General features: G+C 37.6%; 61 protein-coding genes, 1 tRNA gene, 1 pseudogene and 1 riboswitch (1 of these 64 running past the window's edge). Of the genes and pseudogenes, 50 read left to right on the top strand and 13 right to left on the bottom strand.

Annotation, left to right across the window (positions count from 1 at the left end; all coding sequences use genetic code 11):
• On the top strand, nt 1–541 hold the end of the coding sequence (locus CEF19_RS00310) for a 5-methylcytosine restriction system specificity protein McrC (RefSeq protein ID WP_100404239.1). Its footprint begins 701 nt before the window's first position; only the last 541 of its 1,242 coding nucleotides appear in the window; its start codon lies beyond the left edge, outside the window; its stop codon occupies nt 539–541.
• Between the two features lie 237 nt (nt 542–778).
• Here CEF19_RS00310 and CEF19_RS00305 read toward each other — a convergent pair whose 3' ends face one another.
• Both CEF19_RS00305 and CEF19_RS23005 read right to left on the bottom strand, forming a co-directional pair.
• Nucleotides 779–1,744: a tyrosine-type recombinase/integrase gene (locus CEF19_RS00305; RefSeq protein ID WP_100404238.1), complete on the bottom strand. Its 966-nt coding sequence runs from the start codon at nt 1,742–1,744 to the stop codon at nt 779–781.
• Between the two features lie 170 nt (nt 1,745–1,914).
• Nucleotides 1,915–2,011, bottom strand: a tRNA-Sec gene (locus CEF19_RS23005).
• 374 nt (nt 2,012–2,385) lie between these two features.
• On the opposite strand from CEF19_RS23005, the gene CEF19_RS00300 reads away from it, so the two are divergent.
• From CEF19_RS00300 to CEF19_RS00265, 8 genes are all read left to right on the top strand, one after another.
• On the top strand, nt 2,386–3,714 hold the full coding sequence (locus CEF19_RS00300) for a methyl-accepting chemotaxis protein (RefSeq protein WP_100404237.1): 1,329 nt from the start codon (nt 2,386–2,388) through the stop codon (nt 3,712–3,714).
• A 372-nt stretch (nt 3,715–4,086) separates the two neighbouring features.
• Complete coding sequence (gene selB, locus CEF19_RS00295; protein ID WP_100404236.1) at nt 4,087–5,991, top strand: selenocysteine-specific translation elongation factor; 1,905 nt, start codon at nt 4,087–4,089, stop codon at nt 5,989–5,991.
• Entirely contained in the window at nt 5,972–7,042 is a 1,071-nt protein-coding gene (locus CEF19_RS00290) for a glycosyltransferase (protein WP_157800850.1), read from the top strand. The genes selB and CEF19_RS00290 overlap by 20 nt, the downstream gene beginning before the upstream one ends.
• A 97-nt stretch (nt 7,043–7,139) precedes the next feature.
• Nucleotides 7,140–8,078, top strand: coding sequence for a phosphate/phosphite/phosphonate ABC transporter substrate-binding protein (gene phnD, locus CEF19_RS00285; protein WP_100404234.1), 939 nt, complete (start codon nt 7,140–7,142; stop codon nt 8,076–8,078).
• Nucleotides 8,079–8,091: 13 nt separating this feature from the next.
• Nucleotides 8,092–8,850: a phosphonate ABC transporter, permease protein PhnE gene (gene phnE, locus CEF19_RS00280; RefSeq protein ID WP_100404233.1), complete on the top strand. Its 759-nt coding sequence runs from the start codon at nt 8,092–8,094 to the stop codon at nt 8,848–8,850.
• Nucleotides 8,851–8,864: 14 nt separating this feature from the next.
• Complete coding sequence (gene phnC, locus CEF19_RS00275; RefSeq protein ID WP_100404232.1) at nt 8,865–9,599, top strand: phosphonate ABC transporter ATP-binding protein; 735 nt, start codon at nt 8,865–8,867, stop codon at nt 9,597–9,599.
• A 216-nt stretch (nt 9,600–9,815) separates the two neighbouring features.
• On the top strand, nt 9,816–11,804 hold the full coding sequence (locus CEF19_RS00270; RefSeq protein WP_100404231.1) for a beta-galactosidase: 1,989 nt from the start codon (nt 9,816–9,818) through the stop codon (nt 11,802–11,804).
• A 306-nt stretch (nt 11,805–12,110) separates the two neighbouring features.
• Nucleotides 12,111–12,599: a ferritin gene (locus CEF19_RS00265; RefSeq protein WP_100404230.1), complete on the top strand. Its 489-nt coding sequence runs from the start codon at nt 12,111–12,113 to the stop codon at nt 12,597–12,599.
• Between the two features lie 72 nt (nt 12,600–12,671).
• Here CEF19_RS00265 and selD read toward each other — a convergent pair whose 3' ends face one another.
• Nucleotides 12,672–13,724: a selenide, water dikinase SelD gene (selD, locus tag CEF19_RS00260; protein ID WP_227521883.1), complete on the bottom strand. Its 1,053-nt coding sequence runs from the start codon at nt 13,722–13,724 to the stop codon at nt 12,672–12,674.
• Between the two features lie 171 nt (nt 13,725–13,895).
• Between selD and CEF19_RS00255 the strand changes: the two are divergent.
• The 3 genes and pseudogenes from CEF19_RS00255 to CEF19_RS00245 form a co-directional block, all read left to right on the top strand.
• A pseudogene (locus CEF19_RS00255) lies at nt 13,896–14,087 on the top strand (Rdx family protein); the annotation flags it as partial.
• 60 nt (nt 14,088–14,147) lie between these two features.
• On the top strand, nt 14,148–15,527 hold the full coding sequence (gene selA, locus CEF19_RS00250) for an L-seryl-tRNA(Sec) selenium transferase (RefSeq protein ID WP_100404228.1): 1,380 nt from the start codon (nt 14,148–14,150) through the stop codon (nt 15,525–15,527).
• Between the two features lie 12 nt (nt 15,528–15,539).
• Complete coding sequence (locus CEF19_RS00245; RefSeq protein ID WP_100404227.1) at nt 15,540–16,043, top strand: acyl-CoA thioesterase; 504 nt, start codon at nt 15,540–15,542, stop codon at nt 16,041–16,043.
• Nucleotides 16,044–16,063: 20 nt separating this feature from the next.
• Here CEF19_RS00245 and CEF19_RS00240 read toward each other — a convergent pair whose 3' ends face one another.
• On the bottom strand, nt 16,064–16,198 hold the full coding sequence (locus CEF19_RS00240; RefSeq protein WP_100404226.1) for a small acid-soluble spore protein P: 135 nt from the start codon (nt 16,196–16,198) through the stop codon (nt 16,064–16,066).
• Between the two features lie 18 nt (nt 16,199–16,216).
• Nucleotides 16,217–16,378, bottom strand: coding sequence for a small acid-soluble spore protein O (sspO, locus tag CEF19_RS00235; RefSeq protein ID WP_100404225.1), 162 nt, complete (start codon nt 16,376–16,378; stop codon nt 16,217–16,219).
• A 413-nt stretch (nt 16,379–16,791) separates the two neighbouring features.
• On the opposite strand from sspO, the gene acnA reads away from it, so the two are divergent.
• The 6 genes from acnA (at nt 16,792) to CEF19_RS00210 (ending at nt 21,628) form a co-directional block, all read left to right on the top strand.
• Nucleotides 16,792–19,506 carry an aconitate hydratase AcnA gene (gene acnA, locus CEF19_RS00230; protein WP_100404224.1) on the top strand — a complete coding sequence of 905 codons (2,715 nt, stop codon included), beginning with the start codon at nt 16,792–16,794 and terminating at the stop codon, nt 19,504–19,506.
• 148 nt (nt 19,507–19,654) lie between these two features.
• Nucleotides 19,655–19,795: a hypothetical protein gene (locus CEF19_RS23410; RefSeq protein ID WP_198510216.1), complete on the top strand. Its 141-nt coding sequence runs from the start codon at nt 19,655–19,657 to the stop codon at nt 19,793–19,795.
• An 81-nt stretch (nt 19,796–19,876) separates the two neighbouring features.
• The gene (locus CEF19_RS00225) at nt 19,877–20,596 is read left to right on the top strand and encodes a DUF421 domain-containing protein (protein WP_100404223.1); all 720 of its coding nucleotides are present in this window, start codon (nt 19,877–19,879) and stop codon (nt 20,594–20,596) included.
• Between the two features lie 55 nt (nt 20,597–20,651).
• Nucleotides 20,652–20,780, top strand: a complete 129-nt coding sequence (locus CEF19_RS00220; RefSeq protein ID WP_100404222.1) for an FbpB family small basic protein — start codon at nt 20,652–20,654, stop codon at nt 20,778–20,780.
• A gap of 65 nt (nt 20,781–20,845) precedes the next feature.
• Nucleotides 20,846–20,986 (top strand): small acid-soluble spore protein N, encoded by a 141-nt coding sequence (gene sspN, locus CEF19_RS00215; RefSeq protein WP_100404221.1) that lies wholly within the window; start codon nt 20,846–20,848, stop codon nt 20,984–20,986.
• Between the two features lie 177 nt (nt 20,987–21,163).
• On the top strand, nt 21,164–21,628 hold the full coding sequence (locus CEF19_RS00210; protein WP_100404220.1) for a VanZ family protein: 465 nt from the start codon (nt 21,164–21,166) through the stop codon (nt 21,626–21,628).
• Between the two features lie 174 nt (nt 21,629–21,802).
• On the opposite strand, the gene CEF19_RS00205 is transcribed toward CEF19_RS00210, so the two are convergent.
• Nucleotides 21,803–22,444, bottom strand: coding sequence for a TVP38/TMEM64 family protein (locus tag CEF19_RS00205; protein WP_100404219.1), 642 nt, complete (start codon nt 22,442–22,444; stop codon nt 21,803–21,805).
• A 156-nt stretch (nt 22,445–22,600) separates the two neighbouring features.
• Between CEF19_RS00205 and CEF19_RS00200 the strand changes: the two genes are divergently transcribed.
• From CEF19_RS00200 to CEF19_RS00170, 7 genes are all read left to right on the top strand, one after another.
• On the top strand, nt 22,601–23,026 hold the full coding sequence (locus tag CEF19_RS00200) for an acyl-CoA thioesterase (RefSeq protein WP_100404218.1): 426 nt from the start codon (nt 22,601–22,603) through the stop codon (nt 23,024–23,026).
• 56 nt (nt 23,027–23,082) lie between these two features.
• Nucleotides 23,083–23,310, top strand: coding sequence for a small acid-soluble spore protein Tlp (tlp, locus tag CEF19_RS00195; RefSeq protein ID WP_100404217.1), 228 nt, complete (start codon nt 23,083–23,085; stop codon nt 23,308–23,310).
• A gap of 132 nt (nt 23,311–23,442) precedes the next feature.
• Nucleotides 23,443–23,694, top strand: a complete 252-nt coding sequence (locus CEF19_RS00190; protein WP_100404216.1) for a hypothetical protein — start codon at nt 23,443–23,445, stop codon at nt 23,692–23,694.
• A 34-nt stretch (nt 23,695–23,728) separates the two neighbouring features.
• Nucleotides 23,729–24,031 (top strand): hypothetical protein, encoded by a 303-nt coding sequence (locus tag CEF19_RS00185; RefSeq protein WP_100404215.1) that lies wholly within the window; start codon nt 23,729–23,731, stop codon nt 24,029–24,031.
• Nucleotides 24,032–24,046: 15 nt separating this feature from the next.
• The gene (gene nadE, locus CEF19_RS00180; protein ID WP_100404214.1) at nt 24,047–24,871 is read left to right on the top strand and encodes an ammonia-dependent NAD(+) synthetase; all 825 of its coding nucleotides are present in this window, start codon (nt 24,047–24,049) and stop codon (nt 24,869–24,871) included.
• Between the two features lie 89 nt (nt 24,872–24,960).
• Nucleotides 24,961–25,455: a DUF4352 domain-containing protein gene (locus CEF19_RS00175; protein ID WP_100404213.1), complete on the top strand. Its 495-nt coding sequence runs from the start codon at nt 24,961–24,963 to the stop codon at nt 25,453–25,455.
• Between the two features lie 11 nt (nt 25,456–25,466).
• The gene (locus tag CEF19_RS00170; protein ID WP_100404212.1) at nt 25,467–26,327 is read left to right on the top strand and encodes a PHP domain-containing protein; all 861 of its coding nucleotides are present in this window, start codon (nt 25,467–25,469) and stop codon (nt 26,325–26,327) included.
• 33 nt (nt 26,328–26,360) lie between these two features.
• Here CEF19_RS00170 and CEF19_RS00165 read toward each other — a convergent pair whose 3' ends face one another.
• The gene (locus CEF19_RS00165) at nt 26,361–27,029 is read right to left on the bottom strand and encodes a reverse transcriptase-like protein (RefSeq protein ID WP_100404211.1); all 669 of its coding nucleotides are present in this window, start codon (nt 27,027–27,029) and stop codon (nt 26,361–26,363) included.
• 340 nt (nt 27,030–27,369) lie between these two features.
• Between CEF19_RS00165 and metA the strand changes: the two genes are divergently transcribed.
• The 5 genes from metA to CEF19_RS00140 all read left to right on the top strand — a co-directional run bounded on the left by metA (nt 27,370) and on the right by CEF19_RS00140 (nt 32,275).
• On the top strand, nt 27,370–28,281 hold the full coding sequence (gene metA, locus CEF19_RS00160) for a homoserine O-acetyltransferase MetA (RefSeq protein ID WP_100404210.1): 912 nt from the start codon (nt 27,370–27,372) through the stop codon (nt 28,279–28,281).
• A gap of 172 nt (nt 28,282–28,453) precedes the next feature.
• Nucleotides 28,454–29,293: an alpha/beta fold hydrolase gene (locus CEF19_RS00155; protein WP_227521882.1), complete on the top strand. Its 840-nt coding sequence runs from the start codon at nt 28,454–28,456 to the stop codon at nt 29,291–29,293.
• Nucleotides 29,294–29,373: 80 nt separating this feature from the next.
• Nucleotides 29,374–30,591, top strand: a complete 1,218-nt coding sequence (locus tag CEF19_RS00150) for an EAL domain-containing protein (RefSeq protein ID WP_100404209.1) — start codon at nt 29,374–29,376, stop codon at nt 30,589–30,591.
• 75 nt (nt 30,592–30,666) lie between these two features.
• Nucleotides 30,667–31,845 (top strand): MFS transporter, encoded by a 1,179-nt coding sequence (locus CEF19_RS00145; protein WP_100404208.1) that lies wholly within the window; start codon nt 30,667–30,669, stop codon nt 31,843–31,845.
• A 229-nt stretch (nt 31,846–32,074) separates the two neighbouring features.
• The gene (locus CEF19_RS00140) at nt 32,075–32,275 is read left to right on the top strand and encodes a hypothetical protein (protein ID WP_100404207.1); all 201 of its coding nucleotides are present in this window, start codon (nt 32,075–32,077) and stop codon (nt 32,273–32,275) included.
• Nucleotide 32,276: 1 nt separating this feature from the next.
• Here CEF19_RS00140 and CEF19_RS00135 read toward each other — a convergent pair whose 3' ends face one another.
• Both CEF19_RS00135 and CEF19_RS00130 read right to left on the bottom strand, forming a co-directional pair.
• Nucleotides 32,277–32,603 (bottom strand): YppG family protein, encoded by a 327-nt coding sequence (locus CEF19_RS00135; RefSeq protein ID WP_100404206.1) that lies wholly within the window; start codon nt 32,601–32,603, stop codon nt 32,277–32,279.
• Nucleotides 32,604–32,622: 19 nt separating this feature from the next.
• Nucleotides 32,623–33,057, bottom strand: coding sequence for an Hsp20/alpha crystallin family protein (locus CEF19_RS00130; protein WP_100404205.1), 435 nt, complete (start codon nt 33,055–33,057; stop codon nt 32,623–32,625).
• A 69-nt stretch (nt 33,058–33,126) separates the two neighbouring features.
• Between CEF19_RS00130 and CEF19_RS00125 the strand changes: the two genes are divergently transcribed.
• From CEF19_RS00125 to CEF19_RS00105, 5 genes are all read left to right on the top strand, one after another.
• Nucleotides 33,127–34,086 carry a dipeptidase gene (locus CEF19_RS00125; RefSeq protein ID WP_319830089.1) on the top strand — a complete coding sequence of 320 codons (960 nt, stop codon included), beginning with the start codon at nt 33,127–33,129 and terminating at the stop codon, nt 34,084–34,086.
• Between the two features lie 65 nt (nt 34,087–34,151).
• A complete protein-coding gene (locus tag CEF19_RS24405; RefSeq protein WP_100404203.1) occupies nt 34,152–34,436 on the top strand; it encodes an iron-sulfur cluster assembly accessory protein in 285 nt (94 codons plus the stop codon).
• A 256-nt stretch (nt 34,437–34,692) separates the two neighbouring features.
• Nucleotides 34,693–35,457, top strand: a complete 765-nt coding sequence (locus CEF19_RS00115) for a SurA N-terminal domain-containing protein (RefSeq protein WP_100404202.1) — start codon at nt 34,693–34,695, stop codon at nt 35,455–35,457.
• Nucleotides 35,458–35,679: 222 nt separating this feature from the next.
• Nucleotides 35,680–36,600 (top strand): chemotaxis protein, encoded by a 921-nt coding sequence (locus tag CEF19_RS00110; protein ID WP_100404201.1) that lies wholly within the window; start codon nt 35,680–35,682, stop codon nt 36,598–36,600.
• A 287-nt stretch (nt 36,601–36,887) separates the two neighbouring features.
• A complete protein-coding gene (locus tag CEF19_RS00105) occupies nt 36,888–37,190 on the top strand; it encodes a HesB/YadR/YfhF family protein (protein ID WP_100404200.1) in 303 nt (100 codons plus the stop codon).
• 108 nt (nt 37,191–37,298) lie between these two features.
• On the opposite strand, the gene CEF19_RS00100 is transcribed toward CEF19_RS00105, so the two are convergent.
• Complete coding sequence (locus tag CEF19_RS00100; protein ID WP_100404199.1) at nt 37,299–37,550, bottom strand: YuzF family protein; 252 nt, start codon at nt 37,548–37,550, stop codon at nt 37,299–37,301.
• Between the two features lie 528 nt (nt 37,551–38,078).
• On the opposite strand from CEF19_RS00100, the gene CEF19_RS00095 reads away from it, so the two are divergent.
• Entirely contained in the window at nt 38,079–39,251 is a 1,173-nt protein-coding gene (locus CEF19_RS00095; protein WP_100404198.1) for an alpha/beta hydrolase, read from the top strand.
• A 239-nt stretch (nt 39,252–39,490) separates the two neighbouring features.
• Here the strand turns inward: CEF19_RS00095 and CEF19_RS00090 are convergent, their stop codons facing one another.
• Nucleotides 39,491–39,727 (bottom strand): DNA alkylation repair protein, encoded by a 237-nt coding sequence (locus CEF19_RS00090; RefSeq protein ID WP_100404197.1) that lies wholly within the window; start codon nt 39,725–39,727, stop codon nt 39,491–39,493.
• Nucleotides 39,728–39,855: 128 nt separating this feature from the next.
• Nucleotides 39,856–40,251: an Hsp20/alpha crystallin family protein gene (locus CEF19_RS00085; RefSeq protein ID WP_100404196.1), complete on the bottom strand. Its 396-nt coding sequence runs from the start codon at nt 40,249–40,251 to the stop codon at nt 39,856–39,858.
• A gap of 97 nt (nt 40,252–40,348) precedes the next feature.
• Here CEF19_RS00085 and CEF19_RS00080 point away from each other — a divergent pair, with 97 nt between their 5' ends.
• From CEF19_RS00080 to CEF19_RS00030, 10 genes are all read left to right on the top strand, one after another.
• A complete protein-coding gene (locus tag CEF19_RS00080) occupies nt 40,349–41,071 on the top strand; it encodes a glycerophosphodiester phosphodiesterase family protein (RefSeq protein WP_100404195.1) in 723 nt (240 codons plus the stop codon).
• A gap of 137 nt (nt 41,072–41,208) precedes the next feature.
• Nucleotides 41,209–42,084: a DMT family transporter gene (locus CEF19_RS00075; protein ID WP_100404194.1), complete on the top strand. Its 876-nt coding sequence runs from the start codon at nt 41,209–41,211 to the stop codon at nt 42,082–42,084.
• 228 nt (nt 42,085–42,312) lie between these two features.
• Nucleotides 42,313–43,560, top strand: a complete 1,248-nt coding sequence (locus CEF19_RS00065) for a DUF5667 domain-containing protein (protein WP_100404192.1) — start codon at nt 42,313–42,315, stop codon at nt 43,558–43,560.
• 473 nt (nt 43,561–44,033) lie between these two features.
• A complete protein-coding gene (locus tag CEF19_RS00060; RefSeq protein ID WP_100404191.1) occupies nt 44,034–45,407 on the top strand; it encodes an aspartate aminotransferase family protein in 1,374 nt (457 codons plus the stop codon).
• Between the two features lie 4 nt (nt 45,408–45,411).
• Nucleotides 45,412–46,968 carry a pyridoxal phosphate-dependent decarboxylase family protein gene (locus CEF19_RS00055; RefSeq protein ID WP_100404190.1) on the top strand — a complete coding sequence of 519 codons (1,557 nt, stop codon included), beginning with the start codon at nt 45,412–45,414 and terminating at the stop codon, nt 46,966–46,968.
• A gap of 15 nt (nt 46,969–46,983) precedes the next feature.
• On the top strand, nt 46,984–48,822 hold the full coding sequence (locus tag CEF19_RS00050) for an IucA/IucC family protein (RefSeq protein WP_100404189.1): 1,839 nt from the start codon (nt 46,984–46,986) through the stop codon (nt 48,820–48,822).
• Nucleotides 48,809–49,387, top strand: coding sequence for a GNAT family N-acetyltransferase (locus CEF19_RS00045; RefSeq protein ID WP_100404188.1), 579 nt, complete (start codon nt 48,809–48,811; stop codon nt 49,385–49,387). Before CEF19_RS00050 ends, CEF19_RS00045 begins: the two co-directional genes overlap by 14 nt.
• The gene (locus CEF19_RS00040) at nt 49,356–50,720 is read left to right on the top strand and encodes a lysine N(6)-hydroxylase/L-ornithine N(5)-oxygenase family protein (protein ID WP_227521881.1); all 1,365 of its coding nucleotides are present in this window, start codon (nt 49,356–49,358) and stop codon (nt 50,718–50,720) included. The genes CEF19_RS00045 and CEF19_RS00040 overlap by 32 nt, the downstream gene beginning before the upstream one ends.
• Nucleotides 50,721–51,908: an MFS transporter gene (locus CEF19_RS00035; protein WP_100404186.1), complete on the top strand. Its 1,188-nt coding sequence runs from the start codon at nt 50,721–50,723 to the stop codon at nt 51,906–51,908.
• 27 nt (nt 51,909–51,935) lie between these two features.
• Nucleotides 51,936–53,771 carry an IucA/IucC family protein gene (locus CEF19_RS00030; protein ID WP_100404185.1) on the top strand — a complete coding sequence of 612 codons (1,836 nt, stop codon included), beginning with the start codon at nt 51,936–51,938 and terminating at the stop codon, nt 53,769–53,771.
• Between the two features lie 207 nt (nt 53,772–53,978).
• Here the strand turns inward: CEF19_RS00030 and CEF19_RS00025 are convergent, their stop codons facing one another.
• Nucleotides 53,979–55,211: an aminopeptidase gene (locus CEF19_RS00025; RefSeq protein WP_100404184.1), complete on the bottom strand. Its 1,233-nt coding sequence runs from the start codon at nt 55,209–55,211 to the stop codon at nt 53,979–53,981.
• Nucleotides 55,212–55,343: 132 nt separating this feature from the next.
• Nucleotides 55,344–55,387, top strand: a riboswitch (PreQ1 riboswitch).
• A gap of 96 nt (nt 55,388–55,483) precedes the next feature.
• Between CEF19_RS00025 and queC the strand changes: the two genes are divergently transcribed.
• The 4 genes from queC to queF form a co-directional block, all read left to right on the top strand.
• Nucleotides 55,484–56,149, top strand: coding sequence for a 7-cyano-7-deazaguanine synthase QueC (queC, locus tag CEF19_RS00020; RefSeq protein WP_100404183.1), 666 nt, complete (start codon nt 55,484–55,486; stop codon nt 56,147–56,149).
• Entirely contained in the window at nt 56,146–56,571 is a 426-nt protein-coding gene (gene queD, locus CEF19_RS00015; RefSeq protein ID WP_100404182.1) for a 6-carboxytetrahydropterin synthase QueD, read from the top strand. The genes queC and queD overlap by 4 nt, the downstream gene beginning before the upstream one ends.
• The gene (queE, locus tag CEF19_RS00010; protein ID WP_100404181.1) at nt 56,568–57,278 is read left to right on the top strand and encodes a 7-carboxy-7-deazaguanine synthase QueE; all 711 of its coding nucleotides are present in this window, start codon (nt 56,568–56,570) and stop codon (nt 57,276–57,278) included. Before queD ends, queE begins: the two co-directional genes overlap by 4 nt.
• 16 nt (nt 57,279–57,294) lie before the next feature.
• Nucleotides 57,295–57,671: preQ(1) synthase (queF, locus tag CEF19_RS00005; protein ID WP_100404180.1), on the top strand; the 377-nt coding region annotated here is incomplete at its 3' end.

Below are 57,671 nucleotides of genomic sequence, written 5' to 3'. Positions count from 1 at the left end.
TGATTCTTTATATTATGACGGTTTAAAAGGGAATGTTGGAGGGGAGAGTTTTCTCATAAACTTTGATATGCTCTTTGAAAAATTCGTTAGAAAAATTCTCCTTGAAGAAACCAATGAAAGGAACTTTTCCATCTGGAAGGAGTTGAAATTATTTGGTAAAGAATATCTGAATGGGTCAGTTGTGAGTAGTCGATTTTATCAACCAGATATTTTATACAAATTTAACCCACAAGATGAAGAAAGAGATTACAAACCGACTGCAGAAGCCGTATTAGATGTCAAGAATAAAGCTAATGGTATATTTAAAAACTCAGATATTTATCAAGTTATGTTATATAATCAACTTTTATATGCGAAAAAGAGCATCTTAATTTATCCATCTTTCTTTTACAAACCATCAACTATATTAACGATTGAAAATGATAGCTTACCTGTTCCAGAAATACACTCTGTATTTATTGATATAGCAAGCCCCGATGCTGGAACATTTAAGGTGGCAATTAGAAATCTTATTGAAGATGTTTATGAAATACTCGAGTAACTGATCATAAAGTGAAATGTCCCGATAAAACTATAAATAGGTTTAAATAAATTGATTCAAATCGTAAAAGCTTGAAGAGTCTTTCTCCAAGCTTTTACGGTTACATTGTAAGCAACAGCCACTTTTTTTGTTGTCCAACTAAACTTGATTAATTGAATCATTATAAACTATTTCGTATCGTTTTAGGTAAATTTAATCAAGTTTGAGATGGAAGGTTTATAATTAGTCAATTTCTTTTTACACTAAATTATTGATAGGTGAGAATTTCTTGTGCTGTCCTTGAATATCCATGTCGCTCATCTGAATATATTTGCGAGTCATACTCATATCCGAATGCCCTAAGGTCTTTTGCAGACTGAATGGGTCACCGCCATTTTTTATATACCACAACGCTCCTGTATGACGGAATGTATGGGGACTGACGCGCTTTTTAACCCCTGCCCCTTTCCCATAGTCTCTCAAGTTAATTCTTACTGTAGCATGGTTTATTTCGTGTCCATCATATGTTAAGAATAAATGTTCATCGTCAAAGTCCTCAATAATTTCCAAATACTCCTTCAACAAATCAATTGTAGGCTTTGTAATTGGTACTATTCTCGCTTTTCTAGTTTTCGTCCCCATTGCTTCAAGGTATATTTCACCTTTCTCTAGGTTTACGTTGCTACGTTTCATTGCACATAGTTCAGAAATTCGTACTAGAGTATCCAGTAACACATAAATAATAACTTTGTTTCTAAATCCTGTGTACATCGAATCGTCAATGACAGATAATATCTTTTTGACCTCATCTGGTGTAAAGGACTCTAGCGTATCCGAAGGTGTTTTGATTGGCTTAAAGTCCTCGTGGATTGGTGTATCAATAAAGCCTTTCTTGTGACAATATCTTATGAATGCCCGCATGGTACGGGTACGGATATTAACAGTCATAGGAGCTAGTCCCTTGTCGTGTAGCATAAACCCTATATACCCCTGAAAATCCTCTACAGTAATATTTTCATTTGTCATATCCTGACCAAGAAAATCTTTAAGGTTATCGTAGTGCTGATAATACTCATTTATTGTTCGAGGCGCTAATCCCTCTGTTTGTTTAGCAGTCATAAATTTAACAAACATTTCATCCAAAGTTAGGATATCTGAATCAACTAGAGTCTCCTTCTTGCTACCCGTTCTAATTTTGAGTTTTGGTTTTGACTTTTTTTGCATGAAAATAACCTCCAATGATTAATTATTTGGAGGTTGAAGGAAACGTTCTCTACAGTCTCGACAACAGTCCCTCTACAGTCTTTCCAGTTGATTGGAGTGAAACTGTGAGGGGATTGCTTGGATTAACAATCAAGATAAGATTGGGAGAACCCTTGGTATGTATGAAATATTGGCGGGACTGTGTAGGAATCGAACCTACCGGAGACGGCACGCGCCTCCCAAGCGGTTTTGAAGACCGTGGCGAACACCAGTGTCACAGCCAGCCCCATGAAGTCTTGTTATATGAATGTTCTTATGTTGGAGCAGTCACTTACTCTCAAGTCATAAGGTCTTTATTATGCCTTATTTATTCGACTTTATCAAGCGGAAAGCTATGTAATTTTGTATATAGTTTTCTATTATTTATATATTGGAAATGTGTACCAACTCTAGCATGATAATACGAGACTATAGTCCTGTTATGTATTCTTTTAATAACGAACCAATCTTTTGTGATCCTACTTCTGCTAGGGCTTCAATGGGTATTTATAGATGGAGGGTAATTGGTATTGAGAAAAAAGGACTATTCATTTTATTTTGTACCCGTTATAATAAAATAATAGTAAGATAATTTCTAAATCTTAGAAAGGTTTGAGTTCGTAATGGAAAATTTGCAAAGACAGAAATTAAAGTGGTCAATACAAAGAAAAATGACGTATGTTATTTTAAGTGCAACAATATTTTCTCTTGTCATGGGAGTACCTATTTCTTATATGAAACACTTAGTTTTAGAATTGGACTTGTTAAATTTATTTGGTAATAGAATCAAGGGCGTAATTGAAACATATTTTACCATAACTGTTAATTTAGTGATCATGATTGGATTTGTAGGGTATGGGATTAAACGATATGTAGTAAAGCCGATAAATAAATTGGTTTCAGTGTTAGAAGACATACAAGGTGAGAAAGTTGATCTTACAAAACAAATTGAAGTAAACACGAAAGATGAGTTTAATCAATTGTCAAATGCATTCAATAGTATGATTACACATTTAAGAGATGTAATAAATATCGTTGATGAAAGCTCTGATCGTTTAGCTATTTCCACTGAAGAAGTTGCTGCCTCAACCGAGCAAGTGAAGGTGGTTTCAAAGGAGGTTTCTCAAAATACCTATCAATTAGCGACACAAGCAGAGAAAGGTTATACATCGGTAACAGAGATATCTCAATTGTTAAGCGAACTTGCCCTATTAATTCAAACTGCTCAAAAAAAAGCTGGTTCAACAAAGGTTAATAGCAATCGTACCTTAAAAATTGCTGATGAAGGTAAGGACAGTGTCAATACAGTGATTAAAAAAATGGAAAGTATACAGATAAAGACGCATGAGACGAAAGCGTATATTCTTGAACTAGATCAATATTCTAAGGAGATTACTGGAATTGCTAATATGATTTCAGATATTGCAAAACAAACGAATCTATTGGCATTAAATGCGTCAATTGAAGCGTCAAGGGCTGGTGAAGCTGGTCGAGGCTTTACAGTTGTAGCAGAGGAAGTACGAAAGCTTGCTGAACAATCGACAAATGGAGCAGTAAAAGTAAAAGAGATTGTTAGTAAAATTACAGAAACATCAGCCAAAACAGTCTCTACAACTGAAGACAGTCAACAGGAAGTTGAGGAGGGTGTGCTTGCTGTTAGTCAAGCAGGAGAATCGTTAGAAAGTATCTTAAATGCAGTAAATGGTATGGCAGTAGAGATAAATGAAATATTGAATGTGACAAATGAAAATATTTCAAAATCAGAGCAGATTGTAGAACGAGTTGGTGCAGTAGCTGCTTTTATTGAACAAACTGCAATCAATACAGAAGAAGTATCAGCTTCGACAGAAGAGACAACAGCAACGGTGGATACAATAGCAGACAGTGCAGGTAAGTTAAAGGAAATGTCATTAGCTTTAAGCGCAACTGTAAAGCAGTTCAAAACAAAATAATACGAAGTAACCGTTCCTAAAAAATGGAACGGTTTTATTTTAGTATTTCTTTCTACATAGGATAGTTCAGATTTGATTGTTAATGTAGTTGAAGTAGAGTGAGACCCGACTATTTAGAGAATATATTGTAATGGGTTTGGTAAAATACGAGAATTAATAATAGCTTTATGAGTATAACAATAAACCTTTCAAATTGTAGAAGCACAAGTTTATCTATCCATTCTATGTATCATAAAAGGCTATATCTCAGTTTTTTTTACAGAAAGGACGAAACCAAATATAGCTCAAATTAAGAAGTTTTTAGCGCAAGTATTTTTCATTTATATGCAGAATCGATTATAGTAGGGGTATAGAGAAAAAGGAAGTGAACGAATGAGACATTATACGATCGGAATGGCTGGTCATATTGACCACGGAAAAACGTCGTTAACAAAGGCGTTAACAAATGTGGAAACGGATCGGTTAAAAGAAGAAAAGGAACGAAATATTTCAATTGAATTAGGGTATGCCCCTTTACATATAAACGAAACGTTAGAAGTGTCAATGATTGATGTGCCGGGTCATGAGCGATTTATTCGTCAAATGATTGCGGGGGTGGCAGGAATTGACTTGGTGATTCTCGTTGTCGCTGCGGATGAAGGTGTGATGCCTCAAACCAAAGAACATCTTAACATCCTCACGCTTTTAGGAATTGACAGGGGCATTATTGCTATTACAAAAATAGATCGGGTTGACCAGGAAATGAAGGAAATTGTCGAACTTGATATTCGTGATAGCATTGAAGGGACATTTTTAGAACAAGCTATGTTTTATGAAGTAGATAGTTTAAGTGGAATAGGAATAGATATGTTAATGGAAGGGATTACTGCTGCATTGGAAGAAATCCCCGCACGGCCTATCCATGGATCTTTTCGATTACCAATCGATCAAGTCTTTACTGTTCCAGGCCAAGGAACAGTTGTAAGAGGAACCGTTTACGAAGGAACTGTCGAAGAAGGGGACCGTTTAGAAATATTACCCCGAGGTGATTCAGTTAGAGCAAGGCAATTACAAGTACATCACCAACAAAGAAAGTCTGGACAAGCTGGTCAGCGTGTTGCCATAAATTTAGGTGGGATCACGAAGGAATCGATTGTTAGAGGGGACGTTCTCGCTGCTCCAGGTCATTATGTTGCTACGACAACAATAGATGTGGCCCTATCAATAGTGAGAGATTTAAAGCATTCGGTTAAACAGAGAGGAGAAGTTAAATTACATATTGGTACAGCAGAGGTTTACGGGAAAATTGTTTTCTTTGACCGGAATGAGCTAGTAACAGAAGGCGGGGAGGTTCTTTGCCAGCTTCGTTTAAATCACCCAGTCGTGACGCGAAGAGGAGATCGTTTTATTCTCAGAAGACCGACACCGATGGAAACCATTGGCGGTGGGAAGGTGATTGATGCGCACGGAGAAAAATACAGATTTGGACAAGAAACGGTGGCTATTCTTGAGAAAAAGAAAGAAGGAAGTCCGGAAGAAATCCTCATGGATGCTCTAGTTGAGAAAAAACTTCTCACGATGAAGGATTTGGCTAAGCAAACGGATTTACCATATGAAACAATCGATCCAATTATCAATGAAATGCTCGAACAAAAACAACTGTTACAACTACCGTCAAATGAAATTACCTCAAAAAAGGTTACCGACAGTTTATCTTCTCTTATTAGGAAAGAGTTGGAACGATATCATCATGATTATTCGTTAAGAGAAGGGATAATAAAGGCAGAGCTCATCCAAAGTTATACTAAAACGTATCCGAAGAAATTAACGGAAATGGTCTTGCAGTTTTATGACTTTAAAGTAAATGGGCCGTTTGTATCCTTAGCAGAATTTCAAGCGCATCCTCCCAAGCAGTGGGAAAAGCGGATCGAACATGCCTTGGGTCGATTAAAGGAAGAAGCTTTAAAAGTAACACCTCTTGCTGATCACTTTCAAGCTCAGCAACTTCCTGAAGACCTTTATATAGACCTTATCCATTATTTAACACGTCAACAAATTATTTTTCAAATCGATGATAAGCATTTTCTACACGTTGACCCTTTTATCAATGCAGTAAGAGAATTATATATAAATACAAAGAGTCATGGATTATTTACATTACAAGAAGCAAAAGATTCAACTGGGTTATCACGAAAGTACTTGGTTCCTTTTTTAGAGAAGCTTGACCAACTAGAGTTAACAATTCGTCTTGAAAATGAACGGAAATGGAGAACCGAACATGTTGAGAAATGGATTTAAAAGAGGTAAGAACATCTTGTTTTTTACTCCATACTATTTACAAAGTCGTGGGAACGCAACAACGGCTAAACGAATAGAACAAGGTATGCAATTAGCAGGTTGGAATGTCTTGGTTTTTGCTTATGAAGAGGAAGAATGGACGGAAGAATGGCAGCGACGTTTTGAAGAAGTAGACCTCTATCATGTTTTGCATTTGCGTCGCTTTGCAAGTTGGCTTATGCGGCATAAGCTTAATTTAACCAAGCCATATGTACTAACTTCAGGTGGGACTGATGTGAACGAGGACTTAAAAGACCCTGCAGCTGCTTTATTGATTAAGTCAGTCGCGGATGAATCCTGTGCAATTACCGTTTTTAGTGAAGATGGAAAAGAAAAGATTGCAGCTGTCTTTCCTGAACTCGCTGAACGAGTTCATGTGATTGCACAGAGCATTTGGTTACCTGAAGCTAACAATAGAAGTAATACGACAATCATTTCAGGTTATCCAAGCTTCCTACTTCCAGCCGGATTACGGCCGGTCAAGGATGTCTTCTATTTATGGGAAGCCATGGTGGAGTTACGGAAAACATATACAACCCTCTCATTCACGATAATAGGGGCAAATTTAGATAACACTATTTATCAGGAAGTTAAAAAGAGAAGTGAGAATGTAGAGTGGTTTCATTATTTAGGAGAAATCCCTTTGAATGACATGACCCCGATATATAAACAATGTGATATTGTAATAAACACATCTCTATCGGAAGGTCAGCCGACATCGATCCTTGAAGCGATGTATGTAGGGAAGCCAGTCATCGCAAGACGAATTCCTGGAAATGAAAGTATCATTCAACACACAAAAAACGGTTTGCTATTCAACTCAACTGATGAATTTCTTATAGAAGTAAAGACGCTTCTTAATTATCCGAAGAAGAGAGAAAGGATAGTGAGAGCAGGTCAAGATTATATTCAGACTCACCATCAACTAGAACAGGAAGTTTCCTTATATAGCAAAGTCTATAAGCATTGTATAGAGAAGGCTCAAAAACCTGAAGTTAAGGTGGAAACATGAAAGGCGTGTTTTCTTTACATTTGTTTACCTTGGTGGTAGATTTTATGCTAGGCCTTTAGATAAGCGTCGTATATAAAAATAGGGAGTGGTACGAAAGATGAAAAAGTGGTTATCAATGTTAGGCTTAACCCTTGTTTTAACTGCATGTGGTGGAGAAACGAATACTGGTGAAACGGAAATTGCACCAGAGACCGATGAAACTGAGGTTCCGACTGAGGAAGTTACTGAAGAGGATGGCGTATTCGAAGTTGCTGTTATCCCAGCTCAAACAACAGGTGAAACGCAAGCGAGCCTTGATAAGTTAGAAGAACATTTAAAAGAGAAGCTTGCTCGAGATGTCGAGGTTAAACAATACCCTAATTATAATGCGGTCGTAGAAGCAATAAATTACAACAATATCGACCTGGCTTATTTAGGACCTTTAACGTATGTTATTGCTCATGAACAAAGTGGGGCACAGGCAATTTTAACTCAAGAAATCGATGGCAGACCATACTATCATTCATATATCATTACGCATTCGGATAATGAATGGGAAACGTTAGATGACATGCTGGAAGATAGTGAAAATGTTGATTTTGCTTTTGCTAGCATATCATCTACTTCCGGTCACTTAATGCCAGGTCTACATTTAAGAAACTTAGGCTATTATAACGATGATATAGACCATAGTTTTAACCAAGTCCAATTTGCGGGTTCACATGATATTGTAACTAGATTAGTACAAGAAAAAAACGCTGATGCTGGTGCAGTAGATAGTGCGATTTTAAATGAATTGATAGAACAAACTCCAGCATTAGGTGATGATATTAAAGTTCTTTGGGAGTCACAAGAACTGTATCAATATCCTTGGGTTGTTCCGGCACAAATGACTGAGGAAGAAATTGTTCAAATCCAAGAAGCCTTTTATGATATTACCGATGATGATATCTTACGAATCTTTGGGGGTGCTTCTGCATTTGTTGAAGCGGATGATAGTAAATATGAGGATGTTCTTGAAGCTGCGCGTCAGTTTAATATGTTAACACTAGAGTAGGAGTTTATACATTATGGTATGGTTTCGAAGGCGCTATTTCATCTATATACTATTTATCATCATAGTCTGTTGGTGGAGCATGAATGTAACGGGCTTTGAATGGCGAAAGTTTGAGCAATTTACGAATATGATTGATATGGTGACCACTCGCTTTTTTCCAGTCGAGTGGTCATTATTTCCTCGAATGGCACAGGAAAGCTTGGTGACTTTGGCGATTGCATTTTTAGGGTCAATTTTCGCGTTAGTCGTCGCTCTACCATTAAGTTTTCTGGCAGCTCGTAACACGAGTAGTCGTTTAATGTGTTTGCTGGTTCGTTCAGGTTTAAGTGCATTGAGATCTGTTCCGGAAATTGTATTTGGCCTTATTTTAGTGACGGCGCTTGGACTCGGTCCATTTCCAGCTGTACTAGCTATTATCTTACATAATATAGGTGTTCTAGGAAAACTTATTTCTGAGTTGATTGAGGCAGCAGATGCAGGGCCTCAGGAAGCAATGAAGTCCGTAGGAGCAACGAAATGGGTGGGCCATCTATTTTCAATTTTACCCCAAATTTGGCCTAATGTCCTTTCTCACTATTTTTATCGTTTTGAAGTAGCCATTCGAACGTCCCTGATATTAGGGTTTATAGGTGGGGGCGGAATTGGCCAACAGTTGTTCAATCACTTCCAAAGTTTTTACTATCAAGCGGTGGCTTTAGACATTTTGTGTATTATGATACTCGTTATCTTTGTTGATGTCATTGGCGGACGGATACGTGCAAGAGTCATCTAGAAGGAGTGGAAAACGTGTTACAAGTCTCTAATTTAGTTGTTCGTTATCCTAAGGCAAAAGAGCTTGCCGTTGATCGTCTTTCTCTAAGAATAAATAAGGGTGAGTTTGTTTGTATTTTAGGTAAAAGTGGAGCAGGTAAGTCAACGTTTATTCGTTGTTTGAACAGGCTTCAACAACCTTCGTCTGGTTCGATTCGGTTGGATGGAGTTGAATTGACAACATTAAGAGAAGGAAAGATGCGACAAGTCCGATCTGATATGGTGATGATCTTTCAACATTTTAATCTTATCCCAAGAATGTCAGTGTTTCAAAACATATTGACCGGTTCTTTTGGAAATCGTCCTGCTTACAAAAATTTACTTGGTTTGTTTTCGGTACTAGAAAAAGAAAAAGCATACGAAGCACTTAAACAAGTTGATCTTTTGGCTCATGCGAATAAAAGAGTGGAAGCGTTAAGTGGTGGTCAAAAGCAACGTGTGGGGATTGCACGTGCCTTATTGCAAGAACCCAAGATGCTCTTAGGGGATGAACCAGTGGCAAGTTTAGATCCCTCAACGTCTAGAAAAATATTTGAATTATTGAAGAGTATTCATGAACAGCGTCGGTTAGTAACAATTGTGAATGTTCATGATGTTGGGTTAGCGAAAGAATTTGCAACAAGAATTGTTGCGTTCCGGGAAGGTAAGATTGTCTTTGATGATACCCCGGATCGATTGACAGATGAGATATTTGCAAAAATTTATGGATGAGCAAAAAAAGATAAAGCATGAAACATGATGCTTTATTTTTTTTGCTAAAAACGTTATATTTCTAAGGTTATTCGATTTTTACATTTTTGAATTGTTGTGATTATTATAATAAAATGGTGAATAAGAAAAGAAAGCGTGACACCTTTTTAGGATTAGAAATGGTATGATAAGCACATAGATAGTTTATTAAATTACTTAAGTAATGAGGTGTTGTAAATGGGTAAGAGATTATATCATGGAGCTGCCTATTATCCAGAACTTTGGAGCAATGAGGTGCTCGAAGAAGATATTAAGTTAATGAAAGAAGCTGGAATTAATGTTGCACGTATGGGTGAGTTTGCATGGGCAACGATGGAGCCTGAGGAAGGACAAATTGATTTAGGTTTTTTTGTAAACGTCATCAATCGATTATATGAAGAGGGCATTGAAACGGTTATGTGCACACCTACGCCAACACCGCCAATTTGGTTTACGCATGGTCATCCAGAGCGCATGTATGTAGATCAGGATGGAAAGGTAATGGGTCACGGATCTAGACAACATCCGTGTACGAACAATGATTATTTTAGAGAAAAAGCAGAGATTATTACAGAGCATATTGCCAAAGCGGTTGGACAATTACCAGGCGTTATCGGTTGGCAAATTGACAATGAATTCAAATGTCATGTTAGCGAGTGTATGTGTGCTACATGTAAGACATTATGGCACGAATGGTTACAAGAGAGGTACGGAACGATTGAACATCTAAACGATGCATGGGGAGCTCAAATTTGGAGTGAACGTTACCATAGTTTTGAGCAAGTACCACAACCTGGACCTGCGCCATTTTTGCATAATTCTTCATTAAGTACAATGTATCGTTTGTTCTCAATGGAAAAGATAGCTGAATTCTCAGATAGTCAGGCAGAAATTATCAGAAAATACTCTGATGCTCCTATTACTCATAACAGCAATATTCCATTTGCTGTAGATAATGAGCGTCTGTTTAAGAATTTAGACTTTGCATCATTTGATACGTATGCCTCCCAGGAAAATAGAGCTTCTTATTTAATGAATTGTGATTTATGGCGCAATTTTAAAAAGGGGAAAGACTTTTGGATAATGGAAACAAGTACGTCTTATGCAGCTTCATTAGAAAGCTACGCTAGTCCTCACGCTAATGGTTATTTGCGTGCAGAAGCCGTGGCAGCTTACGCGTTAGGTGCGGAAGCATTTTGTTACTGGTTATGGAGGCAACAACGTTCAGGGTGTGAGCAACCTCATGGTTCTGTAATTAGTTCTTGGGGAAAACCAACTGTTGGTTTTCAAAGCGTCTTAGAGGTGGAAAATATGCGTAAGGCTATTGAACCGATGATAATTGAAACGCGACCAAGTGAACCTGAAGTAGCTCTTGTTTATTCAGATCGTGCAAAAGTATTTTTCCAAACTGAGCCACATCAAAATTTGGATTATCGAGGATTAATCACAGATTTCTATGACAGAATTGTTTCTCTAGGTATTCACCGAGATGTGATTCCTGAAGGAGATAGTTTAGAAGGGTATAAACTATTAATTACTCCGTTTGTTCCTTATATCTCAAGCGATTTTCTCCGAAAAGCACAATCATTTGTGGAGGATGGAGGGACGTGGATTGTGGGTCCATTAACGGGGGGGAGAACAGAGGAACATACAGTTCACACGGATGCTGCACTAGGACAAATCGAAAAAATTGCTGGGGCACAAGCGTTGTTCACCTACCCGATTGATGGGACTGGAGCTGTTGGAGAAGCCTTTGGGGTTTCCGCTCCATTAGGGCTGTGGAGTACCATTTTTGAATATGATGAAAAAGCAACAGTAGGTACCATTAAAGGTGGGAACTCGGACGGAAAATCATTTATCACCGAGCACTCTGTAGGAAAAGGAAAAATCGTGATGCTTGGTTCAATGCCGGTTGGTGAAGAAGGAGATAATCTTCTTAAGAAAATCATTGAAACGTATGCCGAAGACGTGAATGTTTCGACTAAAACGGATGTGACGAGCGGAACTATTGTTGCACCAAGAAGAAACGATAATTATACGGCCTGGGTTATTGTTAATATGGATGGAAAAGGTGGAAGTGTTACACTTCCTAAAGATGGAGTAGATGTACTAAAAGATGAGGCTGTAGGAAAAGGGCCACTATCTATTGGGCAATATGAGTATCGTGTTATTCAATTTAATAAATAAACAAATGATAGCAGGTGCTTTCAATATGAAAGCGCCTGCTATCATTTTTATAGCTATCAATCTATTTAGTTGTTTTAAAAGGTTATACACAAAAATCACACTGCTTCCGGCTGCCGAGCGCGGATTGCTCAGTCTTTAACTGGAAATGGTTAAAATATCTCTTTTTTCCGATTATTCCAAATCATATATGCAGTTTCAGGAATTTGGATTCGAAAAAACTTATGAATATGTTAGCATTTATGGTAATGTATTTTTAAAGATAGAGTAGTTGAAGTTGTGATTTGAAATGAAATTGGAGGAATGACAATGTTACCCAAGGGGCTTGTTACTGCATTAAATAATCAAATGACCTATGAATTTGAAGCAGCCCATTCATATATGGCGATGGCTTCTTACTTTTCAGCACATGGTTATCGTGGTTTTGCAAATTTTTATATTGTCCAAGCAGAAGAGGAACGTTCTCATGCGATGAAATTTTATCATTTTCTCGTTTCAATGGGAGAACGACCACATTTTCAAACATTAAAAGCGCCAAATAATATGCATGAGAGCCCACTACATATTGCGAAGCAGTCACTTGAACAAGAGCAAGCTGTGACTCGTAGCATTTATTCGATTATGGATTTAGCTATTGAACATAAGGAACATGCGACCATCCAATTTCTTCATTGGTTCATTGATGAACAAGTGGAGGAAGAAGAGCTGTTTAGAGATATCATCCAGAAGCTTTCAGGAGTTAGTGTGGGCGGGGATTTCTTTATGACTATGGATAGAGAGTTAGCTGAGAGAAAGTGAAAGAGAAAAGAAATCGCTAGACGAAAAAGAACGCTTGGTCAAAAAAACCAGGCGTTCTTTTTTTATCCTTAATTACAAAACTGAAATAGCATGTTCTTGTTTATCAATAACTTTACCTATAATTGAAGCATGAGCACCGTCGGCATGCATGGCTTCAACATAAGCTTTAGCCTCTTGCTCGGTAAAGCTTATTAATAAGCCACCAGACGTTATCGCATCACATAGAATGCTTTTTTCGACGTCGGAGATAGACGAAGCATAATGAACAGATTCTGCTAACCAACGTTCATTTTCTTTTGAACCGCCTGGAATAATCCCTTGACTTGCTAATTCGCGTGTTCCTGAAAGCATTGGAACGGCACTTACATCAATTTCAAAGCTTACATTACTACCTTTAGCCATTTCGAAACTATGACCTAATAAACCGAATCCCGTTACATCTGTTACTGCGTGAGGGTTAAATGCAGATAAGTGTTCTGCGGCTAGTTTGTTCAGTTGTGCCATCGTTTCAGTTACGGCTCGTTCTTGTTCTGCTGTAACAACTTCACGTTTAATTCCGGTCGTTAAAATTCCAACACCAATGGGTTTAGTTAAAACCAACACGTCACCAGGTTTTGCACCAACATTTTTAAAAATACGGTCTGGATGAATCAAACCCGTAACAGATAAACCAAACTTCGGCTCTTGATCATCGATTGAATGGCCCCCAACGATAACGGCTCCAGCTTCTTTTGTTTTATCAGCAGACCCACGTAAAATGTCTGCAAGCATTTCTGCTGGCAACTTTTTAATTGGAAAACCAACAATATTCATTACGGTCGTTGGTTTTCCACCCATTGCATAGACGTCACTTAATGCGTTTGCAGCAGCAATTTGCCCAAACATATAAGGGTCGTCAACGACAGGTGTAAAATAATCGACAGTCTGAATCATTGCTAAATCATCAGTCAAACGATAGGCACCAGCATCATCTGAAGTATCTAATCCGACTAAAAGATTAGGGTCATGCGTTTGTTTAGGTAAATGTCGCAAAACTTGCGACAGGTCTTCAGGACCAATTTTACAGCCTCAACCAGCCTTTGTTGAAAAAGACGTTAAGCGAATTTTCTCTTGATTGTTCAACATGGGAAACCTCCTTATAATCCAGTTCATCTCTATTGTGTCTTACAAATGCAGTTTTTTTGCATCCTTCCTCGTCTTATCCTACAATAGAAGAGAAAAAACTGTAAAGGAGTTTGATTTCTAATGAATTATAATGTATCTGTTGAATTTTGTATGATGTGAAACTATGCACCTAAAGCCGTGAGTTTCACGGATCAATTGTTGGAGCACTTTCGAGGGAATATTAAAGAAGTTCGACTTATTACAAGTTCGGGTGGAGTATTTGAAGTGACTGTAAATGGGGAAAAAATCTATTCTAAAAAAGAAACTGGACAATTCCCAGAAGTAGAAGAGGTTATACAACAAATTGAGCGTTTAGACTCCTAGTTCCTGTCACCCTCTTCGGTGGTGGTAGTTATAACTAGGTCAACCGAAGAAGGGTGGCATATGTTGAAATTATTACGAAACCTTCCTGCGATCCATGAATTACAACAGGAAAAACAATTTCATGAGATTTTACAAATACAAGATTTCTCAAAAGAGCGATTAACTGAATGGGTTCAAGCTGAAGTTTCTAAGTTAAGAAGCGATATTATCGAGGGGACCTTTAAAGACCATACTAATTTTAATCAGCTTATTTTTGAACGGATTGATAAGAGAATAAAACAATTGAATAAACCAACGTTACAACGAGTCATTAATGCAACAGGTACAGTTCTACATACAAATTTAGGGCGAGCGGCATTAAGTAAAGAAGCGATTTCCCGTGTGGCTGAGGTTGCCAGCCATTATTCCAACCTCGAGTATAATCTTTCCGAGCAAAAGCGAGGATCGAGGCATGACATTATTGAGTCACTCGTAAAAGAAACAACAGGAGCCGAAGCTGCCATGGTTGTCAACAATAATGCGGCAGCTGTTTTCCTTGTATTAAAAGCGTTAGCGAGTGACAAAGAAGTTATTGTTTCGAGGGGGGAGCTTGTTGAAATCGGTGGTTCTTTTCGGATCTCCTCCATTATGGCTGAAAGTGGTGCATCCCTAGTTGAAGTAGGGACAACGAACAAAACACATTTTTATGATTATGAAGAGGCAATAACTGAAGAAACTATGATGATTATGAAAGTACATACTAGTAATTTTAAAACGATCGGTTTTACGAGCGAGGTTGCATCGAAAGAATTAGTTTCACTTGCAAATCAACGTAACCTAATTATTTATGAGGATTTGGGAAGTGGTGATTTGTTTCAATTTCGTAATTATGGTATTGGAGATGAACCGACCGTTAAAGAGAGCTTGGCTTACGGATTAGATCTTGTTACTTTTAGTGGAGACAAGCTTTTAGGTGGTCCGCAGGCAGGAATAATTGCCGGGAAAAAGAAATGGATTGACCGTTTAAAGAAACACCAACTAGCAAGAGTTTTAAGGGTGGACAAAATGACGCTTGCAGCCCTTGAAGCTACGTTAATACACTATGTCAAAGGTTCACCAGAAAAAAATATTCCTACGATAAAATCAATTTGTCTAAACGCTGATGAAATCCGCGCAAAAGCAGAAGCTTTCCGAACGATGCTTCCCGACAATTGGAGAGCTGAATTATCTAAAGATGTTTCAATGGTGGGTGGTGGAACAATGCCTGCGGTTGAATTACCTACTTGGTTACTTCTTTTATCTAAGGAAGGAGCGAAAACACAGTCACTTTATCATGCGTTACATAAAGGAAGCCCCGCAATCGTTACACGGATAAAAGATGAACAACTTGCTCTTGATTTTCGTACGATAGAGGAAGAAGACTATGGAGATATTCTAAATCGAATCTGGGAACTAGAATGAGGGAGTGTCGTGATGCAGGGAAAAAGAGCTTCTGAATCAAAAACGATTTTAACTGATTTAGTGATGCCTCCAGATACTAATTATCATGGGACGATGTTTGGTGGTAATGTAATGGCATATATTGATAAAGTGGCGAGTATTGCGGCAATGAGGCATTCTCGCCAAGCTGTCGTGACAGCCTCGAGTGATAGTCTTGATTTTATTTCCCCAATTCGTACAGGCGAGGCGATTTGTGTGGAAGGCTTCGTGACATATACAAGGACAACGTCTATGGAAGTATTTGTTAAAGTAGAGGCTGAGAATTTGAGAACAGGCGAGCGACGTTTAGCTGGATCGGCATATTTAACGTTCGTTGCCCTAGATAAAGAGGGAAAACCGAGTCCGGTAATCCAAGTTATTCCAGAAACTAATCAAGAAAAGTGGCACTTTGACAATGCAGAGGAACGGTTTATTTCACGTAAAAAAAGGCGCGAGCAAAGCATAGAAAGAGTGAAGCTAGAAAAGGCAAACGAATGATTCGTTTGCCTTTTCTTAGGTCAGCCTTCCCCGTGATTTTGACGCGTATGGTTGGCTTGTTTAACTTTTTTAGAACCACTTAAAGGCTCTGGCTGCCCTTGTGCCCCTTTAGGTGAATTACGTCGTTGGTCCTTTGATGTATTTCGTTCGACCATCTTGTTACCTCCTTTTCGTTACTGTCGTTTTTTTGTTTTTTTGTTGTTTTGTCTTTGCATTTCAGTTAAAGGCTCGTTACCCATTTCCTCTTGAAACTGTGATGAGTATCCGGCATCTTTTCCTTGGGCTTTTGCTGCATTCATTCCAGGAATAAGGTGGTTTGCTTTTTCTCTTGTCAAATTCATCACCTCCAACAATAGTTTGCGTGTTCGAACGATGATTGATACAAATTAGATTATTGATAAATACGGATGAAGATGAAGAAAGCGAACAAGACTATGATAAGGTGAATGTAAATAAAGTTATTTATTGAATATTAGTGATAAATAGAACAGAAACGTTCGGTTTTTGGAATAATTATCCTATGTTTTTGTGAGAAAAGCGGTTAGAGTAGGCTTTTTTCATGAAAAACATTCAACTAAATTACAAAAATGCATTTATTATTTCGCTGATTTTTGCTATTCTAGAGAAGGAGTGTGGCTTGAGAACTATAAAGCGCTTTCTGATGTGGAAAAAGCTCCACTCTATATACACAGATTTAGACAAGATATGCCGCATGCGGTATGATAGTGTCGAGAAGGAGGGAATACATATGTCAAAAAGTAATGATGTTTTTAAGGCTCGTTCGTCTTTTTCAATAGACGGAAAAACGTATAATTATTATTCATTGAAGGCATTAGAAGATGCTGGGATTGGACAGGTATCAAAGCTACCATATTCGGTAAAAGTGTTGCTTGAATCTGTTCTTCGTCAGTATGATGATTATTTCATCAAAAAGGAACATGTAGAAAACCTTGCAAAGTGGGGTACTGCTGAGCAAAGCGAGGATATCGACGTTCCATTTAAACCGTCTCGCGTAATTCTTCAAGACTTCACAGGTGTTCCTACTGTTGTTGACCTTGCAGCACTTCGTAAGGCAATGGCTGATATGGGTGGAAACCCTGACCAAATTAATCCGGAAATCCCTGTAGATCTTGTTATTGATCACTCTGTACAAGTTGATAAAGCTGGTACAATGGATTCTCTAGATTTTAATATGGATTTAGAATTCCAACGTAATGGAGAGCGTTATAACTTCCTTAGCTGGGCTAAGAAAGCATTTGATAACTATCGTGCTGTTCCTCCTGCAACAGGAATCGTTCACCAAGTTAACCTAGAGTATTTAGCAAACGTTGTTCATGCTGCTGAAAAAGATGGTGAGACGCTTGCCTTCCCTGATACTCTTGTTGGTACAGATTCACATACAACAATGATTAATGGTATTGGTGTATTAGGATGGGGCGTTGGTGGTATTGAGGCAGAAGCTGGAATGCTTGGCCAACCTTCATACTTCCCTGTGCCAGAAGTTATTGGTGTGAAATTTACTGGTTCTTTATCAAGTGGAACAACTGCTACAGATGTGGCGTTAAAAGTAACACAAGTACTTCGCGAGAAAAAAGTTGTTGGTAAATTTGTTGAATTCTTCGGCCCAGGACTTGCTGAAATGCCTCTTGCTGACCGTGCAACCATTTCAAATATGGCTCCTGAGTATGGTGCAACATGTGGTTTCTTCCCAGTTGATGATGAAGCGTTAAGCTATTTGCGTCTAACTGGTCGTGCTGAAGAGCAAATCAAGCTTGTAGAAGAATACTGTAAAGCTAACGACCTTTTCTATGTAGCTGGTGAAACACCAGATCCAACTTACACAAGTGTCGTTGAAATCGACCTTTCAGATATCGTCGCCAATCTTGCAGGTCCTAAGCGTCCTCAAGATCTTGTACCACTTACTGAAATGCGTGATTCTTTCCGTAATGCAGTTGTATCTCCACAAGGTACGCAAGGATTAGGTCTTACGGAAGACGAATTTAATAAGGAAGTGGAAGTCTCGTTCAAGGACGGACGTTCTACAACAATGAATACTGGTTCGATTGCGATTGCAGCAATTACAAGCTGTACAAATACATCGAATCCGTATGTGTTGGTTGCTGCTGGTCTTGTTGCAAAAAAGGCTGTTGAAAAAGGTCTTGAAGTACCTGAGTATGTGAAAACATCACTTGCTCCTGGTTCAAAGGTTGTTACAGGCTATTTAACAGATTCTGGACTTTTACCTTACATGGAAAAGCTAGGATTTAACATCGTTGGTTATGGCTGTACAACATGTATTGGTAATTCAGGTCCTCTTGAAGAGGAAATTGAATCGGCAATTGCTGCTAATGATTTAACGGTTACTTCTGTTCTTTCAGGAAACCGTAACTTTGAAGGACGTATTCATCCATTAGTAAAAGCCAATTATCTAGCGTCACCACCACTTGTTGTCGCATATGCACTTGCTGGAACAGTTGATGTTGATCTTCAAAATGATGTTTTTGGTAAAGATAAAGATGGAAATGATGTTTACTTTAAAGATATTTGGCCAACTGCTGTTGAAATTAAAGAAGTAGTTGAAAAAACCGTTACTCCTGAATTATTCCGTCGTGAATATGATGATGTATTTAGTAGTAATGCACGTTGGAACGAAATCTCTACAACTGAGGATTCACTTTATCAGTGGAATGAGGATTCAACGTACATTGCCAATCCGCCATTCTTTGAAGGCCTATCAGCTGAGCCTGAAGACATTAAGCCATTGTCTGGTTTACGTGTAATTGGTAAGTTTGGTGATACGGTTACAACGGATCATATCTCTCCAGCTGGTGCAATTGGTAAAGATACACCTGCTGGTAAGTACTTGATTTCTAAAGGCGTCGAGCCAAAAGATTTCAACTCTTATGGTTCTCGTCGTGGTCATCATGAAGTGATGATGCGTGGTACGTTTGCAAACATCCGTATTCGTAACCAAGTAGCTCCAGGTACAGAAGGTGGTTACACTACGTACTGGCCTACAGGAGAAGTGACATCTATTTATGATGCAGCTATGCAATATAAAGAAGATGGTACAGGTCTTGCTATTTTAGCTGGTAAGGATTATGGAATGGGAAGCTCGCGTGACTGGGCGGCCAAAGGTACGAACCTTCTAGGAATCAAAACAGTTATTGCTGAAAGCTATGAGCGTATCCACCGTAGTAATCTTGTTCTTATGGGTGTGCTTCCACTTCAATTCTTGGACGGCGATAGTTCTGAGTCTTTAGGATTAACAGGTAAAGAATCATTTGATGTTCAACTTTCAAATGATGTGAAGCCACGTGATGTAGTGAAAGTTATTGCAACGGCTGAAGATGGTACAAAAACAGAGTTTAATGCTCTTGTTCGTTTCGATAGTGAAGTTGATGTTGATTACTATCGTCACGGTGGTATTCTTCAAATGGTTCTTCGTAATCGTTTGGCTTAATAAAAAGAAAAAAACAAGTTGCTTAAGAGCGACTTGTTTTTTTCTGGTTAATAATAATTTCACGTACCGGATTAATTGACTTTATTCTTATATATATTATAAAAATGAGCATGCTAAATAATACAACAAATGAAAGAGAGGCGATAAAATGGGTCGTCAGAAAAAGGGAAATGCAAACGCTCAGCGTAATAATAATGCTAAAAAACAAGGAAAACAAAATCATCCAGAGACTGAACTTGAGTCATATGCGGAACGTGAAACTGCAAAAATGAATCGAGAAAATCAATAAATATTTATTAGAGAGAAAACCGAGAAATTTCTCTAAGGTTTTCTCTTTTTTAACTTACATACTAAAGGAAAGGTGATCATCTTGTTTGATTTTTGGGTAGGTTCTGAGTCTTTACCGATTTATGGTTTTTTAATCAGAGCGATAATAATCTATGGATACATTTTCCTCATAGTTAAGATTCTTGGTCAACGATCTATTAGCTCTGTTGAAGCATTAGATTTTATTTTCGCTGTGGTGATTGGGGACGTACTTGGAGAACCTCTTGCAGATGGAAGTATAGATTTAGCGGGGCCTTTTTCAGCTGCAGCTTTAATAGCTGGGCTTCATCTTGGGTTAACTTATATGGCGTTAAAGACCCCTAGGTTTCGTCGTGTTATAGAAAATGAACCGATTATTTTGATGAAACATGGGACCATTCTTCATGAAGAACTGAAAAAAGCAAAAATCACTTTAGAATCATTTTTAATGGACTTACGATTAAATAGTACAAGTGATTTAAGGGAAATCGATTATGCTGTTTTAGAGATGAACGGGGCGATTAGTGTTATTAAAAAATCAATATACGAGGCTGTAACACCTTCAGACTTAAAAATACCTGCTATGTCAAAAGGGTACTCATCTGTCTTAATTGATGATGGCCAAATTATTGACAAGAATGTGAAGAAAGTCGGAACAGTCACCTGGTTGAGACAGGAAATCCAAAAACGGGGTTATTCGAATCCTAAGGAAATTTTTTGTATGACGATAGATGAAACCGGTGATTTCTATATTAGTCCAAAGAAAAAAAACAAATCATTTTAAGTATACTTTTATTCCATTTCTGCCAAGCTTGTAAAAAGAAGAAGGAGTGTGAAGGGTGAGAAGAGTCAGAAAATTAACTTTTCAAGAGCTAGTTCAGGAAAATAAAGAAAAATTACTAAAAGATCAAAAAGCATTGGAACGTATTGAAGAACAGTGGGAGCGTCGTCATACAAAAGCGGATTAATACAAAAGTTGGTTCGTCTAAATTCTGCTCGTTTGTTCAAACTACAAAAAGAGGAGGAGATATGGATGAAAAAGACCCAACAGAACCATGCTCGATTCAGACCTGACCATTTAGGAACTCAACCACGTAAATCTGATTCAAACAACGGGAAAAAGGTAGCAATGAAAGGGAATGAACATCCTGATTATGTTCCTCCAAAAGGATAGTATGAAGGGCCTTCCACTACGGAGGGCCCTTTTCATGATTTTCTATATTATCGCTAATTAGTATGCATATTAGGAATTATAGGACTTATTAGAAACTTGTCGATAGAAAAGGACTTGTCATAGCAACGATAAAAAGAAATAATGGAGGTAGGTTATTGGAACGAAGGATGTGTTTTTATGGGAACAAAACACTTAAGGAAATACCTCTATATCTTATTAGTATTGTATATCTTTATGTTGTTTTACGTGACGTTGTTTGCATGGAATTATGGTGCTTCTCTAGGGCCAGCAGGACCAGGAGGAAGAAATTATAATCTTATTCCTTTGCGAAGCATCTATCGCATTGCTATGTTTAGTCCAAATATAATGGATCCGATTCGTATTTTGATCGGAAACGTAGTTTTATTTATACCTTTAGGTTTTTTGCTGCCACTTTCCATTCCTAAATTACGGAATATTGGTATGATAACGACAATCGGTTTTTTGACGTCTGCTTTTATTGAAATGTGTCAGTTTTTGTTTACGCATCGGGTTTCGAATATTGACGATGTAATCTTAAACACCATGGGTACATTCATTGGTGTATTGTCTTGTACCTTGCTTCTATGGATTAAAAGCAGAATAGTTATCTTTACTACATAAGGAGATCCTCGATTAAGAACGAAGCCACTGAAAAAGTAAAAAAGCAGCCATGGGTCCGATTGTCGCGCGTTCGCTATTTTAAACCCGTTTATAGCGGGCTTAAAATAAAGCGACGTCTCCACTTGAAGTGGCCATTGAAAAAAGGTGAAAATCGTACCTTTTTCAGTGGCCTCATTAAGAACCGTGGAGCTTTTTAGGTTGTTTGCCATAGCGAATCCACATTTTGTAGCAAGTAAAAACAATGATAAGAAAGCAGCTATAATATAAAGCAATCATCAATAATTCCGATGGATTAGAAACGATGCTGTTTCCGACAACGGCAAATAACACCATTGATGGTACTTTCCCAAGCGCAGATGCAACTGTATAACTTGAAAATGCAACTTTGCTTAAGGCAGAGTAAAGGTTGACCACAACCGAAGGAATAACAGGGATAAGCCTAGTAATGAAAATGGTCATAAACGCATTCTTTTCAAATAAAATGGTGATTTTTGATAAGGCTGAGTAACGATGTAGAATGGCTTGTCCTAAGTCTTGATAACCATAACGTACAATAGCAAACATAATGATAGAGGCAAGGGAAGAGCCAATCCAAGTAACGCTACTGCCTAATATAGGTCCATAAGCGGCTCCAAGAATTCCGCCAATAATTGGGTAAGGGATAATTGGGAAAAGGGCAAATATGATAGCAAGAAAAGTGGTCAGTAATAAATAATCCGTTCCGCCACTTCTTATCCAATTTAATAAGGACTCACCATATAAATAAATCAAAAAACCAATAAAACTATATGTAAGTATAACAGTTACTTTTTTCAAGGTATAACCTCCTTCAGAATGCTTTTCTATTTTCTCATATCTTTCGGGGAAAGAAAAAGAATTTCCTGATTCTAGCGGTGATTAACTGGTCATGGTACAATATATAGCATCTTTTTATTGTAATTTAGCAAGAAGTAGTAGAAATGAGGGAATATTATGCAAGTAGCAGAAACGACTATTGAAGTAAGGTACGCAGAAACGGATCAAATGGGAGTTGTCCATCATTCAAATTATGTTGTTTGGTTTGAAGTAGGAAGAACACAATTTATAAAAACGATTGGATACAGCTATGCTGAAATGGAAAGAGAAGGAATACTTGCCCCAGTAACAGACATTCAGGTTTCCTATAAGCACCCAACTAAATACGGTGATATTGTAACGGTTAAGACTTGGGTAGGATCTTACAATGGTCTGAGGGTTACATATCAATATGAAGTGTTAAATCAGGAAGGAATTCTTTGTGTGACGGGAGCGAGTACCCATGTTTGTGTTAGAAAAGATACGTTCCGCCCTATTTCAATGAAAAAACATATGCCAGAGTGGCATGCTATTTACGAAAAAGTTAAAGCTCAACCAGAATAAAGTTTTGGCCTTATCCAATACTAGAGAGGTACCTATTCAAAAAGGGGGACCTTCATATGGCTAAACCAGATAACCGTCAAGACAATGTTGAAAAGTTGCAAACAATGAAAAAACAAACCGAGCACAATATTGAAGCGGCAGAAGAAGCATTAGAGTACACAGACTCTAATGTCCAAAGACAGGCGATCAAAGCAAAGAATGAACGTCGCGAAAATAGTATTCATGGCTTTGATGAGGAAATCTCTGATGAAATGAATGCTAGAACAAATGGTTTTAAAGAGTAGGCCTAGCGCCTACTCTTTTTTGTGGGTTAAATTCGCTAAATTAAGACGTAATGAAACAAAGTTTGTTAAAGGGAAATGCAAACAGTGAAGGGAAATAATACATAACACGATAACGGAGGAGGACGATATAACATGTCGTTTAAGAGAAATCTTGAGATGGAATGGTCGAAGTTTTCATTAGTTGTAAAGCAGATGAGTTCTGATAATCCACATGTTCGAGCACTGGCATTGGAATCTTTAAATCGAATGGTCGAATCGGAAGTAGGAGTAAATAAAGAGTCAGAATTTGATAATAAACGGGATGTTATGCAGCGAATTCGTGTTTTACAACACGAAAAACAGTTTCAGCGTCAAAGAAGAAAAAAATGGTTTAGCATGATATGATAGGAGAGAAAAGGTTGAAAGAGGGCTGTGAAACATGGCGTTTGGTATTAAAAAGCAAGAGCTTCAAGACTGGAAAATGAAAGCAACTAAAGGGGATATTGCTTTTCTCACTCATTATTGGATGGATGAGCGATTTCCACAATGTAATACTGTTACGAAGGTTGCATGTTCGGATATTAATAAGCTTTTAATCTGGGGTAGACGTTATGGCCTAAAACGTGAATGGTTACACAATCGTCATCCATTTCCACATTTTGACCTTTTAGGTGAAAAGCAAGAGTTTATTTTGAAAAATGAAGGGGAATGGAATCAACTAACACGCTTTAAAAGAACATAGAACGGAGGAATCAACATGTCTATACAACAGCAAGTAAAAGAAGAACTTCATACTAAAGCAGAAATAAGTGTAGAAAAGCAAATTGAAACGAGGGTTAATTTCCTAAAGGATTATTTGCTCCATAGCAAAACAAATGGATATGTCTTGGGTCTCTCAGGTGGTCAAGATTCTACATTAGCTGGAAAACTAGCTCAACGGGCAGTGGATGAATTAAACGGAGAACAAGACTCAATTAATTACCAATTTATCGGAGTCAGGCTTCCGTATGGAGAGCAGCAAGATGAGGAAGATGCACAAGATGCCATTAGATTTATTGAACCAAGCCGTGTGATAACCGTCAATATTAAACCGTCCGTCGATGCGTCTGTCGCCTCTTTTGAGGAAGCTACAGGTGAGGAGTTATCCTTATTTAATAAAGGAAATACAAAAGCGCGCGAACGGATGAAGGTCCAATATGACATTGCTGCTCATTTCGGTTGTTTAGTGATTGGTACAGATCATGCAGCAGAAGCAATAACTGGTTTTTACACGAAACACGGGGATGGTGCTTGTGACATTGCACCATTATTTGGGCTAAATAAAAGACAAGGTAAATCGTTATTAATGGAATTAGGTGCACCGGAACATCTATATTTAAAAGTACCAACGGCAGACTTAGAAGACGATAAACCTGGATTACCGGATGAGATAGCCCTAGGTATGACATACGAACAATTAGATGATTATCTAGAAGGAAGAAAAGTCGATTCGCAAATTGTCGACAAAATTGAAAAACGCTATGAAATGACAGAACATAAACGACAATTACCTGTTACTATTTACGATACTTGGTGGAAATAATATTCGTGGCATGAACCTTTTCCAATCATCATAATCTAATAATGTGAATGGTTTAAAAAGAGAGAATTGATTGGAGAGAGGAAATTGTCATGAAGAGAAAGTTCTTTTTATTAGCGGTGTTAAGTGTATGCTTATTTTCTATCGTTATTTATTTGGTAATGGGTAAAGAGATTTTCAGAACAGAAGCTGGTCAAGAAGTTACTACACACCAGCAGCAAGAACAACTAAATGGCATGACTAAAGAGATTAATCAGGTATATTTGACAGTGAATCACATCCGTACAGAACCTGGAGAAACGGAAGCTACTCAATTTGTGATTATTGATTTTTCCTTAGAAAATAATAGAGAGACAGTATACGAGTTCTCGCTTTTTAAATTGACCTTAGTCGATGAAGATAATTATGCGTATACTTCTTCTTCTGATATTGAAACAAAAGGAATTTTAGGTGGTCAACTTCACCCGGGACGATCCAATCGGGGGGAGGTCGCGTTTGAAGTACCCATAGCTTCAAATTACGAGTTGGTCTATACAGATCATTTACGAACCGGACAAGTTATATGGGATATTCATGTCAGCAATTGAAAGGAAGACAAATGACTAAAATAAGAAACAGTGACCTGCACATGCATTCAACTGCATCTGATGGAGGCTATTCACCCAAGGAGTTAGTAGAAAAATGTGCTGGTGTTGGATTGCGTATCATCTCATTAACCGATCATGATACAGTTCAGGGAATTCGCCCAGCCATTGAAACGGCTAAACCTCTAAATATAACGGTTATTCCAGGCATTGAGTTTTCCACAAAATTTAAAGGTAAAAGTGTCCATATACTTGGGTTTGGTATAGATTGGACAAATGAAGAATTGAATACAATGCTAACAAAACAACGTGATATGCGTCGTAGAAGGCTTGATACAATTCTTGAGAAGCTTGTAAACGTTGGGTTAGTGGTAAATGCAGAAGACGTATTAAAGCATGTTGATGGAGGGAGCATTGGACGTCCGCATGTAGCTAAAGCGCTAATTGAATATGGCTATGTTAAGGATGTTGCTGAGGCTTTTGACCGTTATTTAGCGGAAGGTCAACCTTGTTATGTTGATAAAGAAAATGAAATGTCGGTGAAAGAAGCGATTGAGTGGATTCATAAAACCAATGGTATAGCTGTGGTTGCTCATCCAAGCTACTATGGTTTAGATGAAGCTATTGGGGATTGGGTAAGTAAATGGAGCCTTGATGGCATAGAAGTGTACCATCGCGATCATTCAGAGGAGGATATTAGAAGATACGAGAAGCTTTGTACGGAGATTGAAATTCAAACTGGCTCATCTCTATTGCGGACTGGTGGGTCTGATTTTCATCATGAGGACTATGGAAGAGTCCCTGGTCGTTTAGGTGAAACAAGACTTGCTGATACATATGCCCACCAAGTAATAGAGCGTTTAGAGAAAAACTGATCCGATATGAATTCGGTTCAGTTTTTTTTGGGATTATTTTAATTTTACTTGTTCAAGAACACTTGATATCTCAATATCTCGTAGTGCTTGTGAAGCTAATTGATCAGCTTCCTTATTTTCTTGCCGGTCTACTAACTGATAAGATGGCTTCAGACCAAGGTTGCTTAGTTTCTTTTCAATACGTTCTAACCAAGGGATATAATGTTCCTCATAGCAGGGCCATTCTCCAGAAGCTTGATTAATCACAACCATCGAATCAGCATGGATTACGAGTGCTTGATGATGAACACCAATATCTTCAAGTTTTTGTAGTAGTAATAATAGTGCTGCATATTCGGCTTCATTATTGTCCACTAGATAATCAATTTTCTCGTTGTGTCGAATTCTCCAGGTTTTATGGTGCTGAGTGTAATAAATAACGATTCCAAGTCCAGCTTGTTTAGTACTTACATCAAAGCCACCATCACAAAAGGCATGGACTTGGTGTGGTTCCGTTTCCATTGATTTTAAGAAACGGTGCAAATCTTTTTTGGACCAACTTGAATCATGTTCATCAATGAAAGTGATTTCTTTTAAACGCCCAGTCTTTTCTAAGTCGTCTGCTAATTGAAGTGCCTCAGTAAATGGTATAAATTCACTTTTCATAAAATATTCGTGCTTTCTTTTTGATTCACGGTAAGTCCATTCTAATCGTACATTCATGTCATCAACTCTTTTCAACTAATGATTTTCGAAGTTCTAAAATGTTTGATATTTAAATTATTACATAAAAAGCTAACCTTGAGAAAGATAATCCCAAGAACAAGTTCAAAACTTCTATGTCCTAGTGGCACCAAGTAGTAGATAACAATCACCTTGTAGGGGAAATGTAATGAGTATTCTCTTATTTTAACTTTTTTAACTTTTCTTCTTTAAGTTTTTGGCTACATCGTGTATTCTTGTACGTAGCATAAGAGACAAGATTGTTAAGTAAGAATAGTATTTGAAAAATTGACTTGTACCATTCAAGCGTACGATGAACGATAAAGGAGTAGAGAAACATATGCCTATCCGAATTCCAGACCATTTACCAGCAAAAGAGATACTAAAGGCTGAAAATATATTTGTTATGGATGAAAGTCGAGCCTATTCACAGGACATTCGGCCCTTAAAGATATTGATTCTAAACCTAATGCCGATTAAAGAGACAACGGAATCTCAACTTCTTCGTTTGCTCGGCAATTCACCGCTTCAAATTGACGTTTCATTCTTATACCCGGACACGCATGTATCTAAAAATACATCGCATGAGCATCTTCAATCGTTCTATAAAACGATTGATGAGGTGAAATCCAGAAAATTTGATGGCATGATTATCACAGGTGCACCTGTTGAAAGATTTGAATTTGAAGCAGTTGATTATTGGGAAGAATTACAGCAAATTATGAACTGGAGTGTGCAAAATGTCACTTCTACTCTTCATATATGCTGGGGCGCTCAAGCCGGTCTTTATCATCATTACGGTGTTAAGAAATACAAATTGGAGGAGAAGTTATTTGGTATCTTTCCTCATTCCACGGAAGTACAAAATCGCAAACTACTTCGTGGATTCGATGATGAATTTTTAGCCCCGCACTCAAGACACACGGAGGTGCGGAAGAAGGACATTGAAGCAATCCCTGATTTAGAAATTTTAAGCATGTCTGAGCAAGCCGGCGTTTATATCGTAGGTTCAAAAAATGGTAAACAAATATTTGTTACAGGTCATTCCGAATATGACTCTAGCACGTTAAAGGATGAATATGAACGTGATATTAACAAAGGGATGAAAATAAATATGCCTTGTAATTATTTCCCCAAGGATAACCCTCAGGAAGAACCGCGTCTTCGCTGGCGTGCTCATTCTAATTTATTGTTCTCAAATTGGCTTAACTATTATGTCTACCAAGAAACACCGTATGACTTATCTAAATAATTTGAATGAGAAGCTAGGACGTATCTCAATGTCCTAGCTTTTTTGGCGTTTTTAATATTCTTATCATGCATGCTTGACAACGAAACAGTACAAATTATCCATATCAACCAAATTCAAATGTGACTCTAGTACAGAAATTGGAACTTTGAAAATGGAATTATAGAGGTGAATAATGACGGAAGGAAAAATGAGGAAATCAATTGTATCATTAATGGGAACTCATGTATATTACGAATCCTATACGTGTACAAGAAGAAGTGAAGGGACATTGGTAATGATTCACGGTTTTGTTTCATCTAGCTTTAGTTTTCGTTCGATTATTCCCTTTTTAATAACAAGATATGATGTGATTTCGCTTGATTTACCTGGATTCGGCCAAAGTGGTAAAACAAAATCATTTTGTTATTCATTTGACAACTATGCTGATTTAATTACTGAGTTTATTCATTTACATGAGTTAAATAGTGTCTCACTTGTTGGACACTCAATGGGTGGTCAAGTTGCGTTATACACCGCTAAAAAGAAACCTGATCTTGTAGACCGAATTATATTGCTCTCTAGTTCAGGGTATATGCAGCGCGTAAAACGCTCATTTATGTATGCAACATACATCCCTTTTGCAAGACAAGCGATACGTTGGTGGATTCAAAAGAAAGACTACCGTAAGGCCATTCTTCAAGCTGTGTACAATAAGAAATTGATTAAACCTGTAGCAGTGGAGGAATATAGTCGCCCCTTACAAGAAAAAGCTTTTTATGATGCGTTAATATGTTTAATTCGCCAGCGAGAAGGAGATTTAAAGGGAGAAGAACTAAAAAAAATTTCACAGCCATGTTTAATTTTATGGGGAGAGGAAGATCAAATCATTCCTGTTCGAATAGGCAAACGTCTAGCCCGTGATTTACCAAACGCAACCTTTTATTCCTACAAAAAGACCGGTCATCTTTTGCCGGAAGAGCGTCCAAAAGAGGTAGCGGAAAAAATAAAACATTTTTTGGGAGAAACGTTTTGAAGGCGAAGCATTACACTCGTTTGTCACATGAAATGTGCTATAATTAATAGTGTGATGTTTTGTTTGTGGAGGTGGAATGAGTGGACCCATTGGATGTCTTGATGAATAAAGATAAAGTTTTTCCTTACTACCAACCGATTATAAGTGCAGACAAACAACTTATAGTTGGTTATGAAGTCCTCGCTCGTATGCAAACAGAGGAGGGTATCGTAAACTTAGGTTGGTTTTTTCAGGATAAATCGATTCCAGACGAATATCGCCTCGAACTCGATGATTACTTACAGAGTATCGCGCTAGATGCTTATATGGAGACTGACCAATCAGCAGTGATGTTCTTTAATTATGACGCTGATTTGCTTTTAAAGGACAATGGAGAGACGTTCTTAAAAAGGGTGGAGCCATATCGTAACAAGGGTTTAAATTTAAACCATATAGTCCTTGAACTAAAGGAAGAAGAAATATCAGAGCATCTTAATGATATCAAGCATTTATTCGTTTATTTGCAAAGCATAGGACTTAGAATTGCCATTGATGACTTAGGTCAATCAAAAACAAATTTAGACCAAATTGCAATGTTAAAGCCAAATATTGTTAAAGTAAATGTTGCTTTTATGGAAGAAGAGGAACTTCCACATCTTTATAGGGATGTCCATCAATCTTTAGCGATGCTTTCTAGAAAAATAGGTGCTACCTTACTTTTTGAAGGAATTTCTAATTTTAATCAATTAAACTATTCATGGCGTAATGGTGGTCGCTATTATCAAGGTACGTATCTTTTAAGTCCCGTTCCTAAATTTGTAGACCCGATGATTTGTAGAGATAAAATGCAGAAGGAATTTCATCATTTTATTGTGTTTGAACGAAGGAAAATGGAAGCTCAAATTGCCCTGACAAATAAAATGAATCAGCAACTCAAAGCTTCTATGAAAAAGATAAGTGAAACCGATACATATGATGAGATGATTATGTTGGTTGCAAAGGATTGTAATCCATTTGCGTTTCGTGTTTATATATGTAATGAGGAAGGGTTTCAGCAATCCTCTAATGCGGAAAAGATTTCAACGAATGAGTGGATTTTAATTGAGGAAGGTCGTTATAAAAATTGGAGTTGGCGTCCATACTTCCTTGAGAATATTGTTAGAATGAATGTAGAAAAGAAAGGGATATTGTCAGATTTATATACAGATATTGACCAGGATGAACGAATTCGAACTTACTCCTATCCAATCTCAGATTCGTTATTTTTATTTCTAGATATTCCTTACGAATTTTTATTTGAGCAAGAAGGATTATTGTAAAAATGAACCTCAGTCATATTTATGATTGAGGTATTTTTATGAAAATGAATGGACAATTTTAAAGGGAGTGCTTCAATGGAAACTCGGTCACTTTACCGATTAATGGCTTATTTGTTTTTTGTTTATTCAGCGATGACAATTGTTAATAGCTATATGCCTGTTTTATTTCGGGCTGAAGGCTTAAGTGGAACACAAGTTGGGATGTTGATGGCTGTTGGTCCGTTTGCAACGATACTCGCTCAACCACTTTGGGGTTATTTAAGTGATAAATATAAAACAATAAAACGAATGATTGTGATAACATTATGCGGCGTATTAGTCTCAGGATTTATTTTTACTTTTATGGATTCATTTAAAGGTTATCTTATTATGATGTTTGTTTTATTTCTATTTATCACGTCTAGTACGGCATTAGGGGATAGTCTATCACAACGGACTGCCAATAGCAGACGTATGAGTTTCGGAAAAATTAGAATGTGGGGTTCTATTGGGTTTGCTATTACGTCATTAACTGCAGGTTATATTTTAATGATGGTAGGTGTTCAATATACTATGCTGTTAATGATTTGTGTAGCAACATTTGCGTGTATTCTTGCATTTACCCTTAAGGACATTCCAGTCACAAGTAAGCCGGTCACAATTATAAGTGCATTAAAAATGGGATTAAATCCTGCCTTACTAATTTTTTTTCCTTGCGCAATGTTAGTCTCTATTACGCACCGAACCAATGACAGCTTTCTAGGTATTTATATTGTCGAACTAGGAGGACCTGAATCGTTAATTGGCTGGAGTTGGTTTATTGGCGTTGCAACGGAAGCAGTTATGTTTGCAACGAGCGCCTGGTGGTTTAAACGATGGCATCCAATCTCGTTTATCATACTATCTGGACTTCTTTACGGAATTCGTTGGATGCTAATGAGCTTGATAACGGTACCTTGGATGATCTTACCTCTACAGCTTATCCACGGCGTCACCTTTGGTCTGTTTTATATTGGAGGTCTTCATTTTGTTAATAGACTCGTTCCCGAACAATTCCAAGCAACAGGACATCTTCTCTTCTTGACGATGACATTAGGTGTATGTGGAATCATTGGTTCCTTATTTGGAGGTTGGATGATAGAAGCTTTTAGTTTACAAGCACTTTATATTATTATCGGAATTTCGGCCTTTTTAGGGGCAATAAGTTTAACGATATTTAAACATTTTAATGAATCGAAGCAAATAGATTCAGCTTCGAATTCGGTAGAAGCTTAAAAGAATTAGATGGGTATCGTTGTAAATGAGTATCTCTATCTGATACCTTCTACTGCACAGTAGCTTCTAAGTTTAGTAGCTGATACAATATATTATGTTAAAATTCGTGAGAGGGGGCTGAACCGTGAATATTGTTGTAACTGAAATGGCACTTAAACATTTAAAGGGCACGATCAAGGATGAACGTGCCGTGCGTATCGTTGCTAGAGATACATTTGAATGAAGTACGATGATTGAGTTTTATCTCGCTCTGGATGAGCCGAGACAAGAAGATAATGCAATTGAAATTGACTTTATTCCTTTCATTTATGACCAGAAAGCGAAAGAAGAAATAGGGAATTACTTAAAAATAGATTTTAAACCTACTCAAGGGTTAAAAATGATTAACTCAAATCAAACACTCGCCTATGGGTTAAGATTGAGGAAATAAGTTATTTTTTTATGAAAAATGCTCCGACTTGTTTGACGAGTGGCGAGACTTGATGAACAGTTTTCACCACTTGATCAACCGTTTGAACAGTTTTTCCAACATCAAATTTTCCGTCCTCTGATGTAAAGGCAGTTTTAAACATCGAGGGCTTTTTTACATTCGGCATTTGATAGCCCTGAGGATGGTTTGAAAAATGTTGTATTTGATGGTGCATTGGCATTCCCCACGGTTGTGGCGGCCTTTGCTGTGGAGAATAATTAGGTGGTATCGGTGGACGGGTAGATAATGGTCTTTGCTGTTGATGATACCAAGGTTGTGGTCCAAACATACTACATCCCTCCTGATAATTAGTCGATTTCTATATTTCGTCGGTTATTGGGAAGCTTTATTCTTAATAGGCCATTTCGATAAGTAGCTGTAACATCATTTTCTGAAACAGCAAAAGGAATGGGGATTATTCGTTCACGTACTTGAGAGGAAGCTTGTTTCTGAACAACATCAAGCTTTTCATCGTTTACCTGAACCTCCTCATGATGGTGAACACGAATCCGAACCGATTGTCGGTAAATATCTAATTGGATTTGATTTTTATCAATTCCTGGCAAATCAGCTTCGATAATAAATACATCTTTATTTTCAATTACTCGAGTTGGAATAGGAGAATTGAATAATGGGTATTCCTGTAACTGTTGATACGTTTGTTGAAAAAAATCATCAATTGACCTCAAAATGTCCTGATAGCCATTTGGGAGCTTGCGAGGTTTTGAGTGTTTTTCAGACAAGAAAATCCCTCCATTCTAACATAACATTTACTTTATTCTATATGTATGATAAAGAAATAAAAATGGTGAATAATCAAACCTGATTTTGTAGGAGGAATTTATATTAAGATTTCGATAATTGATACGCATTGTGATGCACTGTTAAAGCTGTGGGAAAATCCAAATCGTTCATTTCTAAACGATCTTGATATTGATGCAAATTTACAACGCCTCAAAGCAGGGGATGTGCAGGTCCAATTCTTTGCTATATTTGTAGAGCCGTATATACCTCAGGATCAGAAGTTTCAAGTGATACTAGAGCAAATTGACTTGTTTTATGAGGCGATGTTAAAGTTTCCGGACATGAAACATATAAAAAAATGGTCTGATTTAGCCAAATTGAATCATAATCAAGTAGGTGCAGTTTTAACTATTGAGGGCTTAGATGGAATAGGGAATGATTTAACAAAGCTAAGGGTTTTATATCAATTGGGTGTCTTATCTGTTGGAATCACGTGGAATCAAGCAAATTTATTTGCAGACGGTGTAGGGGAGTCTAGAGGTGCGGGCTTAAGTGAATTAGGCAAACAAGCGGTTTATTTGAACAATAGTCGTAATGTTCTAACAGATGTCTCTCATCTTCATGTGAAGGGATTTTGGGACGTTATTGAAATCGCAAACTATCCAATTGCTAGTCACTCAAACGCTTTTTCACTTTGTAATCATCCGAGGAATCTTTCAAATGAACAAATAAAGGCTTTAGTCGAAAAAAACGGGTATATTGGAATAGTCTTTCATCCTTTGTTTTTGACAGGGAAAGAAACAGCAACAATATCTGATATCATTGCGCATTTTGACTATATGTGTGGTTTGGGGGCAGAGAATCACTTAGGTTTTGGATCTGATTTTGATGGTATTTCAGTCTATGTGGACAATTTGCAACATTCAGGACAATTTCACAATCTTATAACTGAGTTAAAAAAGCACTTTTCAGAGGATATCGTTCAAGGATTTGCTGGTGGGAATTTTAAAAGATTAGTGCCACGTTAAAGTCATTTGACATGAAAAACTTTTAAAAATCAGCTATACTTATTAGTGAAGTGAGGTGAAATAGATTGAATATTACAGATCGTGCTAGAGACTTTATTATGGAAACGATGAAAGAACATGAAGTAAAAACAATTCGTGTTGTTTTTGCCGGTATGGGTTGAGGAGGTCCTAAGTTAGGGCTAGCTCTGGATGAGCCGGCAGAAACCGATAAGCGTGAAATAATCAATGACATCGAGGTTGCTTTTGAAGAGAATGTTGTTTCTCATGTAAATGATCTAACTCTTGATTTTCAAAAAAATGAAACAGGAGAAGGATTGGTCATGGTTGGTAGCGGCCAAGATTGCTGTTAATTAATCAAAAAAGGTATGTCACTTATCACAATAAGGACTGCCTTTTTGTATGGTTTTGTTTTTACAAAGTTTTTCAAGATTGATAATTACTTCAAGCTAGACACTTTATAAACAAGGGCTTTATGGTTGTATTTTTTTTCATAACATTACATAAAAATGAGGCTGAACATCCTCCAAAGGTATGCTTAACCTAAAACAAGGGATTTAAATATGTTACAATTATCTTAATGCAGAATTGAAAGGGGTAATTTTAAAAATGAAGAAAAAAATCGGACTAGGAATATTAATATTTGGGCTTTCGTTTGCACTTATGGCTTGTGGTGATGAACCTGAAGCTGTTGAGGATGAGACTGTTCCTGAGGAAGCGCCACTAACGGAGGAACTTCCGGAAGAAGATAGCGAAGCAAGCTTAGATACAGAGGATATTCCTGAAGTCGTTGCAACAATAAATGGACAAGATATTGAAAAAGAATTGTTTATTTCATTATTAGAGCGTGAAGCAAGCATGTACGCTGCTCAAGGAATGGATTTAGCTAGTGAAGATGGAGCAGAATTGCTAGATATGATAAAGCAAGGAGTGGTTGACCAGCTTGTCAATCGTGAAATTTTAGTCCAAGCTGCAGCTGATCAAGGAATTAAAGCATCTGAAGAGGAAATTGAGGCAGAGCTAAATTCACAGTTAGAGCAATATCAATTTGAATCTGTAGAACAACTTGAGGAAGCGTTAAAAGCAGAAAATCTTACATTAGAAGAATTTCGTGAGGATTTAGCTGTTCAAGTCAAAGTTGAAAAATATATGACTGAACATGTGGACGAGCCGGAAGTTACAGAAGAAGAACTTCGTTCAACTTATGATGAAATGGTCGCTTCAAATCCAGAAACGGATGAAGCGGAAATTCCAACTTTCGAAGAATATAAAGGTGAGTTGGAGACCCAACTTCAATCTCAAAAGCAACAAGAGCAAATGATGGCTCTTATTGAAGAGCTAAAAGCAAATAGTGAGATTACTATCCATATTTAATAAAAAAATAGGAAACCAAAGGGAGGAAGCATTTCTTTTGGTTTCTTTTTTTGTTTGTTTCATCATATATCTCGGTGAAAAGGTACTTCTTCACAGGAAAAAAGTGATAAATATAAAAGTTTTTATTGCTCATTCATTCATTATTCCTATAAACTATTACTAATCATTATTTCGTAATGAATCATTATTAGAATGAGAGAGCTTGAAAATGGAGGGTGTTTTATGAGCGATTCAAAAAGTAATATACTACTTGAAAGTGGAACAAATGAGTTAGAACTCGTGATGTTTTCAATTGGTCATAGTACGTTTGGTATAAATGTGTTGAAAGTGCGAGAGATTATTAATCCTTTGCCTATCACAGATACACCAAATGGTCATCCTAATGTGGAAGGGGTAATCCGTTTAAGACAGGAAGTAATACCTGTTGTTGATTTAGCAAAAGTACTTAATATGCCCCCTTCTGGACAGCCAGAAACGGATAAGTTTATTATCTCTGAACTGAATAAGATGAAGGTTGCATTTCATGTTCACAGCGTTTCCAGAATTCATCGGATTTCTTGGGAACAGATTGAAAAGCCTAGCGAACTTTCTCAAGGGATGCAAGCCCAAACCATTGGTATTGTAAAAATGGATGAAGGAATGGCGCTACTTCTAGATTTCGAAAAAATCGTTGTAGACATTAGTCCTGAATCAGGGCTTAGCATTGAAAAAGTTAAGGCAATGGGACCACGTCAGCGATCTTTGAAGCGGATTGTTATTGCGGAGGATTCAGCGATATTACGCAAATTATTACAGGATACCTTATCAGAAGCTGGCTATGATCAATTAACATTTTTTGAAAATGGTCGGTTGGCATGGAACTATTTAGAACAAATAAGTGAAAAAGATAAAGATGAAGTCGAGAAAACAGTCGATGTTATTATCACGGACATTGAGATGCCACAAATGGACGGCCACCATTTGACTCGGCGAATCAAGGAATCACCGGAGTTAAATCAAGTACCAGTAATAATTTTCTCTTCATTAATTACAGATGATTTGTTCCATAAAGGAGAAATTGTTGGTGCGGATGCCCAAATTAGTAAACCAGAAATTGTACAACTTGTTGAAATGCTTGATCAATTCATCCTTAGTAATGAATAAAAGAAGGTTGCCGGGTATGCATGCCCGGCTCTTTACTTTTTATCAGGAGTTGAGTAAAGTTCGTTTTTTTGTTTTTCAGTGATAATGCCAAGTTTACACAATAGCAAAGCATAATGTAGAGTCTTTTTCTTAATGGGCATGTAGTACATCTCCTTGTAGATTTATAATAATAAAATATTCACCTAAGGAAATAAAGTTGCGTAAAGGAAACAAAAAAAGGCTTGTCCTAGACAAAAACAAACAACATTTGGTATCATATGGAAAATGAGGTAAGAGGAGTGTAAACATTGAATATACAAGTGACAAAGCCAGCTTTAACTTGGTTTAGAGAACAATTTTCTTTAAACGGAGAGAATGAGTATATTAGATTTTTCGCTCGGTATGGTGGATGTGCATCGATACAAAACGGTTTTTCACTCGGTATTAATCAAGATACCCCTGCAACAATAGGAGCACTAGAAGAAGTTGACGGGATCAAATTCTTTGTAGAAGAAGAGGACTTATGGTTTTTTAAAGATTACAACCTGAAAGTAAAATATAGTCGTAAAACGGATGAAATTGAATTTATTTACGAAGAACCAACGGTGTAATAATTATGAGGGGTTGTGTCATAAGGGCGATTTTTTGGCCTTATGACACAACCCCTCTATTATCTTTATTTACAGTAGTGTACATACTTAATTATAGATAAGAACCCTTTAGGAATGCATAATCCATACAATTTCTTGTATTCGGACAAAAAAAGAGGCATTGCTGGCTTCAAGGAGGATATAGTCAGGCTTTACATCCGCAAGTGTACCCCGAACACTTCCTCTACTTGTTTCAACAACAACTTTTGAACCTTTAATTGTTTGTAATGTTTGAACAATAAATGGATCAACATTTGCGACCATCTTCGGTCGATTAGGTGAATTCTGTAATGATTGCTTGTTAGTTGAAGGATGAGTCATTTTTGTACCTCCTTGTATAAATACCAATCATATTTTATGCAAGCATCCTTAAAGAGTATGGGTAAATACCTAGAATTCGCTATATTTCATTTATTACACAAAGAGGAGTTTTTCGTTCTAGCTTGGCATCATTGTAAAAGCCTTTCTATATCACAAAGAATTTAAATCGGATTTTCGAAAGGCTTGAGTTACCGATTCCCAAATAGAGGATAAATTACTATGTTTAAATAATTTTTCTCTTTTATGAATTTTATATAGCAATAAGTAATTCTAGGAATGGTTGATAAGTGGGGCATACGGTGAGTTTTTGACCTTATGACATACAATCTAAGCAATGAGCGGAGTTACTACCTTATCTAATTAACTTATAACAATAATGTAAGCGCTCCCTAATTTTAGGTGCCTTTGACCAATTGTGAAAAATTATAAAAAAATATCTTAAATTCTATAACGAAAAACATTATTCTCTGATATAATAATATTAAATACAAAAAAGTCTGATTTTTTTCTTTTGGGGAGGGGAGTTAGATGAAAAAAATACTTAAACAATTAAAGTTGATTGCATTAGTGACAACTTTAACTTGTATCGTTTTAACATTATTTGTGATCATATCCGTACAAGCTTGGACTCATACAGAAGCTGGTAAGGTTCCTCCAAAAACAGCGGTGCTACTACACGCTGTTCACAATAATTTAGTGACAGCTAATATGAAACCACCTAGTTTTCTAGCAAAGTCAGGCAAGGCAACATATACTCGTGAAAACCTAACAATTCCTATTTCAGATGGTGGCGAGATACCACTCAGAATATACAAACCTATTGAAGGTGAATCATACCCGGTTATTATATATTATCATGGCGGCGCCTTCATGGAGGGTTATGGAAGTATTAATACTCATGACAATATCATTCGCTCCCTTGCAGGACGAACAAAAAGCATTGTAATTGCTGTTGGCTACAGAGTTGCGCCGAAGCATCCTTTTCCAGCTGCAATTGAGGATAGCTACGATGCACTTGTTTGGGCGAGAGACCACGCAAAGGAGCACGGTGGAGATCCAGAAAGGATAGCTGTAGTTGGGGATAGTGCTGGAGGAAATTTGGCTACTGTTGTTTCATTAATGTCTCGGGATAGAGGCGGTCCAAATATTACTGCTCAGGCATTGTTGTATCCGCTTACAACATTTTTAGATGTCGACTTTGCATCAAGAGAAGAATATGATAGTGGCTATTATTTACTTTCTCGAAATGTCATGCTACGTGCTCGTGAATTATATACACCCGATGAGTCAATGTGGGCTTTACCTTATACTTCACCTTTAGAAGCTACTCATTTATATAACTTACCACCAGCATTAGTCATTACAGCAGAATTTGATCCATTAAGAGATGAGGGTGAAGCTTATGCAAAACGTTTATCAGAACATAGAGTTCCTGTCCGTTCCATTCGCTATAATGGAGTAATGCATGGATTTGTCTCGTTTTATGAGGTAATGTATCGGGGAAATCATGGTTTATCACAAACGGCAAGCTTTTTGAATCAAGCTTTTAAACAAGACATTCCTTATGAGTCTTATCAACTTCATGTATTTGAAGGTGTAGAAGAGGGTAGGCAACAAATTCAAGAAGAAGCTGAAGCATATGCAATCGGAAGCTTTCTAATAGGTAAGAAGGCACTTACCTTTATTCCGTTTATTAAATAGAAGCCTAGCATAAATGAACTGCACCCCGAATTTTAGCCACAACTAAAATTTGAAGGTGCTTTTTTTCTGGCTTAATTTTCAAGTAAAGAGAAAATGAGTGCGGCAAAGCTTTATTTAGAAGGGGTGAAGGGTATATAAATCAAAAGGCATGAGTCCTGTATAGTACCGAACTCATGCCTACCAAGTCTAATGAAATAACCGTGTCTAACTTTTAGGGGTCACTTCAAATAAGCTGAATCCTATTTTTCTGCGTGTTTAATAAAGGTCTGTTCATTTTCGACTAAACCACAGGCTGCGCATTGAACTCTCAATTCAGGACCACGATAAGGGATGTGAAACGGATCCAGCGATTGGTTATCATATCGATTAAGAACATCACCTGTTTTCGAGTCTAACTTTACGGGTGTTACAACTTGTTCGATAAGGTTAAAACGTGAACGGTTCGTTTTACAATTTGGGCATAAATAGGCTGTCATATGAAAGCCCCCTCTTTAAATAGTGTATCCCAAAAGAGATGTGTCATTAAATTGAGCTAGCCATTCTAAAACAGTTCTTCTTACTTTAAAGGACAAGCTTTTCACTAATAGCAGGACCATGACTATTTTTAATGAAACATTATATCGATTTTCTTAAGCTCATTGTGGTTGAGTTTTTGCATTCTAACTTCGAGTATTCCTTTTTTGTAATTCGCGTGTACCCCTTCATCTGATACAAGTGCTGGTAGAGTCACCGAGCGATGAAAGGTTCCGATATAACGCTCTTGGCGGTGGTAACGCCCTTCGTCTGATAAAGAACGATTGATGGTCCCGCTAATTGAAAGAGTATTTTTACTTAAAATATGAATATGGACATCCTCATTGCTCTCAAGTCCAGGAACATCAAACGTTACGATTATATCGCTTTCTGTTTCACGAATATCAGCTCTTAGTGTCTGAGAGTCGAAAGAAGGTACTGGAAGGGGCTTTAAATTTAGATCGTTAAGTGACTCAAACATTGTCATAATGGGTCTCCTTTTCTAGTTTGTATTGTTAATGTTATCATGTCACATAAGGACTAAAAATATTCTTATTTTTTAAGAGAGAGTTTGGTGAACGTTGATGGAATGGCTAAAGACAGTACCTATTGCACATCGTGGCTTTCATACTGAAACCAGCCCTGAGAACTCAATGCCAGCTTTTTTGCGGGCGGTGGAAGAGGGATTTACCATTGAATTAGATGTTCGTTTGACGAAAGATCAACAAGTTGTCGTTTTTCACGATGCAAATCTAAAACGTATGACAGGTTTATCAAAGAACGTATCTGAGTGTAGCTATGAGGAGATTCAACACTTAAAGCTCTGTTATACAAAGGAAAGAATTCCGTTATTAGAAGAGGTGTTAGAACAAATAAATGGAAAAGTACCTCTACTTATCGAAATAAAAAATAAAAGAAGAGCAGGTGCTTTGGAAAGAAAAACAAACGAATTATTGCAGGCTTACTCTGGTAATTATGCAATACAGTCGTTTAACCCATTTACGCTAGGATGGTTCAAAAAAAATTCTCCAGGTGTTATACGTGGACTTCTAGTAGGAGATTTAACTAAAGAAAAGACATTTAGCATGAAGCAAAAACTTCTATGGAATAAATGGCTATTTTTAAAAATGAGTCAACCTCATTTTATTAATTATGATTTATACTCAGCAAACTATATCCCCAAATTCATTCGAGAAAATACAGCAATTATCCGTGTGTGTTGGACAGCCGTCTCAAAGCAAGAATATCAACAAGCTCTAGCAGAGTTTGATAATGTCATTTTCGAACGATTCCATCCACATCAATAAATGGTCATCAGAACTCGTGGACTTATTAGTTTTCGTAAAGGAAAAGTAACGCTCTAATAAGGAGAATGAAAATTTTGATTTGAGCGGTTAAACCTTTTTAACCTGGTAATGAGTTTTTAGAATGGAGTCCGGAAAACATGAATAAAATATGGTTTATTCTATTATTAGTCATCACAACAAGTTTAATGGGTTCTTCATTTGCTGTCGGTAAGATAGGGTTGAACTATATTTCACCTTTGCTTTTAGTTGGTTTACGATTCACGCTTGCAGGTCTGTTAATGATGGTCATAGTTATTTCGTTGAAACGGACCTTTCCGACAACATTAAGGGAGTGGTTGCAAATTATAACTGTTGGTGCATTTCAAACAACAGGTGTGATGGGACCTATCTTTTTAAGTTTACGGACAATAACGGCTGGCGAATCGTCTATTTTAACTTTCACCAATCCTTTGCTCGTGGTTATTTTTGGAACGATTTTTATGGGTATTAAATATCATTCTATTCAATGGTTAGGCGTATTGATAGGTTTTTTAGGCGTATTTATAACATTAGGTGCTAGTTTACATATTCAAGAAATAGGAACTTTTTTTGGAATATTAAGTGCTATCTCCTGGGCTATAGCAACATTATTGTTTAAAAAATGGGGTTCTTCTTTTGATATATGGGTTTTAACTGCTTATCAGATGTTGTTTGGAGGTATTTTATTATTAATAGGTAGTTTCTTATTTGAACAAGTCAAACTAGTTTTTACTCCATTCTCCATTTTTATTATTTTATGGTTAGCAATCATGGCTTCCATTATTCAATTTGCAATCTGGTTTTTCCTTTTACAGAAAGAAGACGCTGGAAAAGTAAGCGCCTATTTGTTTCTTGCTCCTTTATTTGGTGTTATCTTTGGTTGGGTATTACTGAATGAACAACTGAATTTTTCAACATTAGTAGGGGGTGTCTTAATATTAATTGGAATCTTCTTTGTGAATAGGAGACGAAACTTGGAATCAACTAAGGGGTAACGGTGGTTCCTTCGTTGACAGAAAGTCGTGATTTCCGCGGTGGTGGCCCTATGGTAATCATCATTCCAGAGATTAAATGTTGTGGCATGTTGAATATTATTCTCCTAAATTATATTAGCAACACATTGAAATTTATAAATTTTTTTAAAAAAACTAAAAAGCACCCCCCAAAAAAACAAAGTCGCTTCGTAAAGACTACTGTAAATATAATTTTGGAGGGATTTTTTTATGTCAAAAAGTAAAATGTTTTTCAGTAAAAATGTTCGTAATGTCTTAGCTCCTGGTGTGATTGTAACGGCTTTAGCCTTTACTTCGGTAACTGGACATGCTTATGCCAATAACCATGAGCTAGCAGCGGACTATCAAGTTGAGGAAACAACAGAGGGATCTTTAGAATATGAAACTTCTATAGATGAATTAGTAGTTGAAGATTCCATTGAATTAGGTAATGATGCCGATGTAGACGTGGTAGTAGATACTCCTTCGCTGCTTCCCGGTGATTTCTTGTATTTCACTAAAAAAATAATAGAGAACGTACAACTTGCTTTGACGTTTGAAGATGTAAAAACAGCAGAATTACTGATTGTGTTTACTCAAGAGCGTATCAAAGAGGCAGAAGCCCTAATTCTTGAGGGGAAAGATGATTTAGCTAACGAGGTTCTTCAAAAAGCTATCGAGCAACAGGAGTTAGCTTTAGTTAAGTATGAAAACTCTGAGGAAACAACAGAAGAGGAAGATGCAGATCTTGAAAACGTTGAAGATACGCAAGAAGAGGAAGATGCAGATCTTGAAAACGTTGAAGATACGCAAGAAGAGGAAGATGCAGATCTTGAAAACGTTGAAGATACGCAAGAAGAGGAAGATGCAGATTTTGAAAACGTTGAAGATACAGAAGAAGAGGGGCAACTAGATTTGATTCGCGAGGACCTTGAAGCAAAATTTTCTTCGAACATCCTTGCTCTACAAGCTGCTTTAGATAAAGTAGAAAATCCTCAAGCAAAAGAGTCTTTACAAAAAAACATTATAAAGGCGCAAGAAAAACTTGAAAAGAAAATCAATAAAAGGTTAGCCAAGCTACAAGAAACAGAAGTTAACGAAGAAGAGTTGGCATCTGATGAACTACAAGCAGATGAGTATACTGAAGAAACGGATGAACATAAGGAAGAATTAACCGAAAAAACCGAAGAAACTGAAGAAACTGAAGAAACTGAAGAACTTATAGAAGAAGAAGTTGAAGACGAGACGGTAAAAGCAGAAAAAGACGTTCGAATAAATGCAAGCAACAACAAAGATAAAGCTAAGAAAGAAAAAAGCGACAATAAAGGTAAAGTTGAAGAAAAGCAACATGAAAATGTTAAGAAGCCAAAAGAAGCAGTTAAGAAGGCTGAAGAAAATATAAAAGAAGTAAAGAAGGAAAAAGAGAGTAAGCAAAAAGACACAAAAAAGCAAAATAATGAGAATGGTAAAGGCAATTAAGTAAAAGAAATAGCGACTTCACCCATTGCTGAGGGTGTGCCATAAGGTCAAAAAATGACCTTATGGCACACCCTCTTTTTTTTCGGTCTGTTGAAGGAGAAGGGAGCACGTTTCGTTAAAATTTAGTGGCCTAAAAAGGTGACTGATTCGGGTGACTAATTCGATGGTAATAAAGCTTTTTTACTGCTATTTTCGCTAGATAAATGTTAAAAGAATATAAAACAGGACGAAAAGACCAAATTTGTAAATTTAATTGACAATGATTATCATTTTTAATAAGATGCATACGAAGGGAGTTTATTGATATTGATTATCAGTATCAATAAAATGAATTTCAAATCTAGCTACAGAATGTGAAATGAATTAGAGGAGATAGTTGCCTATCGGAAAATCCACTATTAATTGGTTTTTCATTAATTACACAAGTAGCAAAGCTATTTAATCATATCTAAATCAAGAAAGTGGGGATCCAAATGACGTATTACTCAAAAAATGAACAATATCTTGATTCCCAAGCAAAGCGCGAGTCCAATGCTCGTTCTTATCCGCGCCGTATCCCAATTGCAATCCGTGAAGCAAATGGGATTTATGTAACTGATGTGGAAGGTAAAGTGTTTATTGATTGCTTAGGTGGTGCTGGAACATTAGCATTAGGCCACAATCATCCTGTCATCATAGAAGCGATTAGGAAAGTTTTGGATGATAAGTTACCATTACATACTTTAGATTTAACAACACCTGTAAAAGAAGAATTTGTTGAGGAGTTATTTTGTAGTTTACCAGATGAGTTTGCTAAAAAAGCACGGATTCAGTTTTGTGGACCATCGGGATCTGATGCTGTAGAAGCTGCGCTTAAGTTAGTCAAAACGGCAACTGGGAAAAGAAGCATGCTGGCTTTTCAAGGTGGCTATCACGGGATGACTCATGGTTCACTGAGCTTGATGGGGAATTTGGGGCCGAAGAAACAAATCACTGGTCTAATGCCAGATGTCCATTTTTTGCCGTTTCCATATAATTTCCGCTGCCCGTTTGGGGTTGGTGGAAAAGAAGGATGCGAAATCGGTCAAACATACATTGAACAGCTTTTAGATGATCCTGAAAGTGGAATCGTCCCTCCTGCTGGAATGATTATGGAAATTGTTCAAGGAGAAGGTGGTGTCATTCCAGCACCGGATATGTGGGTACGGGAAATTAGAAGAATGACAAAGGAAAAAGGGATCCCCCTGATTATTGATGAAGTTCAAACAGGATTCGGACGGACAGGTAAGTTATTTGCCTTCGAGCATTCAGGAATTACCCCAGATGTTGTCGTCCTCTCAAAGGCAATTGGGGGATCGCTTCCTTTAGCAGTTGTGGTCTATAACGAAGATTTAGATACATGGAATCCTGGTGCACATGCGGGGACGTTTCGAGGTAATCAAATGGCCTTTGCAACTGGAACAGCAACGATTAAATACATAAAAGAAAATGATTTAGTCATACATGCTGAAGATATGGGTTCTCGTCTGGTTTCTCAGTTAAGGGGAATTCAAGCCGAAACGAATTGCATTGGTGAAGTTAGAGGCCGAGGACTTATGATTGGAGTTGAAATTGTTAATAAACAATATGTGGTAAACAGAGTAGGACAAAATGACCTAGCTCACCCGAAATTAGCGAGTCGCATCCAGCAAGAGTGTTTCAAACGGGGATTAATTATTGAGCTTGGTGGTCGTCATAATAGTGTTATTCGATTCTTGCCGCCTTTGATTATAACAGCTGATGAAATAGATACCGTTAGTACGATCTTTCTAGATGCAGTTAAGCAAGCGGAAGCGTCGATTAATAGTTGCTTAGTCCAGGAGGTGTAAGAGAATGACCTTGAATCAAGCAAGTCTACTAGAATTGGTCAAGCAAGAACCAGCAGAAATGAATAAACAAAAGTTTGAGCGTTACTTTGTTCATAGCAACGAGGAAAGCATCGACTATTATGCAAAAGCAATGAGGTGGGCACAAGAGGCTTTCGTTCATCAGTTTTCTAGTAACCAAAACCCGTACAGTGGCTTACCTCATGAAGAATTTACAGAACTTTTTAATGGAACATTTAAAGAAATATTACCTGAGGAAGAGTCGTCAGTTAAAATATTGCTTGAAAACATTGGCGAAATAGTTTTAAAGCATTCGATTGTTGTGTCGAACCCAACATGCCTTGCTCATCTTCATTGTCCGCCTTTAAGTGCGGCTCTTGCCGCAGAAGTGATGATAAGCGGAACGAATCAATCAATGGATTCATGGGATCAAAGTGCTTCCGCTACCATCCTTGAAGAAAAGATGGTTCATTGGTTAAGCGATCTCTTTTTTAAAAAGAAACGAGCAGATGGGGTGTTTACAAGTGGAGGGACACAATCTAATTTCATGGGATTACTTCTGGCCCGGGATCGCTATTTGAAAAGACAGTTTAACTGGGACGCCCAGAGGAATGGGTTACCGCTAGAGGCTAGTAAACTAAGAATCCTATGCTCAAAGGACGCACATTTCACCGTCCGCCAGTCTGCTTTTTTACTTGGTTTAGGAGAGCAGGCCGTCATGCCAGTGGAGACAGATAGCAATCACCGAATGTGCGTAGAAAGTTTAGATCGTTGCTTAAAGCAATTAAACGAACAGGGTTTACATCCATTTGCGTTAGTGGCAACAGCGGGGACAACAGACTTTGGCAGTATCGATCCACTTGTTGAGGTAGCGTCACGTGCTTCTCATAATCAAATGTGGTTCCACGTGGATGCTGCTTATGGAGGGGCACTTATTATCAGTGATCGTTATAAACATAAATTAACTGGAATTGATTTAGCTGATTCGATTTCAGTCGATTTTCACAAGCTATTTTATCAGCCGATTAGTTGTGGCGCTTTTCTTGTAAAGGACAGGTCGAACTTTGATTTTATCAAATTAAATGCAGATTATTTAAACCCCGAGGACGATGAAGAGACAGGCATTCCTAACCTAGTAACAAAGTCGATTCAAACAACGAGACGCTTTGATGCTTTAAAGCTTTTTGTCTCTTTCCAAGCTCTTGGAAGAAAAGTGTTTGCTGACATGATTGATTATACGATTAAGTTGGCTCAAGAAACCGCAATGATAATTGAAAAGGAACCTGAATTCGAGCTTATGAATCATCCTGAAATTAATGCGGTTGTTTTTCGATATAGACCTGAAGCAATAGAGAAAGCAAACAATACGGAATGGCTTAATAAGCTGAACGGATTAATTCGTACCAAGCTTCTGGAGCAAGGGCACACTGTGTTGGCACGAACCCGAGTTAACGAATCTGTTTACTTGAAATTAACATTACTAAATCCACGTACGACAGTAGAGGATATTCAATCTATACTAAGCCAAATTAAACATTTAGCTCAAACAGCTGGACGTTTATAGGAGAGGATGAACGAGATGAAGTCAAAACAAATTGCAGAACACGTGACGATACAAAGCTTCTTAAATTGCTATTTAAGAGAAACGGCAGATTATAAGCTAATGGAAAAGAATAATGCCCCCCATGTCTTGGTTAGTAGACTATCAGAACGTCAGGAAGTAAAACAAACAATCGAATGCGAGTTACCAAACCAAGGTATTCACTTGTATATTCCTCTTAGATATTGGTCAATTACTGGACGACATATTGTTTCATTTCCCCTTTTTTACTCTCTTTCACCAGACAGCAATCGACTGTTTGAACTTGATTATGTAACACTAACAAGTATGGTTATCAAGGAGCTGAATATGAAAGGCAGTGATACTGTTAATGGAACAGGTTATCAAGATGAGTTGATGATGCGAGTCATTTTAAGCTGCCAGAATATCGAACATTTTGTGCAAGCACGTGCTATAGAAAGTGATCGTTTGTATCAGTCTGATTTGAGCTTTATAGAAGCAGAGCAAGCATTGATATTTGGTCATTTATTGCATCCTACACCGAAAAGTCGTCAGGGGATATCTGAAAGTGATGCTCCTTTTTATTCTCCAGAGCTAAAAGGACAGTTTCAATTACATTATTTCCGTGTACATACGTCGATTGTCGAGCATGGGTCTGCCCTAGAAGATACAGCAATTAATCTTGTAAAAGAACAATTAAAGAAAGATCCCGATGTAACAAGTGAATTTAAGCTGAATTATTGTCAAGCAGATGAGTATGCACTTATTCCAGTTCACCCTTGGCAAGCTGACTTTCTCGTGCGGAAACCAGATGTAAAAGCATTGATGAGGCAAGGATTAATCGAGAATGTGGGAGAGATAGGGCGTACCTTTTATCCAACGTCTTCTGTTAGGACAGTCTACCATCCAGAAGAAAAGTATATGTTGAAATTTTCATTAAACGTGAAAATCACAAATTCTGTTCGTGTAAATAAGAGGATGGAGCTTGAAAGAGGAGTAGAGGTTAAAAACTTACTCAAAGGCAAGATTGGTGATGAGCTAAGAAGCAAACATCCTCATTTTCAAGTCATATGTGATCCAGCCTTCTTAACCGTTGCCATTAAGGGAAAAAAGGAATCTGGTTTTGAGGTAATTTTAAGAGAAAATCCATTCTTTTTAGACAGTGCTCTTAATGCGACTTCAGTGGCGGCACTATGTCAGGATTCGATTGATGGACATACGTCAAGACTAGCAGAAATAATTAAGCAATTAGCAGAAAAGGAAGGACGTTCAACGGAAGAAGTAAGCTTAGATTGGTTCAGCCGCTATTTAGAACGATCATTGAAGCCGATTATTTGGCTTTACTTAACCTATGGAATTGCGCTAGAGGCACATCAACAAAATAGTGTTATCCAGTTAAAAGAAGGGTATCCAGATCGTTTCTATTATCGAGATAATCAAGGATACTATTATTCCAAGTCTTATCATAATCGGCTTAATCAGCTCTTACCGGGTATTAGCGAAAAAAGTAACACCGTTTGTACCGATGCTATTGCAGATGAGCGTTTACGTTACTATTTTTACTATAATCATTTGCTCGGATTAGTTAACGCATTTGGTGTAAGCAACCTCATTGATGAAAGGAAGTTATTAGTAAAAATCAAGGAAGTGCTAGAACAGATTAAGATCCCAGCAGAAAACTCATCACAGCTTATTGATAGCTTACTAACATATGAAAAGTTGCCGTGCAAAGCAAACTTACTAACTCGTTTCCATGACATGGATGAGCTGACGGGATCACTTGAAACGCAATCGGTTTACGTAGACATCGATAACCCTTTAGCAAGGAAGGAGTTGGTTAAGAGTGAAGCTTATTGATGAAGAGACTGGTTATGAGATCTCATTTCGACAAGTCAAGCTAGAGGATGATTTGGAACGTTTACATTATTGGCATAATCAAGCCCATGTCATTCCTTTTTGGAAGCAAAACTTCCCTCTCCTTGACTATAAGGCACATTTGCAAAAGTTATTATGTGATCGTCATCAGACTTTGTATATTGGCCATGTTAACGGTGAACCGATGAGTTACTGGGAATGTTACTGGACCAAAGATGACATTATTGCAAATTACTATCAGCTTGAAGAGGAAGATCAAGGGATTCACCTCTTGTTTGGACCTAAAGAATTTTTAGGGAAAGGGTTAGCGTTACCTTTCTTGCGAGCGATGACTGCTTTCTTATTTCAGAGTGAGGGTACAAGTAAAATTGTCGCAGAGCCGGATGTACGTAATGAAAAGATGATTCACATTTTTAAAAAGTGTGGCTTTGAAGCGCAAAACGAAATCGAGCTTCCTGACAAACGAGGATTGCTGATGTTTTGTGAGCGTGCAACTTTTTTTAGGAGGTGGAAGGATGTCAACTTCACCGGGCAACAGCATGTATGACGTCATTGGCATTGGTATTGGTCCTTTTAATCTAGGCTTAGCAGCATTACTAGAAGAGAGCACGGAAGTAAAGGCACTTTTTTTTGAACAGAAACCTCATTTTGAATGGCACGGGGGGCTTCTTATTGAGGATACGACCCTTCAAGTCCCGTTTTTAGCAGACCTTGTTACAATGGCTAATCCAAAGAGCAGGTTCAGTTTTCTAAATTATTTACACGAGCATGAACGATTATATAAATTTTATTTTCTTGAACGATTTCACATTCCAAGAAGGGAGTACAACCATTATTGCAAGTGGGTCTCAGAACAAGTAACAAACTGCTGCTTTGGGAGGAAAGTGACAGCAATTCATTGGCAAACTGATTTAACTGAAGTAAATGAGTTTGAGGTGAATTTAGACAGCCAAAACGGTTACTTTAAAGTCGAAACAAAGAACATGGAAACAGAAGAGGTCGACTACTATTATACTCGTCATCTTGTCATTGGGATTGGAAGTGTCCCCTATATTCCGGGTAGCATGGCTGATCTTTCTAGAGAAGATATTTTCCATTCTGCTGAGTTTTTACAAAATCGAGAGCGTTTACGTCAGTCGGATTCAATTACGGTTGTAGGTTCAGGACAAAGTGCGGCTGAAGTCTTTCTTGAACTGTTAAAGGAACAGCATATTTATCACTATCAATTAGATTGGTTTACACGATCAAGAGGCTTCTTTCCAATGGAATACTCAAAGCTAGGATTGGAGCATTTTTCACCGGATTATACCGATTATTTTTATCGATTAACACAGGGAAAAAAGGACGAACAACTACCGAAACAGGACTTGCTATATAAAGGAATTAGTGCAGCGACGATTGCTGATATTTATGATGCCCTTTATGAATATTCCGTCGGTGGAGAGACACCCCCTGTTCGTTTGCTTGCTAAAACGGAAGTAGCAGATGTGAAGGAGATTAACTTAGGCACAAGCACGAAATATCAGTTGCTGTGCAAACAATGGGAGCAGGGGCAAACCTTTACACATGAAAGTGAGGTTGTCGTAGCAGCTACAGGCTATCAACATCCTATTCCGAAGTTTCTTTCCGGTCTGCACATGCTTATTGAGTGGGATGAAAAAGGGAGGTATATCGTAGAGGAAAATTATCAGCTTAAGCTCACGGACGATATTGCCAATAAAATTTTTATTCAAAATGGTGAAATGCATACACATGGAGTCGGGGCCCCAGACTTGGGACTGGGGGCTTATCGGAATTCTAGAATCATTAATCAACTAGCGAATCGGGAGGTATATCCTGTTTCAAAGCGTAATGTTTTTCAGCAATTTGGGGTTTCGTAAATGACTTCTTTCAAAGCGAGCCAGGCAGTGTTGTTTTTCTTGATTTTCTATTTAGTGTATACAGATGTGGCACTGTCGCCTTTTTATCCTCAGTTTTTCGAAAAGGTATTTGGAATCACTGATTTGGAATATACTGCGCTTTATATTTTCATCGCTCGTTTAACGGTTGTCATTGCAGTTCCGATTTGGGGGATACTTTCGAAATACTTTGAAGTTAGGCACTTGTTGTATGTAGGACAATGGATTTCAGCTGTAATGTTAGTTGGAATGGCAGGGGCACAAGATGTACAGCAATTTTTATGGTTTACTGTTTTACTTTTAATTGGAAAAAGCAGCTTTTTTCTCATTTATCCTTTGCTGATTGAGCTAAATGGAAAGGGGAAACGATCTCGGATCGTTGGAACGTACCATATGCTCTTTCACGGAGCGATCATCTTAGGGACATTATCAGGGGCATTGATTATCAAACTTGAAAATCCCTTGCTATTATTTTACGGGTTGGCTGCAACAGAGGTCGTCATTTGGCTTATTTGTTGCATCACATTTCGAAAGCTATCATCAAGGAAAAAAACGGTACCTAACAAACATTTGGTTCACTCAAGAGAAAAACAATTTCGTTTTTTAGTTACAATCGGTCTTGTCATTTTTGCCTTTCATACTGCAAACAATATGATTCGTCCTTATTTTGTAACGTATACAATCACTGATTTTCAACTGTCGTTAGTTGAGAGTAGTATCTTATTTATGATTCCGAGTTTGATGGCGATTATTGCTTATCCAACTATTCGGAAGATCTGTTCACCTGAGAAGTTATCCTTTGTTTTTGCGTTCGCTTTAGGTGTCTTAGCTATTAGTCTTATTTTACAAGGAATGACTAGTAGTTTACTTGTCTTATGTATTGGAAGGAGTATTTATGGTTTCTTTCTCGCAATTGCACAATCTGCACTCGAACTTTACTTATTTAATAAAAGTAGTAATCAGCTACACGTTAACTATACGATCGCATCATCGTTTCAAAATGCAGGTTTGCTAGTTGCACCATTACTCGCTTCAATGACAGTTAGTTCATATAACTTAGCAATGCCGTTCGTTTTTGGCGGAGTCATTTGTTTGCTTACATTGTTTGTAGCACGCCAAACGATTTTTAAAGATCGAATGCCGCAAGTTCAGAAAGTAGATGTTGCGTAAAGCAAATAAAATATAGGAGAGTGACTCATGCAAAATAGTATCCAAGTACAAGAAATATTAAAACCAGCAAATTGGGAGCAAGTCAGTTTGAACTTATTAGCGAAAATGATCTCAGAATTTATGTACGAAGAGATTATACAGCCTGATGTTATTGAGGATACAGAAAGTTGTACCGTTTATCAACTTGTCCTCAAGGAGAGCGAGCGAGGCCAAGAAGTCCGCTACCAATTTGAAGGAAAAAAACGTTTAATGGACAGCTATCGAATTAATCCAGAAACGATCCATTGCCTAAGAAATGGAGAATGGGAAAAAGGCAATAAACCGATTCAATTTATATTAGATATTCAGCAAACAGTCGGAATGAAGCCTTTGACAACAGCACATCTCATTAAAGAATATAATAACACCTTATTAGCAGATGCCCATATTTTACAGAGTAAGCAAAAGCAAAGTGTTGAAGAGTTAATCGATATGGATTATGGAGAATTAGAGGGAGAGATGGAGGGACATCCATGGATTACATATAATAAGGGACGAATTGGATTTGATTATCAAGATTATCTCTCTTATTCGCCAGAGCAAAAACAGCAAGTGAAGCTTTCATGGGTAGCTGTGCATAAGGATTATGCAACCTTTCATTCTGTTTCAACATTAGATTGTAAATCGTTAATTCAAGCAGAGTTAGGGAATGAGACATTCGAGTATTTCATGGAAATGTTAAAAGGAAAAGAACTAGAAACTTCTAATTATCTTTTTATGCCAATCCATGAATGGCAATGGAATAATATCATTATCCAGTATTTCCCCGAGGATATCGCTCAACAAAGAATTATTCCTCTTGGGGAGGGTGAAGATGATTATCTTCCGCAGCAGTCGATTCGTACGTTTGTTAATACAAGTGATAAAGGTAAACATCACGTTAAATTACCTATGAGTATTTTAAATACCCTAGTATACCGTGGCCTCCCTGGGGAACGAACCGTTGTCGCACCACTCATCACGGAATATATTCACAGCATCCGTGACCAGGATACTTTCTTACGAGATGAATGTCGTTTGATCTTGCCCGGAGAAGTGGCTAGTGTAAATTATGATCATCCATATTATTCAAAGCTTTTGGGAGCACCTTATCAGTGTCTTGAAATGTTAGGAAGTATTTGGCGTGAGTCGATTTACTCGTTTTTAGACGAAGGAGAACAACCGATCACATTAGCTTCCTTGCTTTATGTAGACAACACAGGAAAGCCATTTGTCTCTGCACTAATCGAAAAGTCGGGATTATCGGTTGACGAGTGGATTAAAAAGCTATTTAGCGTAACATTACCGCCATTATTGCATTATCTTTATAAATATGGAACGGTGTTTTCCCCGCATGGCCAAAATACCGTATTAGTGTTGGAGAATTATGTCCCAAGTCGTTTAGCGATGAAAGACTTTGTTGATGATGTAAATGTTAGTGAAGAACCTCTTCCTGAACTACAACATTTACCGGAGGAATTAAAGCCTATTCTTCGTAGTGAAGGGGCTGAGGGGTTATGTCAATTTATTTTCACGGGGCTTTTTGTCTGCCATTTCCGTTACTTAACAGGTATCTTAGAGACCTATAATCATTATGAAGAGGAAAGATTTTGGCGCTTACTAAGAGAAACGATTATCGCTTATCAAAGCCGTTTTCCGGAACTTACGGAAAGGTTCCATCTGTTTGATTTGCTGAAACCATCTTATACGAAGCTATGTTTAAACCGTAACAGAATGATTGATTATGGCTACGAGGATGATGACGATCGCCCTCATGCATCTGAGTTTGGAAAAGTACAGAATCCGTTGCATCTTGTCTCTATTAAAGAAAAAGTGAAATCATAACCGGAAACTTAAAGCAGATAACAGCAGCGTGACGCGAAGCCTGACTTATATGAAATATTTAAGGGGTTGTGTCATAAGGGAGGTTTTCACCTTATGACACAACCCCTTATTGTTGATATCGCTAAAATTTTGATGAGGATGAAAAGCACATGCGACCTCATTAAGTGATTGAAACGACTGTTACCAATTCATCAAAATAATTCTACCTTATATTGCCCAGTTCCCATTGCGGAAGACAGGCTCTCTACGCCCGTCAGCATGAATACCATCGATGTTCATGTCGGCCGCTCCAATCATAAAGTCAACATGAGTCATGCTAGTGTTTAGACCGTTTTTCTCGAGATCTTCTTTATTCATATCTTTTCCGCCTTCAATACAAAAAGCGTACGCACTACCAATGGCAAGGTGATTTGAAGCATTTTCATCAAATAAGGTATTATAGAAAATTATATTTGTATCCGAAATAGGTGACTGATGAGGAACTAAGGCAACCTCTCCAATGAATCGAGACCCTTCGTCGGTATCAAGTAGGCGTTTTAACGTTTCATATCCTTCTTCAGCTTTAAAGTCGACGACCTTCCCATCTTTAAAACGGAGCGAGAAATTATTTATCATTGTTCCACCATAATTCAAAGGCTTCGTGCTAGAAACAGTTCCATTTACTCCTGTCTTTTTGGCGGATGTGAACACTTCTTCTGTTGGCATATTGGCTACAAATTGGGTTCCGTCTTTGTTTGTACTCCCGCCGCTAACCCAGAGATGTGTCTCGGGTAATTCAATAATTAAATCCGTACCCTCAGCTAAATAATGAAGTTCTTTAAAATGTCGATCGTTGAGAATATTCATTTTTTCATCTAACAAGGCTAAGTGGTTTTTCCAAGCAGCTACAGGGTCAGCTTGATTGATTCTCACCGCAGAGAATATGGCCTCCCAAAGCTTTGCAATCGCGGTTTCTGCTTCTTCATCCGGAAAAACTTTCTTTGCCCAACCAGCTGAAGGAGCTGCCACGATAGACCAACTGACTTTATCAGATGTTATGTATGACCGAAAGCCTTCCATTGCTTTTCCACTCGCTTTATTGGCATTAGAGACATTTTCGGGATCGGCCCCTTTTAGTAAGTCTGGGTCACTTCCTGTGATACTTAAAAAGGCAGCCCCTTTCTCAGCAAGTTCTTCATACCCTTTCGTTACCCAAGTTGGAAATTCATGGAATGCTTCTTCAGGGGCATGGTCAAATTTAATTTTTGTAACCTCTTCATCACTCCAATCCACATGAACAATTTTAGCTCCTGCTTGATACGCTTTTTTAGCGGAAAGTCGAGCGAGGTCCGCCGCAAATAAAGGTGCACGAATGATTAGAGTTTGTCCAGGCTGAATATTAATCCCAACCTTAACGGCGAGTTCAGCGTACTTTTCGAGTTTTTCATGAAATGTTGTCATAATACCCCTCAATTCTATGTAGTTAATTATCGCGAGTTCTTCATTAGTTTACCAATTCTCCTCTTAAGTGAAAAGAATAGCGACCTCTCCATTAAATATGATATGATAAAAAACGAAAGATCATGTAGAAAAGATCTAGAGGTTCGCAAACTCCCTCTATAAAAAACTAAGATATTACTGTACGTCTTTGTACGGTTTTTTAGTGCGTTTTTTAAATAAGAGATTAGGTTTCGAATGCTTGTTCTTCTACGTAAGAAGGGAGAAATAAGTAAATGAAAGACGAAAAAGCAGTTGTTGTATTTAGTGGTGGGCAAGACAGCACCACCTGCCTGTTTTGGGCACTTCATCATTTTAAAGAGGTAGCAACCGTTACATTTAATTACGGACAACGTCACAGTCAAGAAATTGAATGTGCTAAAGAGATTGCAAGTGAGTTAGGTGTCTCCTTTCATGTGTTAGATATGGGATTAATTAACCAATTATCGGCAAATGCTCTAACTAGAGATGAAATTGAAGTGAAAGAAGGAGAAGATGGGGAGCTCCCGTCAACATTTGTACCAGGACGCAACCATTTATTCCTATCGTTTGCAGCGATTTATGCCAAGGCACAAGGTGCACGTCATTTAATAACGGGCGTGTGTGAAACAGATTTTAGTGGTTATCCTGATTGTCGAGATATCTTCATAAAGTCGTTAAATGTAACATTGAACCTTGCCATGGATGAACAATTTGTTATTCACACTCCACTTATGTGGTTAAATAAAGAAGAGACATGGGAAATGGCTGACGAATTTAACGCCCTAGCGTTTATCCGTGAAAAAACGTTAACATGCTATCACGGAATTCGCGGTGAAGGTTGTGGGGAATGCCCTTCCTGTAAATTACGCCAAAGAGGGCTTGATGCCTACTTGGTTAAAAAGGCAGGTGATAAAAATTGATTCAACAATTTTACCCGCAAGTTCCTCATTCTTATCGATTTGAATTAAATAAAGATATGCATCTGGCAGCCGCTCATTTTATACCAGATGAACGTGCCGGACAGTGTAAAGATATGCATGGTCATACGTACTTTATTAACATTACAATCGCAGGTGATGATCTAGATGATACAGGCTTTCTTGTTAATTTTAAAAGACTTAAGGACTTGATTCATAAACGTTATGATCATACACTTCTTAATGATCATCCAGAATACGAACAACTTTTTCCGACAACTGAAATTGTGGCAGAGCAAATTTGGAAAAGCGTGCAAACCGATCTCAAATCGCAGCCTAACAAACCGACATGTCTTCAGGTTATTGTTCGCGAAACCCCGACAAGTTATGTTGTCTATCGTCCTAAACAGGAGGATTTTTCATGAGGAAAATACCTGTAATGGAAGTATTCGGACCGACGATTCAGGGTGAAGGTATGGTCATCGGGAAAAAGACAATGTTTGTAAGAACAGCTGGTTGCGATTTTCGCTGTTCTTGGTGTGATTCAAGTTTCACATGGGATGGAACAGGAAAAAGTAAATTAATGACAGCCGAACAAATTTGGGATTCTCTCTACGAACAAGGGGCGGATGCCTTTTCACATGTAACGATATCTGGGGGGAATCCGGCTCTTCATGAAGGGCTTGCTGAATTAATTGAGCTTCTAAAGAAGAAGCAGGTAGAGGTGGCAGTCGAAACCCAAGGTACGTTATGGCAAGAGTGGTTTAAAGATGTTGACGACGTTACCATTTCTCCAAAGCCTCCAAGTTCAGGAATGGAAACTGATTTTAATCTGCTCGATCTGTTTATCGACCGTTTAAGTAAGCAACAATTAAGTTTGAAAATCGTTGTTTTTAATGAAACAGATTTCACATATGCAGAATCAATTCGTACACGTTACCCAAATCATTCGTTTTATTTGCAGGTTGGAAATGAGGATGTAAAAACAGAGGAGAATCAGTCGTTAGTATCTGTTTTACTGAAGAAATATGAATGGTTAATTGAGAAAGCGACGCATTCGACTATAATGAATGATGCGCGAGTTTTGCCGCAATTGCATACTCTTTTATGGGGAAATAAGCGTGGAGTATAGAAGGGGGGGTTAATTGATGAGTGGTCGTACAGATGAAGAATTAGAAGGTGTTTCCTTACTAGGAAATCAAAGAACTTCCTATACTTTTGCATATAATCCAGAAGTACTGGAAGCATTTGATAACAAGCACACGAGAGATTATTTTGTGAAATTTAATTTTCCGGAATTTACATCTCTCTGTCCAAAAACGGGTCAACCTGATTTTGCAACAATTTATATAAGTTATATACCTGATATAAAAATGGTTGAAAGTAAATCGTTAAAGCTGTATTTATTTAGCTTTCGAAACCACGGAGATTTCCATGAAGATTGTATCAATATTATCATGAATGATTTAATCAACCTTATGGACCCTCGTTATATTGAGGTGTGGGGGAAGTTTACGCCACGCGG

Source organism: Bacillus solitudinis, from assembly GCF_002797395.1.
Classification (GTDB): domain Bacteria; phylum Bacillota; class Bacilli; order Bacillales; family Bacillaceae_D; genus Halalkalibacter_A; species Halalkalibacter_A solitudinis.
The sequence above is the reverse complement of the archived record's forward strand: the minus strand, read 5'-3'. Positions and strand labels throughout refer to the sequence as shown.

What these genes read in the sequence shown, in the direction of transcription:
- CEF19_RS00145 (WP_100404208.1), top strand. Translation starts at nt 30,667, where the DNA reads ATGGAAACTCGGTCACTTTACCGATTAATGGCTTATTTGTTTTTTGTT.
- CEF19_RS00035 (WP_100404186.1), top strand. Translation starts at nt 50,721, where the DNA reads ATGACTTCTTTCAAAGCGAGCCAGGCAGTGTTGTTTTTCTTGATTTTC.
- CEF19_RS00050 (WP_100404189.1), top strand. Translation starts at nt 46,984, where the DNA reads ATGAAGTCAAAACAAATTGCAGAACACGTGACGATACAAAGCTTCTTA.
- CEF19_RS00055 (WP_100404190.1), top strand. Translation starts at nt 45,412, where the DNA reads ATGACCTTGAATCAAGCAAGTCTACTAGAATTGGTCAAGCAAGAACCA.
- CEF19_RS00185 (WP_100404215.1), top strand. Translation starts at nt 23,729, where the DNA reads ATGGCGTTTGGTATTAAAAAGCAAGAGCTTCAAGACTGGAAAATGAAA.
- phnE (WP_100404233.1), top strand. Translation starts at nt 8,092, where the DNA reads ATGGTATGGTTTCGAAGGCGCTATTTCATCTATATACTATTTATCATC.
- CEF19_RS00305 (WP_100404238.1), bottom strand. Translation starts at nt 1,744, where the DNA reads ATGCAAAAAAAGTCAAAACCAAAACTCAAAATTAGAACGGGTAGCAAG.
- nadE (WP_100404214.1), top strand. Translation starts at nt 24,047, where the DNA reads ATGTCTATACAACAGCAAGTAAAAGAAGAACTTCATACTAAAGCAGAA.
- sspN (WP_100404221.1), top strand. Translation starts at nt 20,846, where the DNA reads ATGAAAAAGACCCAACAGAACCATGCTCGATTCAGACCTGACCATTTA.
- CEF19_RS00100 (WP_100404199.1), bottom strand. Translation starts at nt 37,550, where the DNA reads ATGACTCATCCTTCAACTAACAAGCAATCATTACAGAATTCACCTAAT.
- phnD (WP_100404234.1), top strand. Translation starts at nt 7,140, where the DNA reads ATGAAAAAGTGGTTATCAATGTTAGGCTTAACCCTTGTTTTAACTGCA.
- CEF19_RS00030 (WP_100404185.1), top strand. Translation starts at nt 51,936, where the DNA reads ATGCAAAATAGTATCCAAGTACAAGAAATATTAAAACCAGCAAATTGG.
- acnA (WP_100404224.1), top strand. Translation starts at nt 16,792, where the DNA reads ATGTCAAAAAGTAATGATGTTTTTAAGGCTCGTTCGTCTTTTTCAATA.
- CEF19_RS00170 (WP_100404212.1), top strand. Translation starts at nt 25,467, where the DNA reads ATGACTAAAATAAGAAACAGTGACCTGCACATGCATTCAACTGCATCT.
- CEF19_RS00210 (WP_100404220.1), top strand. Translation starts at nt 21,164, where the DNA reads ATGGGAACAAAACACTTAAGGAAATACCTCTATATCTTATTAGTATTG.
- CEF19_RS00265 (WP_100404230.1), top strand. Translation starts at nt 12,111, where the DNA reads ATGTTACCCAAGGGGCTTGTTACTGCATTAAATAATCAAATGACCTAT.
- CEF19_RS00040 (WP_227521881.1), top strand. Translation starts at nt 49,356, where the DNA reads ATGTCAACTTCACCGGGCAACAGCATGTATGACGTCATTGGCATTGGT.
- CEF19_RS00115 (WP_100404202.1), top strand. Translation starts at nt 34,693, where the DNA reads ATGAAGAAAAAAATCGGACTAGGAATATTAATATTTGGGCTTTCGTTT.
- CEF19_RS00200 (WP_100404218.1), top strand. Translation starts at nt 22,601, where the DNA reads ATGCAAGTAGCAGAAACGACTATTGAAGTAAGGTACGCAGAAACGGAT.
- CEF19_RS00140 (WP_100404207.1), top strand. Translation starts at nt 32,075, where the DNA reads ATGATTGAGTTTTATCTCGCTCTGGATGAGCCGAGACAAGAAGATAAT.
- CEF19_RS00290 (WP_157800850.1), top strand. Translation starts at nt 5,972, where the DNA reads ATGTTGAGAAATGGATTTAAAAGAGGTAAGAACATCTTGTTTTTTACT.
- CEF19_RS00175 (WP_100404213.1), top strand. Translation starts at nt 24,961, where the DNA reads ATGAAGAGAAAGTTCTTTTTATTAGCGGTGTTAAGTGTATGCTTATTT.
- queC (WP_100404183.1), top strand. Translation starts at nt 55,484, where the DNA reads ATGAAAGACGAAAAAGCAGTTGTTGTATTTAGTGGTGGGCAAGACAGC.
- CEF19_RS00090 (WP_100404197.1), bottom strand. Translation starts at nt 39,727, where the DNA reads ATGACAGCCTATTTATGCCCAAATTGTAAAACGAACCGTTCACGTTTT.
- selA (WP_100404228.1), top strand. Translation starts at nt 14,148, where the DNA reads ATGTTGAAATTATTACGAAACCTTCCTGCGATCCATGAATTACAACAG.
- CEF19_RS00270 (WP_100404231.1), top strand. Translation starts at nt 9,816, where the DNA reads ATGGGTAAGAGATTATATCATGGAGCTGCCTATTATCCAGAACTTTGG.
- queE (WP_100404181.1), top strand. Translation starts at nt 56,568, where the DNA reads ATGAGGAAAATACCTGTAATGGAAGTATTCGGACCGACGATTCAGGGT.
- CEF19_RS00075 (WP_100404194.1), top strand. Translation starts at nt 41,209, where the DNA reads ATGAATAAAATATGGTTTATTCTATTATTAGTCATCACAACAAGTTTA.
- CEF19_RS00110 (WP_100404201.1), top strand. Translation starts at nt 35,680, where the DNA reads ATGAGCGATTCAAAAAGTAATATACTACTTGAAAGTGGAACAAATGAG.
- CEF19_RS23410 (WP_198510216.1), top strand. Translation starts at nt 19,655, where the DNA reads ATGGGTCGTCAGAAAAAGGGAAATGCAAACGCTCAGCGTAATAATAAT.
- CEF19_RS00025 (WP_100404184.1), bottom strand. Translation starts at nt 55,211, where the DNA reads ATGACAACATTTCATGAAAAACTCGAAAAGTACGCTGAACTCGCCGTT.
- CEF19_RS00165 (WP_100404211.1), bottom strand. Translation starts at nt 27,029, where the DNA reads ATGAATGTACGATTAGAATGGACTTACCGTGAATCAAAAAGAAAGCAC.
- CEF19_RS00300 (WP_100404237.1), top strand. Translation starts at nt 2,386, where the DNA reads ATGGAAAATTTGCAAAGACAGAAATTAAAGTGGTCAATACAAAGAAAA.
- CEF19_RS00190 (WP_100404216.1), top strand. Translation starts at nt 23,443, where the DNA reads ATGTCGTTTAAGAGAAATCTTGAGATGGAATGGTCGAAGTTTTCATTA.
- CEF19_RS00060 (WP_100404191.1), top strand. Translation starts at nt 44,034, where the DNA reads ATGACGTATTACTCAAAAAATGAACAATATCTTGATTCCCAAGCAAAG.
- CEF19_RS00095 (WP_100404198.1), top strand. Translation starts at nt 38,079, where the DNA reads ATGAAAAAAATACTTAAACAATTAAAGTTGATTGCATTAGTGACAACT.
- CEF19_RS00065 (WP_100404192.1), top strand. Translation starts at nt 42,313, where the DNA reads ATGTCAAAAAGTAAAATGTTTTTCAGTAAAAATGTTCGTAATGTCTTA.
- CEF19_RS00080 (WP_100404195.1), top strand. Translation starts at nt 40,349, where the DNA reads ATGGAATGGCTAAAGACAGTACCTATTGCACATCGTGGCTTTCATACT.
- CEF19_RS00085 (WP_100404196.1), bottom strand. Translation starts at nt 40,251, where the DNA reads ATGACAATGTTTGAGTCACTTAACGATCTAAATTTAAAGCCCCTTCCA.
- metA (WP_100404210.1), top strand. Translation starts at nt 27,370, where the DNA reads ATGCCTATCCGAATTCCAGACCATTTACCAGCAAAAGAGATACTAAAG.
- CEF19_RS00240 (WP_100404226.1), bottom strand. Translation starts at nt 16,198, where the DNA reads ATGGTCGAACGAAATACATCAAAGGACCAACGACGTAATTCACCTAAA.
- CEF19_RS00245 (WP_100404227.1), top strand. Translation starts at nt 15,540, where the DNA reads ATGCAGGGAAAAAGAGCTTCTGAATCAAAAACGATTTTAACTGATTTA.
- tlp (WP_100404217.1), top strand. Translation starts at nt 23,083, where the DNA reads ATGGCTAAACCAGATAACCGTCAAGACAATGTTGAAAAGTTGCAAACA.
- CEF19_RS00155 (WP_227521882.1), top strand. Translation starts at nt 28,454, where the DNA reads ATGACGGAAGGAAAAATGAGGAAATCAATTGTATCATTAATGGGAACT.
- CEF19_RS00135 (WP_100404206.1), bottom strand. Translation starts at nt 32,603, where the DNA reads ATGTTTGGACCACAACCTTGGTATCATCAACAGCAAAGACCATTATCT.
- selB (WP_100404236.1), top strand. Translation starts at nt 4,087, where the DNA reads ATGAGACATTATACGATCGGAATGGCTGGTCATATTGACCACGGAAAA.